Raw genomic sequence first — 56,445 nt, forward strand, 5'->3', positions numbered from 1 at the left:
GGCGCGCGTCACGCGCTCCTGGGCAAGGGCCAGCTCGCGTCCGAGCATCAGGTTCTCCAGCAGCAGCGTGCGCAGTTCCATCGCGTGCACGGGCGACGGCCGCGAGGGCGGCACGTCCAGGCGCGGCTCATGGTTCATCGTCGACTCCAGGCGAGGTTCTTCAAGCAAATGCGACCCATTCGCATTTGCCCTCAATGTACACCCTGCCGGTCCCGGCGGGAAGCCGCCCCGGCGCCAGGGCTGCTCGCCTGGTTTGACACACGGGGGGGATAGGTTTATGTTTGCTTCCCGCGAATTCGTTCGCAACTGTCAAACCAAACGCCGAACCCGGACCTCACAGCCATGGCCAAGACCTTTGCCTCCGCCGCCGACCTGGTGGAAAAGCGCGTGACCTTCGAGCAGCTCTCCGAGCATGCATGGGCCTATACCGCCGAAGGCGACCCCAACACAGGCATCATCATCGGCGACGACGCGGTGCTGGTGGCCGACACCCAGGCCACGCCGGCCATGGCGGCCGACGTGATCCGGCGCATCCGCGAGGTCACCGACAAACCCATCCGCTACGTGGTGCTGACCCACTACCACGCGGTGCGGGTGCTGGGAGCCAGCGCCTACGCGCCGCAGCAGATCCTGGCCAGCCAGGACACCTACGACCTGATCGTCGAGCGCGGCGAGGCCGACAAGGCCAGCGAGATCGGGCGCTTCCCGCGCCTGTTCCGCGACGTCGAGACCGTGCCCGCCGGGCTGACCTGGCCCACCATGACCTTCCAGGGGCGCATGACCCTGTGGCTGGGCAAGCTGGAGGTGCAGCTGCTGCAGCTCGGGCGCGGCCACACCAAGGGCGACACCGTGGTGTGGCTGCCCGGCGAGCGCACGCTGCTGTCGGGCGACCTGGTCGAATTCGACGCCACCCCCTACGCCGGCGACGCCTACTTCCAGGACTGGCCGCAGACCCTGGACAACGTGGCCGCGCTCGAGCCGATGGCCCTGGTGCCCGGGCGCGGCCCGGCGCTCAAGGGAGAGGCCCAGGTGCAAAAGGGCCTGCAGGTCACGCGGGACTTCATCCGCGACGTCTGGACCCACGTGAAGGCCGGTGCCGACGCCGGCAAGGAGCTGGGCGCCGTCTACAAGGAAACCTACGCGGCGCTCAAGCCCAAGTACGGGCAGTGGGTGATCTTCGACCACTGCATGCCCTTCGACGTCACCCGTTGCTACGACGAGGCGACCCGCTACCGCGACCCGCGGGTGTGGACCGCCGAGCGCGACCGCCAGATGTGGGAAACCCTCGAAGGCTGAACTCCTGACTCCACCACGGCCATGACCACACGCAGCTACCTCGCCGGATTCGGCAACCAGTTCAGCAGCGAGGCCGAGCCCGGCACGCTGCCGCAGGGGCGCAACAGCCCGCAGCGCGCGGCTCGGGGCCTGTACGCCGAGCTCGTCTCGGGCAGCGCCTTCACCGCGCCGCGCGCCCAGAACCAGCGCAGCTGGCTGTACCGCCGGCAGCCCGCGGTGGTCACGGGCGCCTACGCGCCCTACGAGCAGCCGCACTGGAAAAGCGGCGCCGCCCAGGGCGTGGACTTCCCGCCCGATCCGCTGCGCTGGCATCCGATCGCCATTCCCGAGCAGCCGCTGGACTTCGTCGACGGCCTGCGCACCATCGTGGTCAACGGCGACCCGGAGGCGCAGACGGGCGTGGCCGCGCACCTGGTGCTGATGAACCGCTCGATGCAGGCGCGCGCGCTGGTCAACGCCGACGCCGAGATGCTGCTGGTGCCCCAGCAGGGCGAGCTGAGCATCGTCACCGAGTTCGGCATCCTCGACCTGCGCCCCGGCGAGATCGCGCTGCTGCCGCGCGGCATCGCCTTCAGCGTGAAGGTGCAGGGCCCGTCGCGGGTCTACGTGTGCGAGAACTACGGCGCGCCGTTCCGGCTGCCCGAGCTCGGCCCCATCGGCAGCAACGGCCTGGCGGCCGCGCGCGACTTCCTGGCCCCGGTGGCGGCCTACGAGCAGCCGCAGGAGCAGCCCTACGAGATCGTGCGCAAGTTCGGCGGCCGCCTGTGGCACACGCGCCAGGCGCGCACGCCCTTCGACGTCGTCGCCTGGCACGGCAACCTGGTGCCGTTCAAGTACGACACGGCCCATTTCATGGTCATCGGAACCGTCAGCTTCGATCACCCGGACCCGAGCATCTTCACGGTGCTGACCAGCCCCAGCGACACCCCGGGCACGGCGAACTGCGACTTCGTGATCTTCCCGCCGCGCTGGATGGTGGCCGAGGACACCTTCCGCCCGCCCTGGTACCACCGCAACCTGATGAGCGAATTCATGGGCCTGGTGTACGGCCAGTACGACGCCAAGCCCGAGGGCTTCAAGCCCGGCGGCATGAGCCTGCACGACTGCATGGTGCCCCACGGGCCCGACGCCGAGGCCTTCGACAAGGCCAGCAACGCGCCGCTGGCCCCGCACAAGCTCGAGGGCACGCTGGCCTTCATGTTCGAGAGCCGCTGGCGCTTCAAGCCCACCGCCTACGCGATGCAATGCGGCGCGCTGGACACGACCTACGCCGACTGCTGGTCCACGCTGAAGGAGGGCCTGCGATGAGCGGCGGACTCGACGCCACGCACGACCCGGCGCTGCGCAGCTGGGTGGCCTCGGCCAACCGGCCGGACAGCGATTTCCCGATCCAGAACCTGCCCTTCGGGCGTTTCCGGGTGGACGGCCAGCCCTGGCGCATCGGCGTGGCCATCGGCGACCAGGTGCTGGACCTGCGCCTGGCGGCGCAGGCGCGGGCGCTGCCCGAATCGCTGTCCGAATCGCTGGTTCCGCTGGCCGCGGGGGATCTGAACGCCTTCATGGCGCTGGGTCCGGGCGCCCGCGTGGCGCTGCGCCGGGCACTGTCCGGTGCGCTGGCCGCGGGCAGCGTCGCGCAGGCGAGCCTGAGTTCCTGCCTGGTGCCGCAGGCGCGCGCGGAACTGGGCGTGGCCTGCGAGATCGGCGACTACACCGACTTCTACGTGGGCATCCACCACGCCACCGCGGTGGGCAAGCTGTTCCGCCCCGACAACCCGCTGCTGCCCAACTACAAGTGGGTGCCCATCGGCTACCACGGGCGTGCGTCGACCATCCTGCCCAGCGGGCAGGACTTCGCGCGGCCCTGGGGGCAGCTCAAGGCCGCCGATGCCGAGGCGCCGGTGCTGCGCCCCACGGCGCGCCTGGACTTCGAGCTGGAAATGGGCATCGTCATCGGCGGCGCCAACGCGCCCGGCGAGGCGGTGCCCATCGAGCGGGCCGAGGAGCAGGTGTTCGGCCTGACCCTGTTCAACGACTGGAGCGCACGCGACGTGCAGGCCTGGGAATACCAGCCGCTGGGCCCCTTCCTGTCGAAGAACTTCGCCAGCACCATCGCGCCCTGGGTGGTCACGCTCGAAGCCCTGGCGCCCTTCCGCCGCCCCTTCGCGCGCGCCGCCGGCGAGCCCCGGCCTCTGCCCTATCTGCACTGCGACTCCGACGCCGCATCCGGCGCCTTCGACGTGGGCCTGGAGGTCTGGCTGAGCACCGCGCGCATGCGCGAGCAGGGCCTGGGGGCACACTGCATCAGCCGCTCCAACTTCGCCGACGCGGCCTACTGGAGCGTCGCGCAACTGGTGGCCCATCACACGGTGGGCGGCTGCGCGCTGCGCCCCGGCGACCTCTTCGGCTCGGGCACGCTGTCGGGCCCGCGCCCCGAGCAGGCCGGCTCGATGCTCGAACTCTCGCAAGGCGGCAAGCAGCCGATCCAGCTGCCCGGAGGCGAGCAGCGAAGCTTCCTCGAGGACGGCGACGAACTCAGCCTGCGTGGAGTGTGCGAGCGCCCGGGCGCGGTGCGCATCGGCTTCGGCGCCTGCAGCGCGCGCGTGCTGCCGGCGCGGCCCAGGCCCTGACGGCTGGCGGCGCCCGGTCCGCGGCGCAGGCTCAACGCGCCGGCGGGCGCACGCCCAGGCGCTGGGAAATGCGAGCCGCGGCCTCGCGCACCGCGCGCGCCGAGGCACCGTCCCAATCGGCCGACAGGCGATCCGCGTGGTCCAGCGCGGTGACCACCAGCACCGGGGTTCCCTCGTGGTCGAAGGCGGCCGCGCTGAAGGCGTTCACCCCGGGCAGCGGGCTGCCGGCGGCGCGCGTGACGCCGTGGCGCGCCATCTCGTCGCGCACCGCCTGCAGTTCCCGCGGCGAGGGCCCGCGCCCGGCAGGGCGCCCGCGCGCGGCGAGTTCCCCGAAGGGGCCCGCCGCCTCGATCAGGCGCTCGGCCGGCAGCGTGGCCGCGAAGGCGCGGCCCGTCGCGGTCTCCAGCAGGGCCATCACGCTGCCCACGCGCAAGGCGATGTGCAAGGCCTGGCGCGCCTCGATCAGGCGCACCACGGTGGGGCCGAAGTTGCCCCACACCGCCAGCATCACCGCGTGCCCGGTCTGCGCCGCGAGTTCCTGGATCACCGGCTCGGCTTCGCGCATCGGATCGAGCTGGTGCAGGCAGGTCAGCCCGATGCGCAGCGCCGCGGGCCCCAGGCGGTAGCGCGCGCCGAGCTGCTCCTGCTCGACCAGGCCCAGGCGCGCGTAGCTCACCAGGTAGGGGTGGGCGCGCGAGGCGCTCAGCCCGGCTCGCGCGGCCAGGTCCTTCAGCGCCAGCGGCTCGGCGCTGTCGGCCAGCACCAGCAGCAGCCGGCCGCCGACTTCGATGGACTGGATGGCGCGTTGCGCCTTGTCGCCCTGCTGCATCGGCGGGCCTCCGAAAGAGAAAGGGGATCGGTGTAGGGGCAATGGTAAATCAATTTGCGATGAACAAATCGCGCGCCCTGGCCTGGCGCCCGCCCGCGCCGGCTTGACCCAGGTCGTCCCGAGGCGGCCTCGATACATCCTAAGATGCCTGCGTCCAGGCTCCGCAGGCGAACTCGCTCGCTCCGATGTCTTCCACCCTCCAGGCGCCCGGCACGGGCGCCACCGACCGTTCCCGGGGCCTGGATTCCGCCGATGCGCGGCAGCGCGCACTGCGCTTCGGACCGAATGCGGTCGAGCCGGCCCGCAACGCCTGGTGGCGCCAGCTGCTGGGCAAGTTCTGGGGCCCGGTGCCCTGGATGCTCGAGGCGGTGGTGGTGCTGCAGCTCTTGCTGCACCGTGGGCAGGAGGCGCTGGTCATCGCCTTCCTGCTCGGCTTCAACGCCCTCGTGGCCTACGCGCAGGAACGGCGCGCCAGCGATGCACTGGCCTTGTTGCGCCGCCGGCTGCAGGTGATGGCGCGCGTGCTGCGCGACGGCAGCTGGAGCCGCCTGCCGGCCGCGCAACTGGTGCCCGGCGACGTCGTGCACCTGCGCGCCGGCGACATCGTGCCCGCCGACCTGACGCTGTTCGACGGCGGCGTCGCGCTCGACCAGTCGGCGCTCACCGGGGAATCGCTGGCGGTGGACGCGGCGCCCGGCCAGCCCGCCTACACCGGATCCATCGTGCGCCAGGGCGAAGCCAGCGGCGAGGTCACCGCGACCGGCCCGCGCACCTACTTCGGGCGCACCGCGGAACTGCTGCGCGAGGCCTCGGCGCCCAGCCACATGCAAAGGACCATCCTGGCCATCGTGCAGCGCCTCGTCGCCTTCGACCTGCTGCTGGTGCTGCTGGTGATCGTCTACGCGCTGCGCCACGCGCTGCCGCTGGGCGACACCCTGGTGTTCGCGCTGATGCTGCTGGTGGCTAGCGTGCCGGTGGCACTTCCGGCCACCTACACGCTGGCCACCGCGGTGGCCGCGTCGCGCCTGGCGCGCCAGGGCGTGCTGGTGACCCGGCTGCCGGCGGTGGAGGAGGCCGCGGCGATGGATACCCTGCTGTCGGACAAGACCGGCACCCTCACGCGCAACGCCCTCAGCCTGGAGGCCTGCAAGGCCGTGGGCGGCGTGTCCGAGTCCGAGGTGCTGCGCGCGGCCGCGCTGGCCAGCGACGCCGCCACCCAGGATCCGCTGGACCTGGCCGTGCTCGAGGCCTGGAGCCGGCGCGCGCAGGATGCGCCGGCCGCGCCGCCGCCCGCGGCACAGGCGCCGCGCAGCGCCTTCCATCCCTTCGACCCGGCCACGCGCCTGAGCGAGGGCGTGTACGCGATCGACGGCGGGGACTGGCACGCGCTGAAGGGGGCCGCGGAGGCCGTGCTCGACCGCTGCGGTGCCGACGCCGCGCAGCGCGCCTCGGCCGCGCGGACCGAGCAGGAGCTCGCCGGCACTGGCGCGCGCGTGCTCGCGGTGGCCGCCGGGCCGCGCGGCGCACTGCGCTTGCTCGGCTGGGTCGCGCTGTCGGACCCGCCGCGCCCCGACGCCGCGCAACTGATCGCGCGCCTGCGCGAGCTCGGAGTGCGCGTGAGCATGGCCACCGGCGACGCGCTGCAGACCGCGCGCGCCCTCGGCGAGCGCATCGGGCTGGGCACGCGCGTGTGCACCGTCGACGCCGCGCATACCCTGCACCCCGAGGACTGCGACATCTTCGCCCGCGTGCTGCCGCAGGACAAGCATGCCATCGTGCGTGCCTTGCAGCGTGACGGCCACGTCACCGGCATGACCGGCGACGGCGTCAACGACGCCCCCGCGTTGCGCCAGGCGGAACTCGGCATTGCCGTGGCCAGCGCCACCGACGTGGCCAAGGCGGCCGCCGGCGTGGTGCTCACGGACCCGGGGCTGGGCGGGGTGCTCACCGTGGTCGCGGCCGGACGCGAAGTGCACCGGCGCATGCTGACCTACGTGCTCAACAAGGTGCTCAAGACCCTGGAGACCGTGGTGTTCCTCACCGCGGGCCTGTGGCTGACCGGCGGCTTCGTGATTTCGTCGCGCCTGATCGTGCTGCTGCTGTTCGCCAACGACTTCGTCACCATGAGCATCGCCGTCGACCGCGTGCGTGCGGCGCCGCGCCCGCAGCGCTGGCGCGTCGGGCAACTGGTGGGGGCGGCCTCGCTGCTGGCCGTGGTCTCGCTGCTGTTCTCGATGTCGGTCTACGCCTGGGCGCGCGCGCGCCTCGGGCTGGATGCCGCGCAACTGCAGACCCTGGTATTCCTGCTGCTGGTGTTCACCACCCAGGCCAATGTGTACGTGCTGCGCGACGACGCGCGCCTGGGCGCCTTCGCCCCCGGCCGCGTGCTGGCCGCGGCCAGCGCCGCCGACCTGCTGCTGGTCTGCGCGCTCGCCGGCAGCGCCACGCTGATGGCCGGGCTCCCCTGGGCCCTGATCGGCTGGCTGTTGCTGCTGACCGCCGGCTTCGCGCTGACGCTCGACCAGGCCAAGCGCCTGGTCCTGGTGCGCTTCGGCCTGCGCTGAGCCATGCGGCGCGGCCTCAGGCATCATCGGGGTTGCCGGAGCCTTCCGACGCCTCCAGGAGCCGCCCATGCGCCGACGCGAGCTATGGACCCATTCCACGGTGGTGGCGATGATCGTGGTCTGCGCCGCGCTGCTGGCCGCCTCGTGGCGCCTGGGCGCGCTCGCGCGGGCCTGGCCGCTGCTGCTGCTCCCGGTGGTGCTGGCGCCCTTCGTCGAGTTCGGCCTGCACCGCTTCGTGCTGCACGCGCCGCTGCCGGCGCGCGACGGCCTGCGCCGCAGGCTGCAGGTCGACCTGCACCATGCCCACCATGCCGAACCCCGCGACGTGGCGCGCCTGTTCTGGCCGGCCTGGGCGCTGCTGCCGCTGGCCGCGTCCACCTACGGCGCCTACGCGCTGCTGTTCGGGCCCGCCACCGCGCTGGTGCCCATGGCGGGCAGCGTGGGCTATTTCGTGTTCTACGAGTGGATGCACTTCTCGCACCACGACCCGGCGTACCAGCCTCGTACACGCTACGGCATGCGCATGCGCCGCGCGCACATGCACCACCACTACTACAACGCCTCGTACTGGTGGGGCATCACCAACGACCTGGCCGACGTGCTGCTGCGCACCGGCGGCGGCGCCGCCTACCCCAAGCCGCCGCGCGGCGACCCGCGCAGCCTGCGCTGAGCCGCGGCGCCGGGCCTCAGGCGCGCATGGTGCCGGTGTCCAGGTAGCGCTGGTGCCACGACAGGGCCTCGCCGGGCAGCGAGGGTGATTGCTGGCCGTAGGAATGCTCGCGCGCGCGCCGGTAATAGTCGTCCAGCGCCGGGCGGTAGTCGGGGTGGGCGCAGCGCTCGATGATGCAGCGCGCGCGCTGCTTGGGCGACAGCCCGCGCAGGTCGGCCAGCCCCTGCTCGGTGACGATCACCTGCACGTCCTGGGTGATGTGGTCGACGTGGCTGGCCTGGGGCACGATGCTCGAGATCGCGCCGCCCTTGGCGGTCGACGGGGTCAGGAAAATCGACACGTAGGCGTTGCGCGCGAAATCCCCCGAGCCGCCGATTCCGTTCTGGATGCGCGAGCCCATCACATGGGTGGAATTCACGTTGCCGTAGATGTCGGCCTCGATCAGCCCGTTCATCGCGATGCAGCCCAGGCGCCGCACCAGCTCGGGGTGGTTGCTGATCTCCTGCGGGCGCAGGATCAGCTTGTCGCGAAAGCGCGCCATGTCGGCGTTGAGCCGCTCGGCCGCCTGCGGACTGAGCGAGAAGGCGGTGGCCGAGGCCACGTGCAGCTTGCCCGCGGCCAGCAGTTCCAGCATGCCGTCCTGGATCACCTCGGTGTAGGCGCTCATGCCCTCGAAGGGGGCGTCGAGCAGGCCCGACATGACGGCGTTGGCGACGTTGCCCACGCCCGACTGCAAGGGCAGCAGCGACGGCGGCAGCCGCCCCACCTTGACCTCGTGGCGCAGGAATTCCAGCAGATGCCCGGCGATGGCGCGCGCGGTGTCGTCCGGCGCCGCGAAAGGCAGGTTGCGGTCCGGGGCGTGGGTCTCGACCACCGCCACCACCTTGTCGGGGTCGCAGCGGAAGTAGGGCTCGCCGATGCGGTCGTCGGCACGCAGCAGGGGAATCGGCACGCGATGCGGCGGCAGCGCCGTGCCGTAGTAGATGTCGTGCATTCCCGCCAGGGATTCGCTCTGCCAGGAGTTGACCTCGAGGATCACGCGCCGCGCGCGGTCCAGCCAGGTCTTGTTGTTGCCCACCGAGGACGAGGGCACCAGCGAGCCGTCGGGGAGCACGCCGCTGACCTCGATCACCGCCGTGTCCAGCGGGCCGAGGAAGCCCTGCCAGGCCATCGGGGCGACCTGGCTGAGGTGCATGTCGAAGTACTCCATCTCGCCGCGGTTGATGCGCTCGCGCGCGTGCGGGTCGGAGTTGTAGGGCAGGCGGAACTCGATGCCGTCGGCCCGCGCCAGCGCGCCGTCGAGCTCGGGGCCGGTGGACGCTCCGGTCCACACGCGCACGCGGAAGGGTTCGCCCGCGGCATGGCGGCGCTCGATGATGCGCGCCAGCGCCAGCGGAACCGCCTTGGGATAGCCCGAGCCGGTGAAGCCGCTCAGGCCCACCGTGCTGCCGGCCTCGATCAACGCCGCCGCGGCGTCCGCATCCATCACCTTGGCGCGAAGCCGTTCGCAGCCGATGCGCGTGGGGCCCATGTCCGTGTACTCCTCGTGGTTCGAAAAGCCACGAGCCTAGGCGCGCACGGAAGGGGAGCCTTTGAGCTAGATGAAAGCTTGCGCGATTCCTGGCGCGATTCCTTGTGCGGATCCTTGCGCGGATCCATGCCCGAATCGGCGTTCAGCTCGCCGCCAGCAGTTCGGCGAAGCGCGCCATGTCCACGTTGCCGCCGCTGAGCAGCACGCCCACGCGCTTGCCGCGCAGTTGCGCGCCCATGCGGCGGGCGGCGGCCAGGCCCAGGCAGCCGGTGGGCTCGACCACCAGTTTCATGCGCTCGGCCAGGAAACGCATGGTGTCGACCAGCTCCGCGTCGCTGGCCGTGAGAATGTCCGTGACCTCGCGGCGGATGATGGGGAAGGTCAGCGTGCCCAGGTGCTGGGTCTGCGCGCCGTCGGCAATGGTGCGCGGGGTGTCGATGTGCACGATCGAGCCGCTACGCAGCGAGCGCTGGCCGTCGTCACCGGCTTCCGGTTCCACGCCATAGAGCTGGCAGTCGGGCGCCAGCGCCGCCCTCACCAGCGCGCTGCCCGACAACAGTCCGCCGCCGCCCAGGGGCACGAACAGGGCGTCGAGCTCGCCCGCCTGCTCGAACAGTTCCCGGGCCGCCGTGCCCTGGCCGCAGATCACGTCGGGGTGGTCGTAGGGCGGGATCAGGGTCAGCCCGTCGCGCTCGGCCAGCGCCCGGCCGATCTGCTCGCGGTCTTCGCGGTAGCGGTCGTACACCACCACCTTGCCCCCGTAGCCGCGCGTGGCCGCCACCTTGGCGGCCGGCGCGTCGTGGGGCATCAGGATGGTCGCGGGCATGTCCAGCAGGCTGGCCGACAGCGCGATGGCCTGGGCATGGTTGCCCGAGGAGAAGGCCACCACGCCGGCCTTGCGCCGCGACGGGTCCAGGCTGGCCAGCGCGTTGAAGGCGCCGCGGAACTTGAAGGCCCCCATGCGCTGCAGGTTCTCGCACTTGAGATGCACGGTGGCGCCGAGTTCGGCGTCCAGGGTGCGCGAGCTCATCACCGGCGTGCGGTGGGCATGCGCCTCGATGCGGCGCGCGGCGGCCAGGACGCCTTCGAAGGTGGGTTCGGTCATGGGTAATTGCGGCGCGCGCGGCGCAAGCGTCGCGACTGTTGCATTCTGTCAAGCGAAAATGTAGCAGTCCGGCGGATACTTCGGGCATGGCGCGCGCAAGCGGCGCCCCCTCCATTGCCCGAGAGCCTTCCGATGCGCATGTTCACCATTCTTGCCCTGGCCTTCGCGGCAACGGGCGCGGCGAAAGCCGCCACGCTGCCCGGCCTTCCCGCCGGGCCGCTCGGCCCGTCGATCCAGCGCGGCCACGACATGATCATGGAAACCGGCGCCGACCCGCGGATGAAGGCCTTCGTGGGTAACGCGCTGAACTGCGCCAGCTGCCACACCGACGGCGGCGACAACACGCACCCCGGCAATTTCCTGTCCACGGCCGGCAAGTTTCCCTCGTATTCGAAGCGTGAGAACACGGTGATCACGCTCGAGGACCGGATCGCCAACTGTTTCATGCGCAGCATGAACGGCATGCGCCCGAGCACCGACAGCAGCGTGGTGGTGGACATGGCGGCCTACATCAGCTGGCTGGACCGCGGCAAGCCGATCCTGGCCGCGCCGCCGCCCGCCGCGGCCAGCCCTTATCCGGCCATGCTCAAGCGCGCCGGCCATGCCGACGTACTCGCCGGCTCGCAGCTGTACCAGGCGCAGTGCGCGTCCTGCCACGGCGCCACCGGAGGGGGCGTGGCCGGGGCCTTCCCGCCGCTGTGGGGGCCTGACAGCTACAACGCCGGCGCGGGGCTGGCCAACGTGGCCAAGCTGGCCACCTGGGTGAAGGGAAACATGCCCCTGGGCAATGCCCACCTGAGCGAGAAGCAAGCCTTCGAGGTGGCACTGTTCGTGGATACCCAGGCGCGTCCGGATTTCGTGCTGTCGCAACACTTGCCGCCCGGCACGCGCCCCGAGGATTACAACGCCCAGGTGCGCAGCGAGACCGATACGGTCGAGAGCAACCTGCGCAAGGTGGGGTTGTCCCTGAAGACCCTGCGCTGAGCAGGTGTGCATCCTGAGCCCGGCCGAAGCGGCGTGAGCTGATCGCGGCCGGCCCGAGGCGCGGGCCGGAGCCGGGGCGGTGCAATGTCCCCATTGGCATCGCCGGCGCCAGGGTCGGCAACGCGTGGCTACAGTGCCGCGGGTGTCCCGATTCCGGAGCCCGCCTTGTCCTCGGATCCCCGACAAGCCTCGAACCAGTTCGCCCTGCTCGGCCAGCGGCGCTTCGCGCCGTTTTTCGCGACCCAGTTCCTCGGTGCGGCCAACGACAACCTGCTGAAGTTCGCGTTCACGGTGCTGGTGACCTACCAGCTGCAGGTGGCCTGGCTGCCCGCGCGCGCCGCGGGGCTGTGGATCGGCGCGGTGTTCATCCTGCCCTTCGTGCTGTTCTCCGCCAGCGCCGGCCAGCTGGCCGACAAGTTCGACAAGGCCTCGCTGATCCGCGCGGTGAAGAACCTGGAGATCGCCATCATGGCGCTGGCCGCCTGGGGCTTCGCGCAGCGCCGGGCCGGCGTGCTGCTGGCTTGCGTGTTCCTCATGGGCCTGCACTCGACGCTGTTCGGGCCCGTCAAGTACGCCTACCTGCCCGCCCACCTGCGCGAGCGCGAACTCACCGGAGGCAACGGCATGGTGGAGATGGGCACCTTCGTGGCCATCCTGCTGGGCAACCTGGCCGGCGGCCTGCTGATGTCCGCTCCGGCGGCGGGGGCGCGCCAGGTGGGCTGGGCCTGCCTGGCGCTGGCGCTGCTGGGGCGCGCGGCGGCCGCGCGCATTCCCGCCACGCCGCCCACCGACCCGGCGCTGCGCCTGAACCCCGACCCCTTTTCCGAGACCTGGCGCAACCTGCGCCTGGCGCGCGGCAACCTGGTGGTGTTCCGTTCGCTGCTGGGCATCAGCTGGATGTGGTTCTTCGGCGCCGTGTTCCTGAGCCAGTTCCCCAGTTTCGCCAAGGAGGTGCTGCACGGTGACGCCCAGGTGGCCTCGCTGCTGCTGGTGGTGTTCTCCGTGGGCATCGGCGCGGGCTCGCTGCTGTGCGAGAGCCTGGGGCGGCGCCACGTGGAAATCGGCCTGGTTCCGCTGGGCGCCATGGGCATGAGCGTGTTCGCGGTCGACCTGTACTTCGCCACGCGCTCGCTGCCGCCCGGCTCCGGCACCGGCCTGCGCGACTTCCTGGCAGCCGCGCCGAACTGGCGCGTGATGGCCGACCTCGCGCTGCTGAGCCTGAGCGCCGGCCTGTACAGCGTGCCCATGTACGCGCTGGTGCAGTTGCGCGCGCAGCCCACGCACCGCGCGCGCATCATCGCCGCCAACAACATCCTGAACGCCTTGTTCATGGTGGCCAGCGCGCTGTTGGCCTCGCTGCTGCTCTGGCTGGGCTGGTCGATTCCGCAGGTCTTCCTGTTCGTGGGCCTGGCCAACGCCGCCGTCGCCGCCTACGTCTTTCTGCTGGTGCCCGAGTACCTGCTTCGCTTCGTGGCCTGGGTGCTCACCCATCTGGTCTACCGTTTCCGGGTGCGGGGCGAGGCGGCGCTTCCCGCGACGGGTCCTGCGCTGCTGGTGTGCAATCACGTGAGCTTCGTCGACGCCGTGCTGCTGATGGCCGCCAGCCCGCGCCCGATCCGTTTCCTGATGGATCACGAGATCTTCCGCATCGCGCTGCTGGGCTGGCTGTTCCGGCTCACCCGTGCCATTCCGGTGGCCCCGCGTGGCGAGCAGCCGCTGGTCTACCAGGCCGCCTTCGATCAGGCCCTGCAGACCCTGCGCGACGGCGACCTGCTGGCCATCTTCCCGGAAGGCGGCATCACCCGCGACGGCAGCCTGCAGGAGTTCAAGCCCGGCGTGCTGCGCATCGTGGAACGCGCGCGCGCCGAGGGCCTGGACGTGCCGGTGATCCCGATGGCCCTGGGCAACCTGTGGGGCTCGTTCTTCAGCCGCATCGAGGTGCGCAACGGGCGCAACGTGGCGATGGTGCGCCCCTTGCGCAGGGGCTGCTTCAACCGCGTGGACCTGCGCGTGGGCGAGCCGCTGCCAGGAGGCGGCCTCAGTTGCGAGGCGCTGCGCGATGCCGTGCGGCGTCTCGCCGAAGCCTGAACCGGCCGGCGGGCGGCGAGGGCGGGCGGCGACGGTAGTCGGCGGGGAGTATGCGGCGATGGCGGGATGCCGCAGAATGGCGTCTTCGCGCCCAGGACGACCATGCCCGCTCCACCCACCACGCCGCAAGCCGCGCTGCGCCCGCCCGAGGTCCGGCGCGAGCGGGCCTTCCGCCGCATCTATCCGATGCGCGTGCTCGGCATGGGGCTCGGCGGCCTGGCCATCGGCGCGGTGCTGTTCGAGCAGCGCGCGCCCTGGCCGCTGTGGGCCTGGATGCTGCTCAGCTGCTTCGCCTGGCCGCACCTGGCCTTCGCGCTCGCGCGCGGCGCGCGCGACCCGCACAGCGCCGAGCGGCGCAACCTCCTGGTGGATTCGGCGATCGCCGGCGTCGCGGTTCCGCTGATGCATTTCTGCCTGCTGCCCAGCGCGATCCTCGCCACCGTCACCACCTTCGACAAGCTCAGCACGGGCATGCGGCGCCTGTGGCTGCAGTCGCTGCCCTTCCTGTTCGGCGGCGCGCTGCTGGGCAGCCTGGTGCTGCGGCCGCGCCCGCTGCTGGAAAGCAGCCTGCTGGTGGTCGCCTTCAGCCTGCCGCTGCTGATCGTGCATACCCTGGGAACGGGCCTGGCCAGCTACCACCTGCTGCGCACCATCGCGCGGCAGAACCACCTGCTCGAGCAGATGCGCCGCACCGACGCGCAGACCGGGCTGATGTCGCGCGAACACCTGCTCGAGCATGCCCAGGCGGCCCTGCGGGGCTACGCGCGCGACGCCTGGCCCGCCTGCCTGCTGATGATCGACATCGATCATTTCAAGTCCATCAACGACCAGCATGGACACGGCGCCGGCGACGAGGCCATCGCGGCGGTGGCGCAGGCCATTCGCGGCTGCATCCGTGCCGCCGACGTGGCGGGGCGCTATGGCGGCGACGAGTTCCTGGCCCTGTGCCTGGGCGCGCCGCCGCAGGAGGTGCAAGGCATCGCGCAACGCATCCTCGAGGCCGTGTCGGGGCTGCGGCCGGGGCCCGCGCAGGCGCCGCTGAGCTGCAGTATCGGCATCGCCGCGCTGGGGCCGGGCATCACCGACCTGCGCGCCTGGCTGGGGGCGGTGGACCAGGCGCTGTACCGCGCCAAGGCCCAGGGGCGCAACCGCGTCGCCCGCGCCGAGCCGGCATGAGCCGGCTAGTGTTCTGTCCCGCCAATCTCCCAGGACCGGGCCGAAGCCCCCTGGTTCAGCGCAGCAGTTCGACGCTCATGTCCTGCTGGCTGGGCACGCCGGCATCGCGCATGCGCTCGGCGCTGGCCGAGAAATAGTCGATGCAGCGCGCCTCGTCCAGCGGCGCGCTGTGGTACCAGCCCTGGAACACGTCGCAACCCATCGCCTCGAGCGCGCGGCGCTGCTGCACGGTCTCGACGAATTCCGCCACCACCTGCACATCGCGCGCGCGCGCCAGCATCACGATGGTGCGGATGATGTCGGCATTCGTGGGGTTGTCCAGCAGGTCGCGGGTGAGTGAACCGTCGATCTTGATGGCATGTACTTCGAAGCGCCGCAGGTACAGCAGCGACGAGGATCCCATGCCGAAATCGTCGATGGCCAGGCGGACCCCCGTGGCCTCGAGTTCGCCCAGCACGCCATCCACCGCCTGGCCGTCGGGCAGCGCGAGAGTCTCGGTGATTTCCAGTTCGATCTCCGCGGGGTCCAGGCCGTAGCGATCCAGGCAGCGCTGCAGGTGCCGGGCCAGCAGCGGGTCGGTCAGCTGCAAGGGGGAAAGGTTGACCGCCATGGTCAGTCCGCGGTGTCCCGCCTCGTTCCAGCGCGCCTTCGCGGCACAGGCGCGCTCCAGCACCCAGCGCCCCAGGCGCAGCATGTCGCCGCTTTGCTCGGCCAGGCGCACGATCAGCGCCGGCGGCACGGAACCATGCCGGGGATGGTCCCAGCGCAGCAGCGCCTCGGCCCCGATCGCCCATCCGGCACGGTCGTGCATGGGCTGGAAGGCCAGCCAGAGCTGGTCGCCCGCCAGCGCCGCGCGCAGGTCGTCGAGCAGCCCGCGGGCGATCATGCGCGACTGGCCGTGCCAGGCCGAAGCCGGCAGCTCGCCGCCGAGGATCTCGCGCTTGGCCGACTCGAAGGCCCGTGCGCGAGCCTGGCGCAGGCGCGCGTCGGCGCGCCGCACGAAGGGCAGGTAGCAGGCGGTGCCCAGCGCGATCTCCAGCACCTGCAGCGCCACCCCGCGCCAGGAACCGGTGAGCAGCCAGCCCGAAAGCAGCGCCGGCGTGGTCCAGACGAAGCCCGGATCCTGCATGTGCACCCACCCGCCCTGCACGGCGCCGACCGCGAGCAGGCTCAGCAGCACCGGAACCCCCAGGAAGGGCAGCAGGTACACGGGGTTGAGCACCAGCGGCAGGCCGTAGAGCAGGATATCGTTGATGTTGAACAGCGAAGGCAGCAGCGCCAGCTTGGCGATGCCGCGCTGGGCGCGGTCGCGCGAGCCGATGGCGATGGCCAGCAGCAGGCCGAGCGTGGCGCCGGAGCCGCCGAGCATGACGAATCCGTTGAACATCGGGCGCCACGCCATGGCGGCCGCATACGCGGCGCCGTCCGGCGCGAACAGATCGCGCGAGGCGTAGGCATCCATCGCCATGCTGCCGTGCAGGCCGACGAACCACAGCAGTTGGTTGATCAGCGCCGCGGCCACGCTGAGCACCCAGACGCCGGCCTCGCGCGCCTGGGCCCAGGCCACCAGCGGGCCCAGCGGATGCGCGTCCAGCCCCGGCAAGTGCATCCAGGCCTGCGCGGCCGCGAACATCAGCAGCCCGATCAACACCATGGGCGGACCCAGGCGCAGCGCGTGGTACAGCGAGGCGTCGGTGTCGTAGGGCAGGCGCACCAGGTCCATCAGGCGCCAGCGCTCGGCCAGGTGCAGCAATTCCGAGGTGGCCACGCCCACGGCCAGGCCCATGAGCATGCTGCCGAAGCCGAAGTTCACGGCGCCGTCGTTCACCACGGCCGACACCACGACGAAATTCACCACCGCGCAGACGGCCACCATCAGGGGCGGCTGGCGTCCGCCCAGGCCCGCGGGCACCGGAAGGCGGTAGGCCAGCTGCACCGCGGTCACCGCGCACAGCGCGATGCCGAAAATGCCCAGGAAGGCCAGGTTGGCGTGGTCGAGGTGCTGGTGCCAGCCGGCGCCGAAGGCGCGGCTCATGGCCTGCTGGTAGGCGGCCAGCGGAAAGGAGCCCGCCAGCACCGCGAGCACGCGCAGGAAGGTCAGCGGAAGCAGCGCGACGAAGCCGTCGCGGGCCGCCATCAGCCAGGCATGCGCGCGCTGCAAGACCATGGAGTCGTCTGAAGAAATCACACGGCCGCCCCAGGATGGCCGGACCCCCACGGAGGGCGGGCGGGGCGCAGCCCGGCCCTGGGGGCGCTCTGGGCGAGATCTGCGACCCGGTACGGGTCAACCCGGTTGGCGCGGCGGCTTCGGTACATCCGTCCATTGTGAAGCAATCGGCGCGATGCCGGAAGTGGAGCGGCCTTGCCGTCCGAGCCGCGTTCCGCAAGGGGCCGGCCGAGATTTCGTGAATTCCGTGCACTCTCATGCGATGATTTCGCGCAAAATGGCACAAGCCTTGCGGATGTTTCGCGCCGCTGCCCGGCCACGCCGGCGGGTGTCGTTTTCCCATGTTGTTGCGAATCCACGCGGGAGATTTCGATGAACTCGCCGCAGCACCAGCATCGCCACCCTGCCTGGCTGGCGGCGCCGCGGCCCGAGCGCGAGGCCGAGCGCCTGCAGGCGCTCGAGCGCCTGGGCGTGCTGGACACCCCGCCCGAGCCCCTGTTCGACCAGCTCGCGGCCTGCGCCGCCCGTGTGCTGGAGGCGCCGGTGGCGGCCATCTCGCTGATCGACTCCCGGCGCCAGTGGTTCAAGGCCCTGGCGGGCTCGCAGGCCGCCGGGTGGCCGCGCGAGACCCCGCGCGAGGTCTCGCTGTGCGGGCACGCCATCACGGGCGAGGGCCTGTTCGAGGTGCCCGACGCCAGCGCCGATCCACGCTTCGCCGCCAACCCGCTGGTCACGGGCGAGCCCGGACTGCGCTTTTACGCGGGCGTACCCCTGCGCGGCAGCGAGGGCCTGGCCGTGGGCACCTTGTGCATACTGGACTTCCGGCCCCGGCGCCTGTCGGCGTCGCAGCGCGAGATGCTGCAGGCGCTGGCCGAGCAGGCCGGCCATGCGCTGGAGGCGCGGCTGGCGGCCCGCCAGCTCGAACTGGTGCGCCGCCAGCTGCAACGCGCGGCCGACTTCAACGCCATGCTCGCGCAGGCTTCCCAGGCCATCGCCGTGGCGAGCGAGCAAGGCGCGCTGCTGCAGTCCATCTGCGACATCGCGGTGCGCCGCGGCGGCCTGGCGCTGGCCTACGTGGCCCGGCCCGGCGCCGACGGATGCTTCGGATTCCCGGCGCGCGCCGGAGCCGACGCGCATCTGGCCCAGCTGCGCCTGCGCGTGGAACCACGCAACGACGAGGAGCTCAGCCCCGCCGCCTGGGTGTGGCGCAACGCCCGCGCGCACTACACCTCCTGGGAGCCCGACCAGGACGTGCTGCGCTCGTGGCAATCCCGCTCGCATCGGCACGGGCTGAAGTCGAACGCCACCGTGCCGATCCTGCGCTCGGGCCGGGTCTGGGGGGTGCTGGCGGCGCTGCACGCCGAGGCCGACGCCTTCGATGCGGAATTGCAGCAGCTGATGGTCGAGCTGGCGGCCAACATCGCGCGCGGGCTGGACCGCCTGGACACGCAGCATCGCGAGCGCGAACTCGCGGGCATCCAGCGCACCCTGCTCGACAACACGCTGGCGGGCATCGTCATGGTGCGCGACCGCATGGTGCTCAGCGCCAACCAGCGTTTCGCCCAGATGCTGGGCTACGACGGTCCCGCCAGCGTGGAGGGCCAGCCGGGACGCCGCTTCTTCGCCGACGACGCGGAATACGAGCGCGTGGGGCGCCTGTACGCGCAGGCCGGCATCCAGCGCCCCATCTCGGTCATGGACGTGCGCCTGCTGCGCAGCGACGGCCAGGAAGTGCTGTGCGACGGCTCCCTGGGCCTGCCCGCCGACGGCGACGGCACCATGTTCGTATGGACCGTGCAGGACGTCACCGAGCGCTCACGCCTGCAGCGGCGCCTGCGCTACGAGGCCCTGCACGATCCGCTGAGCGCGCTGCCCAACCGCCGCGCCCTGGAGCAGCACCTGCCGGGCGCGCTGGAGCGCGCGCGCCGGCGCCAGGCCGGACTCGCCGTGGGCATTCTGGACCTGGACGACTTCAAGCCGGTCAACGACCTCTACGGGCACGAGGCGGGCGACCTGCTGCTGCGCGAGTTCGCCGCGCGCATGCGCGGCCTGTTGCGCGAATCGGACTTCCTCGCCCGGCTGGGCGGCGACGAGTTCGTCGTGGTCATCGAGGACCTGAGCGAGGCGGCCCTTCTGCGCGAGCTCGACGCCGTGATGCGGCGCCTGCACACCGCGGTGGAACGCGGCTTCACGCTGGCCTCCGGGGCGCAGGCCGGCGTGGGCATGACCATGGGCCTGGCCGTGTATCCGGCCGACGGGGCCGACGCCGATTCGCTGCTGCGCAAGGCCGACGCCGCGCTGTACCAGGCCAAGGCGCGCAAGGCCGATCGCGTGCGCTGGTGGCAGCTGGGCGCGCGCTCCGCGGGCGACGAGACGCAGGAGCTGCGCGCCGACCCCTACGGGCCGCGCGCCTGCGCCCTGCTCGGCGAGCTGGCGGGCCCGCTGGCGCAGGCGGTGGACGGCTTTCTGCAGGACTTCTACGCACAGGTCGGGCGCGACGACGACGCCGCGCCCATGGTGGAGCTGCTGTCGGGGCAGGAGCTCGACGCCATCCGCGACGTGCACGCCCGGCACCTGCGCCAGCTGCTGGATCCGGCGCGCGCGCGCGGGGAGCTGGCGCAGCGCTCCGAGCGCGTGGGGGTCAAACAGGCGCTGATGGGCATCGAGCCGAGCCTGCTGGTGCGCCCGATGGCCGCCTTCCGCCAGCACGTGGTCGAGGGCCTGGGCGCCGGGCGCATCCCGGCGGCCACGCGGCGCGAGATCCTGCGGGTCATCGAGGACCGGCTGCAGGAGGACCTGCAGCACGAGCTGCGCGGCATGTCCGCCACCGTGCGCGCCTGGCAGAACGTGCTGATCGGCCACACCGTGCCCGCCGGCGCGCTGTGGCGCGACGCCTTGCGCGACCTCATCGGCCCCATCGGCGCGCTGCCCGGTGTCGTCGCCTGCGAGGTGCTGCGTCCGAACGCAAGCAATGAATTCGCCGTGGAGGCCGCCAGCGGGCCCTGCGCGGACGAGGTCTCGGCCATCCTGGCCGACGCGCGCTTCACGGCGCGCCTGGACCCGGGCGAGGCCACCGGCAGGGGGCCCATCGCGCTGGCCTGGCGCGGTGCCGCCGTCCAGCGCGTCGCCTCCTATGCGCGCGACGAACGTGTCGCCCAGTGGCGCACGCCGATGCTGGCGCTGGGCGTGCGCAGCGCGGCCACGCTGGCCGTGCTGGACACGCAGGGCAAGCCGAGTTTCGTGCTGGTCATCTACGGCGCCTATCCCCACCAGTTCGAGTCGGCCTGGATGCAACAGACCGTCAAGGCCCTGCAGCAGCACGCCGGACGGGTGTGGCAGGCCAGCCGCGTGCCCCTGCCCGGCGGCATCATTCCCCAGGACGCGGCCAACGCCTGCCGCGAGAGTCTGTTCAGCAACGGCCTGCGCATGTACGTGCAGCCGGTGGTCAACCTGCTCGACGGACGCTGCGACAAGGTCGAGGCGCTGGCGCGCCTGCTGATGCCCGACGGACGCGTGCTCGCGCCGGGTGCCTTCCTGCCCATCCTCGGCGACGCCGAACTCGACCACCTGTTCCGCAGCGGGCTGGAGCAGGTCTGCGCCCAGTTGCGGGCCTGGGACGGCGAGGGCATGCGCATGGGCGCGGCGCTGAACCTGGCGCCCTCCACGTTGCTCGACCCCCAATGTCCTCAATGGGTGCGCGAGGCCCTGCAGCGCCATGGCATCGAGGCCTCGCGCCTGAGCCTGGAGCTCCTCGAGTCGCAGGCGCTGGACAGCGCCGCGCAGACCCGCGCCATCGATGCGCTTCGCGCCATCGGCGTCGGCCTGTCGATGGACGACCTCGGGGCCGGCTACAGCAGCCTGCAGCGCCTGTCGGTGCTGCCCTTCGACACCATCAAGATCGACCAGGGCCTGATCTCCTCGCTGCGCAGCCTGCCGCTGCAGACCTTCGGGGTCATCCGCTCCATCGTGCAGCTCGCCAACGACCTGCGCCGCACGGTGATCGTCGAGGGCGTGGAGGACCAGGGCATCCAGGAGGTGGTGCGCATCCTCGGCGCGCGCTGGGCGCAGGGCTATGCCTTCACCCGGCCGATGCCGGCCGGGTCCTTCGCGCGCTGGCGCGCGGAGTTCGCGCTGCCCCGGCGCGGCCAGGCCGTGTCGACCTACCTCGGAGCGCTGGCGCATCACTGGCTGCTGGCGCCCGGGCGCAGGCATCCCGCGCGGCGCGGGGCGCGCGCCGCCATGCTGGAGTTCCTGCGCCAGACCGGCGAACACTCCAGCGAGATCTACCGCTACTACGAGCAGGCCGTGCCTGCGCAGGCACGCGCGCGCCACGCGCTGCACGAGCGCCACGGCGAATGGCTGCTCGAGCGCCTGGGATCCGGCACCTGAGCACCCCACGCCTCGGCCCTGCGGGTGAGGCCCCAGGCCTGCCCACTCGGCGTTGCAGGTCTTCGCCGGGTGCCCAACCCGGCTGTGCCCTGCGCCTTGATTGGGCAGGCCTGGGGCCTCACGGGGGGTGCCATTTCCCTGACGCAGTGGACTAGCATGTGCCGCATGCGGGCCCCGCGCGCATGCGCCGGCGCCCTTGCGCACCCTGGAGAATGCGATGAGCGATTCCGTTTCGCAGCCGTCGCCGCGTTTTCGCGTCGGCGGCGACCTCGAGATCCACCGGCTGGGCTTCGGTGCCATGCGCATCACCGGCAAGGGCGTCTGGGGCCCGCCGCCCGACCGCGAGGCCGCGTTGCGCCTGCTGCGCCGCGTGCCCGAACTGGGCGTGGATTTCATCGACACCGCCGATTCCTACGGCCCCGACGTGTCCGAGCAGTTGATCTGCGAGGCGCTGCACCCCTATGAGGGCCTGGTGATCGCCACCAAGGGCGGCCTGACCCGCGGCGGCCCGGATCAGTGGACCCCGGACGGGCGCCCCGACTACCTGATCGCCCAGGCCCGCAAGAGCCTGCGCAAGCTCGGGGTCGAGCGCATCGACCTGTGGCAGCTGCACCGCATCGACCCGAAGGTCCCGCGCGACGAGCAGTTCGGCGCCATCCGCCAGATGCTCGACGAGGGGCTGGTGCGCCATGCCGGGCTCAGCGAAGTGGGCGTGGAGGACATCGAGGCGGCGCGCAAGGTGTTCCCGGTGGCCACCGTGCAGAACCGCTACAACCTGGCCGACCGCGCCAGCGAACACGTGCTCGAGCATTGCGAGCGCCTGGGCATCGGTTTCATTCCCTGGTACCCGCTGGCGGCCGGCAGCCTGGCGCGTCCGGGCTCGGTGCTCGACGCCGTGGCGCGGCACCACGGCGCCAGCGGCGGGCAGATCGCGCTGGCCTGGCTGCTGCGCCGCAGCCCGGTGATGCTGCCGATTCCCGGCACGGGCAGCATCGAGCACCTGGAGCAGAACATGGGCGCGGCCACCATCCGCCTGTCCGACGAGGACTTCGCCGCCATCGAGCGCGCCGCGCGCTGAAGCGGGCGCGGCCGCGGCGCCGCGGGCGTCAGCGTGCCGGGCGCGCGCCGGCGGGCTCCGGCGCATCCGGCGCCAGGTCCATGGCGCGGCGGAACATCTCCAGGTCCACGTTGCCGCCGCTCAGCGACAGCGCCACGCGCTTGCCCGCCAGGCGCTCGCGCTGCGCCAGCGCCGCCGCCAGCGCGGCGGCCCCGGCCCCCTCGGCGATGTTGTGCGTGGCCGTGTAGTACAGGCGCATCGCGCGCAGCACCTGCTCGTCGTCCACGCGCACGATCTCGTCCACCTGCTCCCAGATGATGTCCAGCGCCTGCGCATCGGGCACGCGGCAGGCCATGCCGTCGGCCACCTCGGTCAAGGCCGGGGCATCGACCGCGCGGTGCTGCTCGAAGGACAGCGCGTAGGCCTCGGCGCAGCTGGAGACCACGCCGACGATGCGCGGCCGCGCGCCCAGCGCCGCGCGCGCGGCCGCCGCCGCGCAGATGCCCGAGCCCAGGCCGATGGGCACGTACAGCAGGTCCAGGTCCGGCACGGCTTGCAGCAACTCCGCCCAGCCCGTGGCCACGCCCAGCACCAGGTCCGCGTGGAAGGAGGCAATCGCGTGCAGGCCGCGCTCGGCTCCGAGCCGGAGTGCATGCTCCCGCGCCTCCTGGAAATCCTCGCCGTGCTCCAGCAACTCCACGCCCAGCGCGCGCATCGCGGCGTTCTTCTCGCGGCTGTTGCCGTGGGGCACGACGATGGTGGCCGCCAGACCATGGCGCCGCGCCGCGAAGCCGATGCTCTGGCCGTGGTTGCCGCGCGTGGCCGAGATCACGCCCGCGCAACCGGGCTCGCGCCGGCGCAGACCGTCCACGTACACCAGGCCCCCGCGCACCTTGAAGGCGCCCGTGGGGGTGTGGTTCTCGTGCTTGACCCAGACCTGCGTTCCCAGGGCCTCGCACAGCAGGGGCCAGGCGTACTGCGGGGTGGGCGGCATCACGCGATAGACCAGCTCGGCGGCGTCGCGGATGCGGGACAGGCGGGAAATCTCTTCGAACATCGGGGGCTCCGTTTCGCCGGGCTCGGGACGGGGCGCGGCCCCCGGCCCGCGCGCGCGAGCGCCGTGCCGCCCGCGCGCCCCGAGACCGCCGTGCCTGGACAGTAGCGCGTAGGGTACGACAGCGCCGGCGCGGCACCGCGGCTTGACCCAGCGCAGCTTCGCGGCGGCCGGCGCGGCGCCGCGGGCGGTACGCACGCGGATACTTCGCAGGCGGGTCGGCGTGTCGAGCCGGCTGCGCGGCGGCACGGCGCGCGCCGACCCGGGAGCAGGAACCATGGAACTTCTCGAGGCCATCCACCAGCGTCGCGCCGTGCGCGACTACCTTCCCGAGGCGCCCGACGACGCCACGCTCGGCGCGTTGATCCACGCGGCGGTGCAGGCGCCCAGCGCGGTCGACACCCAGCCCTGGCGCTTCGTGGTCGTGCGCCAGCGCGCCATGCTCGACCGCATCGCGCGCGAAGCCAAGGCCTGGCGCCTGCGCACGGAGTCCTCCACCGAGCTGCGCGCGCACCTGGAGAATCCGGGCTTCCACATCTTCTACAACGCCCCCGCGCTGGTGCTGATCGCCGCCGAGCATGCATCCCCGTGGGTGATCGAGGATTGCTCGCTGGCGGCACAGAACCTGATGCTGGCCGCCTGCGACAAGGGCCTGGGCACATGCTGGATCGGCTTCGCGCAGGACTACCTGCGCAGCGCCGAGGGCAAGGAGTTGCTGGGCCTCCCGGCGGCCTGGGTTCCGGTGGCGCCGATCATCGTCGGCCGGCCGCGTGCGCTGCCGCCGCCGCACCCGCGGCACGAGCCGCAGGTGCGCTGGATCGACTGAGCGGCGTCGCCCGGGCCGATCCCTTCAGGCAGCGGCGCGGCGCCTGGCCGTCGACGGCGGCGCGCCGGTGACGCGCTGGAAACTGCGGCGCATGCGCTCGGGGTTGCCGAAGCCGCATTGCGCGGCCACCCGCTGCACCGAATCCGCACCGCTTTCCAGCGCCGCCTTCGCGGCCTCCACGCGCAGCGCCTCGACGGCGCGCGCCGGCGGCAGGCCCACCTCGGCATGGAACAGGCGGGAGAACTGCCTGGGGCTGAGGTGCGCGCGCTCGGCCAGGTCTTCCACGGCCAGGCGCTCGCGCAGGTGGGCGCGCACGAAGGCCAGCAACTCGGCGAAGCGTCCGCCCGGCGTGCTCATGTCCAGCAGCGCCGAGAACTGCGACTGGCCGCCCGGGCGGCGGTAATAGAACACCAGCTGCTGCGCGGTGCGGCGCGCCACCTGCTCGCCCAGGTCCTCGGCGATCAGCGCCAGCGCCAGGTCGATGCCCGCGCTGATGCCGGCGGCGGTCCACACCCGGCCCTGCCGGATGTAGATGCGGTCCGCTTCCAGGCGCACCTGGGGAAAGCGCTGCACGAAGTCCCGGCTGCGGCTCCAGTGGGTGGTGGCCCGCAGCCCGTCCAGCAGCCCGCTGTGCGCCAGCAGGTAGGCGCCGGAGCACACGCTGGCCACGCGCTGCGCGCGCGCGGCGAGGCTGCGCACGACGCGCCGCGTGGCCTCGCAGGCCGCCGCCGCCTCCACCCCGTCGCCGCCGGCCACCAGCAGCGTGTGCACGCCGCGCAGGCCGCGCGCGCCGCGCGCCTGCAGCAGCGCGCCCGAGGAACTGCGCACCAGGCCGGGCTGCAGCGCCACCGGCTGCAGGGTATAGCTGCCGGGCACGTAGCGCTCGGCGATCTCGAAGGCGGCGATGGGGCCGGTGGCGTCGAGGATCTGGAAATCCGGGAACAGCAGCACGGCGATCTTGCGCATGGCAGAAAAGGTGGGTTCCACGTCCTTTGCGTCAGGCCATTATGCGGCGAACATGAGCCTGTCGCACGCTCGTTGCATCCCAGGAGACCCCCATGAGCCAGGACTTCCCCGTCGTGTTCGCCGTCTATCCCGGCGTGACCCAGCTCGATTTCACCGGGCCCTACGAAGTGCTGTCGCGCCTGCCGGGCGCGCGCTGCGTGGTGGCCTCCACCACGGGGCAGGCCATCGTCCTGCCCCAGGGCCTGCGCTTCGACGGGCTGCTGCGCCTGGCGGACGTGCGCGACTGCGCGCTGCTGTGCGTACCCGGCGGCCACGGCTGCGTGCAGGCCATGGGCGACGCGGAATTCCTCGGCGAGTTGCGGCGCCTGGCCGCCGGCGCGCGCTACGTCAGCTCGGTGTGCACCGGCTCGCTGTTGCTCGGCGCGGCGGGCCTGCTGCGGGGGCGGCGCGCGGCCTGCCACTGGGCCTGGCGCGACGGCCTGCGCGCCTTCGGGGCCATTCCCGACGAAGCGCGCGTGGTGCGCGATGGCAACTTGTTCAGCGGCGGCGGGGTCACCGCCGGCATCGACCTGGCCCTGAGCCTGGTGGCCGAGGTGGCCGGCGAGGACTATGCGCAGCAGGTGCAACTGGTCCTCGAATACGCCCCGCAGCCGCCTTTCGACAGCGGTCGCCCGGAGCGCGCGCCGGCGCAGGTGCTGGAGGCCGTGCGGGCGGGCATGCAAGGCCAGCGCGCCGCGCGCGAGGCGGCGATCGAGCAGGCCGCGGCGCGGTTGGGGGCGGGGCATCAGCGGCCTTGAACGGCCCTCAGGCAGGGCCTGGATGGGGGTTGCGGGGGATAAACTGATGCCTTGTTTTCCTTCCCATCCAACCAGGAGACCCATCTTGTTCAGTCATGTCATGGTCGGCACGAACGACATCGATCGATCCAGGCGCTTTTATGACGCCGTGCTCCAGGTCGTCGGAGCGGGAGCGGCGATCGAGAACACGAACAAGACCGGCCAGCGGCGCCTGTTCTACAGGCATGACGGCTCATCCTTCGGCGTGAGCGAACCCATCGACGGCCATTCCGCCACGGTGGGCAATGGAGGCACCATCGGCTTCAAGTGCGAATCGCCCGAGCAAGTGCGCGAGTTTCACGACGTTGCCGTGGCGAACGGGGGCACGTCCATCGAACAACCGCCCGGCCCGCGTTCAGGCCCCGCGGGGGTTCTCTATCTCGCCTACGTGCGCGACCCCGACGGCAACAAGCTTTGCGCCCTTCATCGCCCCAGTGCCTAGGAGCTTGGGCGTTCGCTTCGCCGCGGGCGGATCAGCGAACTTCGGATCCACTATGGGCCGGGTTGCCGCGTGCACTTCAGCAAAGATGCACTCCTGAGAGGGCCTTGCCAAACGTCTCTACAATGAAGACATGTGTCGCCATTGCGTGACGTCTACCGAGGTGCCATGATGGAACCAGCAACGCCCACCAAGGCGCGCGTACCTCGTGTCTACCGCAAGCGCGCTTCGGCCGCGGCCTCGTCCGTGGCCTCGTCCGCCCCATCGAGGCGTGGGCCCTCGCGCGAGGAGCGACTTGTGATCCTGTCCATGGATCTCCTGGGCGGTGCGAAGGCCCTCAAGATTCAGGTCCTCAAGAACCAGCCATACAGCCGCATCGAACTTCACAAGGCCATGCGCCAAGGGGCATTTTCGTACGCGGTTCTGGACACGCTATTGGCTGGGCTCGGCGCTCTGAAAAGGAAGGATGTCGCGGATGTGCTCGGGGTGAGCACCCGAACCCTCGATCGCCAACGTACTGCACCCGAGCGCTCGATGCCGGCGGACCTGGCCAGCAGAACCTGGATGCTGGCCGAGACGATGGCCAAGGCCTCGGAAGTCTTCGGCGGCGTCCAACAGGCCGAGGCCTGGATGGACAAGCCGGCGATGGGACTCGATGGATGCCGTCCGATCGAGATGCTCCAGACCCTCCAGGGCGTCGAAGTCGTCAACGATTTCCTGACCCGACTCGAATACGGCGTCTACAGCTGATGCCAACATGACACCCTTGCCTGCGTCCATGGATCCCCAGGCGCCGCTCATCGCCTGGCGGATCGACAAGCAGGTGCATGTCGACGAGTGGGACAGCGGAGTCGGCGCCAAGCTGTCCGGAGGGAGGTGGAACCCCAAGGGGATGAGCGTCGTCTATTGCAGCCTGGACCCAGCCACCTGCATTCTGGAGTCGGCCGTCCACAAAGGCTTCGACGTCCTGGACGCTCAGCCGCACATCCTGACCCGAATGCAGATCGTCGAGCCGGGTGCGGTCAAGGTCATTGGACCTTCGGATGTTGCGAATCCAGCATGGCTGCATGGGGGAATGCCGAGCGCTGGTCAACAGGAGTGGGGAGCCTCGCTGTTGGAGGCGCACCCATTCGTGATCTTTCCGAGCGTGGTCTCCAAGCGCAGCTGGAATCTCGTCTTCCAGCCTTCTCGGGCGCACGGCAAGTACCAGCTGGCCGATCAGGAAAGACTTGCGGTCGACGGGCGACTCAACCCACCGCGCCCATAAGCCCGTAGAAGACTTGCCGGCAGGACAAGTCCTCTTGACGCCGCACGGCAGGCTTGCGTAACCTTCGTGGTTAATCGTTTAACCATTCCTCCGACCAGGCTCGCATGCCCGCAACCCTCGAGGACGTCGCCAAGGCGGCCGGTGTGTCCACCGCCACGGTGTCCCATGTGATCAACGCCTCGAAGCCGGTGTCGGCGGCGACCCGCGCCAGGGTCGAGGCCGCGATCGCCGAACTGGGCTACCGGCCGAGCCCCTCGGCCCGCAGCCTGCGCACGGGGCAGCACCACATGCTGGGCCTGCTGCTGCCGGACCTGGCCAACCCCTTCTTTCCGGCACTGGCGCAGGCCGTGGCGGAAACCGCGCACGAGCTCGGCTACGGCCTCATGCTCAGCGAGTCCGGAACCGACCCCGAGACCGAGGAGCAGGCGCTGGCGGCGATGCAGCAGCGCGTGGACGGCATCGTCTGGGTCCCGGAAACGCGCCAGCCGCGCACCAGGCCCTACCGGCCCACCGTGGTCATCGACCGCGTCGGCCCCGACCTGCTGGAATTCGACAGCGTGAGTTCGGACCACCGCCTGGGCGGGCGCCTGCTGGCGCGCGCCATCCTCGAACTCGGGCACCGGCGCATCGGGCTGCTGGCCGGGCCGGCGGACTCGGTGAGCGCGCGCCAGCGCCGCGAGGCGCTGTGCGCCGAACTGGGCGACATCCAGCCCGAGTGGATCCTCGAAGTCCCGTATTCCAGCGAGCTTCCCGCCGCGGCGCTCGCGCGCCTGCTGCAGCCCGGGCCCACCCTGATCGTGGCCGCCAACGACGCCGTGGCGATCGGCGCGCTGCGCGTGCTCAAGGCGCACGGGCGGCGCGTGCCCGAGGACCTTTCCCTGGTCGGCTTCGACGACATCCCCTGGGCCACGCTGGTGGATCCGCCCTTGAGCACGGTCAGCCAGCCGGTGCGCGCCATCGGGCGCAGCGCCGTCGAGCTGCTGCACCGTCGCCTGGGCGACCAGGGCGGCGCGCCCACCCACCTGGTGCTGCCGGTGGAGTACGTGGCCCGCGGCTCGACCCGCCGCCTGCGGCCGGAGGAGCTTCGCGCATGAACGTGGTCGGCAGCATCAACATGGACGTGGTCGTCGAGGTCGAGCGCGCGCCGGCGCCCGGCGAGACGGTGCTGGGCTCCGACTACCGCCTGCACCCCGGCGGCAAGGGGGCGAACCAGGCGGTGGCCGCGGCGCGCCTGGGCGCGCCGGTCGCGATGATCGGCTGCCTGGGGCATGACGCCTACGGCGACGCGCTGTACCAGACGCTGCGCCGCGAGCAGATCGCGCTCGAGCATGTGCGCCGCGTCGACACGCCCTCGGGCGCGGCCTTCATCACCGTGGAGCGAGGCGGCCAGAACCGCATCGTGGTCGCCCCCGGCGCCAACGCGCAGCTGGGCCCCGAGCAACTGCCCGCGGATCTCGAAGCCGGCGGCTGGCTGCTGCTGCAGCTGGAGGTTCCGCGGGAGACGGTCACCGCCGCCGCGCGCCGCGTACGCGCCGCGGGCGGCCGGGTCGTGCTCAACGCCGCGCCGGCGGCGCCGCTGCCGGCCGTGCTGGCCGAGGCTGTGGACGTGCTGGTGGTCAACGAGACGGAGGCGGGCGCACTGCTCGGCCTGCCGCCGCCGGCCCATGCCGAGGAGGCCCTGCAGGTGGCCGCGCGACTGCGCACGCCGCGCTCGACGGTCATCGTGACCCTCGGCGCCGGCGGCTCGGTGTGGTCGGGGCCGACGGGGCAGGGTTCGGTGGCGGCGCTGCCGGTCGAAGTGATCGACACCACGGCCTGCGGAGACGCCTACGTCGGCGCCCTGGCCTGGGCGCTGAGCTCTGGACAGCCGCTGACGCGCGCTGTCGAACTGGCCAACGCCAACGGCGCGCTGGCCGCCACCCGCGAGGGCGCGCAGCCTTCGTTGCCCACGTTCCAGGAGCTGTGGCGTTTCGCGTCATTCTGAAACGGCACGGTCCACAAGCAGGGCCCATGGCCCATCACAGGAGGCATACCCATGAACACCTTTCAACGCAGGGTCCTTCGCGGTCTGCTGATCGCCGCGGCAGGAATGGCGGCGGCCATGCCGATGGCCGCTTCGGCGGCGCAGCAGTACACCTTCGCGCTGCTGCTGTCGACCTTGAACAATCCGTATTTCGTGGCGATGAAGAACAGCGCGCAGGCCGAGGCCGACCAGCTGGGCGTCAAGCTGCTGGTGCTGGACGCCAACAACAGCTCCACCACGCAGGCCAACCAGGTGCGCACCGCGATCGCGCGCAAGGCCGACATGCTGCTGATCAACCCGACCGACGCCACCGCGATGAGCCCGGCGGTGGAGGAGGCCAACCGCGCCGGAGTGCCGGTGATCTTCCTCGACCGGCGCACCGACAAGGGCAAGGCGCTGGACTTCTTCGCCTCGGACAACGTGGATGCCGGCAACACCGCCTGCGGCTTCATCGCCAGCAAGCTCGGCGGCAAGGGCGACATCGCGATCCTGCTCGGCGTGCCGGGAGCTTCCGCGACCAATGAACGCACGCAGGGCTGCGAGGCCGCGCTCAAGGCCTACCCCGGCATCAAGGTGGTGGCCCGGCAGACCGCGAACTTCAATCGCCAGCAGGGCCTGGACGTGATGCGCAACATCCTCATCGCCCATCCCGCCGGCCTGAAGGCGGTGTTCGCCGAGAACGACGAGATGGCGCTGGGCGCGGCGCAGGCGCTGCAGGCGGCCAAGCGTGCCCAGGGCGTCACGGTGGTCAGCATCGACGGCACCCCCGACGGCATCGCCGCGGTCAAGAAGGGCAGCATCGCGCTCGACGTGGGCCAGCAGCCGGCGCTGATGAGCAAGCTCGGCGTGATGGCCGGCTACGACTACCTGCATGGCGGCGTGCCCTTCGTGGCCGTGCCGCTGCAGCTGCACGTCGCCGGCAGTTAGGCCGTGGCGGCGCATCCAGGCGCCCGCGATCGGCAGGAGCCCTCCTCGGAGGGCTCCGTCCTGCTGAGCCTGCGGGGCATCACCAAGCGCTTCGGCGCCGTGGAGGCGCTCAAGGGCGTCGACCTCGACGTGCACGCGGGCGAGGTCGTCGCCCTGCTGGGCGACAACGGCGCGGGCAAGTCCACGCTGATCAAGGTCATCTCGGGCGCGCACGCGCCCAGCGGCGGCAGCATGTCCTTCGCCGAGCGCAGCCTGCGCAGCTTCGACCCGCGGCATGCGCGCGAGATCGGCATCGAGACCATCTACCAGGACCTCGCGCTGGCCGAGAACCTCGACGTCGGCGCCAACATCTTCCTGGGCCGGGAGATCCGCCGTCGCCGCTTCGGCCTGCCCATGCTGGACCGCGCCCGCATGCGCGAGGAAGCCGCCAGGGTGCTGGAGCAGCTCGACATCCACATTCCCGACCTGAGGCGGCCGGTCGGCGAACTCTCCGGCGGGCAGCGCCAGGCCGTCGCCGTGGCCCGCGCCGTGTACTGGAGGGCCCGGCTGGTGATCATGGACGAGCCGACCGCGGCGGTCGGCGTGGGCGAGCACGAGGCCATCCTGCGGCTGATCACGCGCCTGGCCGAGCAGGGCGTGGCGGTGATCCTGATCACCCACACCATGGCCGACGTGTGGCGCGTGGCCGACCGCATCGCGGTGCTCACCCGAGGCGCCAAGGCCCTGGAGGGCGCGCCCGACGAACTGGGCGAGGACGCGGTGGTGCGATCGATGTTGTTCGGGAGACAGAAAGCGTGACGACTCTGCAAACGACTCCGGGTGCCGCCCATCGGCACGCCTGGTTGCGGCGCCCCGGCCAGCTGGCCCTGGACAACGGCGTGCTCATCGGCTTCATCGTGCTGGTGGTCGCGCTGTCGCTGGCGACCCCGTATTTCCTGAGCACGGCGAACCTGCTGAGCATCCTGGTGCAAAGCGCGCCCTTCGTGATCATGGCGGTGGGCGAACTGGTGGTCGTGCTCGTGGCGGGCATCGACCTCGCGGTGGGCGCCATGGCGGGCCTCTCGGGGGCGGTCGCGGCCGCCCTCATGGCCGGCCTCGGCCTGCCCTGGCCGCTGGCGCTCGCCGGCGCCCTGGCCGCCACCACCGCGGTGGGCGCGATCCAGGGACTGATCATCAACTACCTGCGGGTGACGGACTTCATCGCCACGCTGGCCGGCTTGTCGGTGGTGAGCAGCCTGACCCTGATCATCACACAGGGCAACCCGATCGGCATCGCCGCCGATTCCTTCAATGCCCTGGGCCAGGCGCGCTGGCTGGACGTTCCGGCGCAGGTGTGGATCGCGCTGTGCGTGGTCGTCGGCGCCTGGTTCTGGCTCGGCAGGACGGCCTCCGGCCAGCATGTCTATGCGGTCGGCGGCAACCGCACCGCGGCCTATCGCTCGGGCATCGCGGTACGCCGCCTGCGTACCGCGGCCTACGCCTTCAGCGGCCTGTGCAGCGGCATCGCCGGCGTCGTCTTCGCCGCGCAGCTCAGCAGTGCCGACCCGAATGCCGGGCGCGGCGACGAGCTGAGCGCGATCGCCGCGGTGGTCATCGGCGGGGTCAGCCTGTTCGGCGGACGCGGCAAGGTGTCCGGCGCGGTCATCGGGGCCCTGTTGATCGCGACCATCCTGGACGCGCTGGTGCTGCTCAACGTGCCCCCGTACTACACCCAGCTGGTGCAGGGCTTCGTGATCCTGCTGGCCGTCATGCTCGACTATCTCAAGCGCCGGGACAGCTCGGCCTGAGCCGGCCCCGGCGGCCCGCGCCCGTGTCCCCACCCGCGCCCTTTGCCTCGAACCTCCCAGGAATCCCCCCGATGCTCAAGCTCCTGTCCCGCCTTCACACCCCCGAGCTGCTGCACGCGCTGGCCTCGATGGGCCACGGCGACGAAATCGCCCTGGTCGACGCGAATTTCCCCGGCGCCACCATGGCGCGGCGCCTCGTGCGCCTGGACAGCGCCGGGCTGCCCGAGGTGCTGGACGCCTGCCTGCAGCTGATGCCCCTGGATGCATTCGTGGAGCAGCCGGCCCTGCGCATGGAGGTGGTCGGCGCGCCCGCGGACATCCCCGAGGTGCAGCGCGAGTGCCAGGCGCTGATCGACCGCCACGAGGGGGCGGGCCGCTTCACGCTGGCCGGCATCGAGCGCCACGCCTTCTACGCCCGTTCGCGCGAGGCCTTCGCGGTGGTGGCGACGGGCGAGGCTCGGCCCTACGGATGCATCATCCTGAAGAAGGGCGTGGTGTTCCCGGACTGAGCCGAGGGCTCAGTTTTCCTGGCTGGTGGGCCGGAACAGGATTTCGTTGATGTCCACCTCGTCGGGCTGGGAGATGGCGAAGGCCACGGTGCGGGCGAAGGAATCGGCCGGGATGGCCGACTCGTAGACCTTTTTCATCGTGGCCTGGATGTCGGGCTCGGTGATGCTTCCGGTCAGTTCCGTGTCCACCGCCCCGGGGGAGATGATGGTCGTGCGGATGTTGAATCCCTTGACCTCCTGGCGCAGCCCCTCGCTGAGGGCGCGCACCGCGTGCTTGGTGGCGGCGTACACGGCGCCGCCCGCGCGCACCTTGTGCCCGGCCACCGACGAGACGTGGATGAAGTGCCCGGAGTTCTGGCGTTGCATGGGCGGCAGCGCGGCCGCGATGCCGTAGAGCACGCCCTTGAGGTTGACGTCGATCATGCGCTCCCAGTCCTCGACCTTCAGGCGCTCCAGACGGGAGTTGGGCATCAGGCCGGCGTTGCTCAGCATCACGTCGATGCGCCCGAACGTCCGGATCGCCGTGTCGACCAGCCTGGCCACGTCCTCGCGCCGGGTGACGTCGGTGGCGAGGAATTCGGCCTGCAGGCCCTCGCGCCGCAGTTCCTCGGCAAGCGCGCGGATGCGTTCCTCGCGCCGCGCGCCCAGCACCACGCGCGCGCCCCGCGCCGCGAGGTGGCGCGCCGCCGCCTCGCCCAGCCCGCTGCTCGCCCCGGTGATGACCACGACCTTGCCGTGGATGTTGTCGTTCATGTGGATCTCCATGCTTGCAGGGCCGCGGCCGCCGGCGTTTCCGGGACCGTTCCCCCCAGACGGAAGATCCTAGCCCCGCCGGAGCTCCGCTGCAGGTGCCGCGCCGCGCGGGCGCGGGCGCAGGCGCTGGTAGGCCAGCGCGCCGCAGCCGATGGCCAGGGGCCACAACAGGTAGCGCCCGCTGGCGGCCAGCAGCGCGGCCACCGCGGCCAGCGCGATGCAGGCGCCCACCCATGCCAGGCTGCCGCGGCGCAGCAGGCGCAGCGCGGCCGCCGTGCCCAGCAGGTATACCAGGGTGAAGCAGCCGGTGGTCAGCAGAACCAGCGCCGGGGCGCCGATGCCGCTGGCGCCCGCCAGCGCCATCATCAGCAGGGCGAGCAGCGCGAGCAGGCCCAGGCTGCGCCGGGGCACGTCGCCGGCCTGGCTGCCGCGGGCCAGCCAGGCCGGCAGCGCACCGTCGCGCCCCAGCGCCGCGCCGAGCTTGGCCGCTCCCGCGAAGTACGCGTTCATGGTGCCGAAGGTCAGCAGCAGCGCGGCCGCGGCGGCGAACCAGGAAGCGGGCCCGCCGATGCCGATGGCCAGCAGCGCGGCCAGCGGTGCCGGGTTGGTGGCCGCAGCCGCGCCGAGCACGCAGACGGTGGCCGCGGCCACGCCCAGGTACAGCACGCCGACGATCAGCACCGCCATGCCGGCGGCGCGCGGCAGATCGCTGCGCGGCCGGCGGAACTCGCCCGCCAGGTGGGTGATGGCCTCCCATCCGGCGAAGCTCCACACCAGCAGCGCGGCCGCGCGCCCCAGCGCCGACCAGCCGTGGGGCGCGAAGGGGTGCAGGTTGGCCATCCGGGCGTGCGGCGCCGAGGCCGCCACCGCCACCAGCAGCAGGCCCACCAGCAACACCGTCAGGCGCAACTGCACCCGCCCCGACACCGACACCCCGAAGGCGTTGAGCGCCGCCACCGAGGCGAGCATCGCGTAGGCGGTGATCCAGGCCGTGTGGGCGCCGCCGACGGCGGCGGCGACGTAGTCGCCCGCGAACAGCGCGGCCGCCGGCGCCCCGGCCGGAACCGCGAAAAAGAAGCACCAGCCGACCACCGCGGAGGCGCGCGGGCCGAAGGCGTGGCGCACGTAGGTGGCCACGCCGCCGGCATCCGGATAGCGCGCCGCCAGGGCGGCGAAGGTGCCGGCCAGCGGCACCGACAGCGCCACCAGCGCGAGCCAGGCGAGCAGCGATGCCGGGCCGGCCGCGGCGGCGGCCAGCGCGGGCAGCGCGATCACGCCGGTGCCCAGCACAGCGGCCACGTACAGCGCGGTGCCCTGCGCCAGCGTCAGGTGGCGGGCGTGGCCGGCCGGGGCCACGGGGCCGTCGGCGGAGGACGGGGCTGGGGACGGAGCAGGGGGCGCCGCGGAGGCGGCGGAAGGCGCACGATGGCGCGGCGGAGCGGAGGACATGGGGCGCGGCTGCGGGTTGGGAAGTCCGCACAGTCTGCGGCACAATTGCTGACATCCCATGTCAACATTTTGAGTCCATTCTTCCGACCATGCGTGCCGCCCGGTTGTTGTCCATCCAGATGCTGCTGGAAGCGCGCGGCCCGATGACCGCGCGTGCCCTGGCCGAGGAGCTGGAGGTTTCGCTGCGCACGCTGTACCGCGACGTGGACCAGCTCAGCGCCGCCGGGGTGCCGATCTACGCCGAGCGCGGGCGCAGCGGCGGCCTGCGCCTGCTGCGCGGATGGAAGCCCAGCCTGGGCGGCCTGAGCGCGCAGGAGGCCGAGGTGGTGCTGCTGGGCGGGCTGGCCGGACCGGCGGCCGAGCTCGGCCTGGGAGAGCGCTTCGCCTCGGCCCGGCTGAAGCTGCTGGCGGCGATGCCCGAGGGCATGCGCGGCCAGGCCCAGCGCCTGAGTTCACGCCTGCACGTCGATCCCCAGTCCTGGTACGAGGAGCAGGAATCCACGCCCTGGCTCACGGTGGTGGCGGCGGCGGTGTGGGAACAGCGCTTCCTGAGCATGTCCTACCGAAGCTGGACCCGCAGCTCGCGGCGCGTGGTGGCCCCGCTGGGCCTGGTGCTCAAGGCGGGCCGCTGGTATTTCGTGGCCGCGGCGCACATCAGCGGCGCGATGGACGAGCGCGGCCTGCGCAGCTATCGCGTGTCCTCGGTGGCCTCGGCCGAGCTGCAGGACCAGCGCTTCGAGCGCCCCGCGGGCTTCGAACTCGCGCGCTACTGGGGCGAGGCCCTGCGGCGCCTGGAGCAGGAACTGTTCCGCGAACGCGCTCGGGTGCGGGCGAGCGCGGCGGGCCTGCAGCGCCTGCGCGCGCTCGGGCGGCCGGTGGCGCAGGCGGTCGCGCGGGCCGCGGTGCCGGCGCCGGGCCACAGCGTGGAGCTGGAGCTTGCGCTGGAACGCGGGGACTACGCGGCCGAGCAGCTCGCCCACCTGGCGCCGGAGGTGGAGGTGCTGCAGCCGCCCGAGTTGCGCGAGGCCGTCGCGCGCCACCTGCGGGCCGCGCTTCGGCCCTATCGCCGCGCCGCGGTCCGCTGAGCGGCGCGAGCCGCGCTCAGGCCGCCGCCGGTACCGCGCCGAGGCTGCGGGCGGGCTTGCTCGCGCCGCGGTCCAGCGCCAGATCGCGGGCCTCGATGTCGGTGCGCCGGCCCAGCAACTGGTCGGCCACGATGCGCGCGCTGCCGCAGGCCATGGTCCAGCCCAGCGTGCCGTGGCCGGTGTTCAGCGAGAGGTTGGCGTAGCGCGTGGGCCCGAGCACGGGGGTGCCGTCCGGGGTCATGGGGCGCAGGCCGGTCCAGAATTCGGCGGCCGGCAGGTCTCCGCCCGGGAACAGCTGGCGCGTGACCATTTCCAGCGTGGCCCGGCGCCTGGGGTTCAGGCGCAGGTCGAAGCCGGCGATCTCGGCCATGCCGCCCACGCGGATGCGCCGATCGAAGCGGGTGATGGCGATCTTGTAGGTCTCGTCCAGCACGGTCGAGCGCGGGGCCAGCGCCTCGTCGACCAGGGGAACGGTCAGCGAGTAGCCCTTGATCGGATACACCGGCAGATCGATGCCCAGCGGCTGCAGCAGCGCGCGGGAGTAGCTGCCGAAGGCCAGCACGTAGGCGTCGGCGCGCAGCATCTCGCCGTCGACCAGCACGCCGGTGACACGGCGGGAGTCGGTCTCGAGGGCCTGCACGCTGCGCCCGTAGAGGAAGCGCGCGCCGAGTTCGCGGGCGCGGCGCTCCAGCGCGCTGGTGAACATCTGGCAGTCGCCGGTCTCGTCGTTGGGCAGGCGCAGCCCGCCCACCAGGCGCTCGCGCGCCTGCGCCAGCGCCGGCTCGACGGCCTCGAGTTCTTCGCCTTGCAGCAACTGGTGTTCCACGCCGCATTCGCGCAGCACCGCGATGTCGCGCTGCGCGGCGTCGAACTGGGCGCGGCTGCGGAACACCTGCAGGGTGCCCGCGCTGCGCTGCTCGTAGGCGATGCCGGTCTCGGCGCGCAGTTCGCGAAGGCTGTCGCGGCTGTATTCGGCCACGCGCATCATGCGTTCCTTGTTCACCGCGTAGCTGGCCGAGTTGCAGTTGCGCAGCATGGAGGCCATCCAGCGCAGCTGCCACAGCGTGCCGTCCGGGCGGATGGCCAGCGGCGCGTGGCGCTGGAACATCCATTTCAGGGCCTTGAAAGGGATTCCAGGCGCTGCCCAGGGCGTGGAATAGCCGGGGGAGACCTGCCCCGCGTTAGCGAAACTGGTCTGCAGCGCCGGTCCCGCCTCGCGGTCGAGCACCGTCACGTCCGCGCCCGCGCGCGCCAGGTAGTAGGCCGTGGTGACGCCGACCACGCCGGCCCCGAGAACGATCACTTTCATCGCTGAATCCCCGCAATCGATGGATGGGGCGAATGTAGAGCGTCCGCGGAAGTTCTTTTACCTGTTTTGTGCCAGAATCGAAGGTAAACTGCCTGGCGAATCCCGCCGAACAAGCCCATGGAACGCGAAAAACACCAGATCGACCGCATGGATCGCAAGATCCTCGACATCCTGCAGCGCGAAGGCCGCATCGCCATCACCGAACTGGCCTCCCGCGTGGGCCTGAGCACCTCGCCCTGCGCCGAGCGGGTCAAGCGCATGGAACGCGACGGGGTGATCACCGGCTACCACGCGCAGGTCTCGGCCGCCGCGGTGGACAAGCCCCTGCTGGTGTTCGTGGAGATCAAGCTGGCCGCGAAGGGGGGCGACGTGTTCGACGCCGTGCGCGAAGAGCTCCTGCACATGGTCGAGGTGCTGGAGTGCCACCTCGTGTCGGGGGATTTCGACTACCTGCTCAAGTTCCGCCTGCGCGACATGCGCGAATACCGCAGCCTGCTCGGCGGCGTGCTCAAGCGCCTGCCGGTGGCCGCGGAATCGCGCAGTTTCATCGTCATGGAGGAAATCAAGGAGTCGCTGTACCTGCCGCTGGCGCGCTGAGGCCTCGGCGGCGGCGCGCCGCCCACTGGCGCAGCTGCCCGACCATGCCGCGGGGGAAGAAGTACACGCTGAGCACGAACAGCAGGCCGAGCCAGAAGGGCCAGCGCTCGCCTCCGAGCAGCGCGCCGAGCAGGGGCAGGCGGCCCAGCCAGGTCGCGTGCGCGCTGGCCAGCAGGCCCTGCAGGTAGGAACTGGCCACGCCCAGCAGCGCCGAGCCGAGCACCGCGCCGTACAGCGTGCCCATGCCTCCGATGACGGTCATCAGCAGCACGTCGATCATCACGTCGAAGGACAGGGTCTGCCCGACGCTGACGTACTGCAGCGACAGCGCGTACAGCGCGCCGGCGATGCAGGCGATGACGGCGGCGATGCAGTTGTCGGCGGTGAGGTAGCGCAGGGTGCGGTAGCCCAGCGCCTCGGCGCGCAACGGGTTCTCGCGCATGGCCTGCAGTACCAGCCCGAAGGGCGAGTTGACCACGCGCAGCATGAACAGGAACAGCAGCAGCGCGGCCGCGAACAGCAGGTAGTACAGCAGCGTGCCGCCGTCGAAGCTGAAGCTGAACGACGCGCCGCCGGCGTGCCCGTGGGCGAGGCCGGCCAGCCAGCCCGGCAGGTCGAAGCCGCGCAGGGTGATGCCGCCCACGCCGGGGGAGATCGAGGCCGGCAGGTTCAAGTTCAGCCCGTCCTCCCCGCCGGTGATCGAGTACATCTTCGACACGGTGATCGAGAAGGCGCTGGCCACGGCCAGCGTGACCATGGCGAAGAACAGCTGCTTGACCCGCAGCGACAGCACGCTGATCAGCAGGGCCAGCACGAGGGAAAAGGCGATGGCGCCGGCCAGGCCCACGCCGATGGCCGCCCAGCCGGCGTCGAGGTGCTGCAGCGCGATGGCCACGCCGTAGGCGCCGATGCCGAAGAACATGCCGTGCGCGAAGGACACGATGGAGGCGTAGCCCAGCAGCATGTCGTAGCTGGCGGCCAGCACCAGGAACACGCAGATGTCCGAGCAGGTGCGGTAGGCCACGGTGCCGGGGAACAGGAAGGGGGCACCGGCCAGGCCCAGCACGATGAGCAGCAGCAGCGCGGCCAGCGGCCGGCTGCGCGGAGGGTCGGCGCTGAGCAGACGGTGGATCAGGGAGAAGGAAGGGGAAGGGGGCATGGGGACATCCGGCTCAACGCGCGGGCAGCAGGCCGCGGGGCCAGGCCAGCAGCACCACGACCAGCAGTCCGATGCTGGAGAACAGCGACACCGTGGGCACGATGTAGGTGGTGTAGTTCGACAACAGCCCGACCAGCACCGAGGCGTACAGGCAGCCCGAGATCGAGCCCAGCCCGCCCATGATGACCACGATGATGATCATCACCAGCATCTCGGCGCCCATGCCGGTGCCCACCTGGCCCTGGTACAGGCCCCACATGGCGCCGCCCAGGCCGGCCAGCGCGGCGCCGCCGACGAACACCGCGAGGAACAGCAGGCGCACGCGGTAGCCCAGCGCCTCGACCATTTCCACGTTCTCCACGCCGGCGCGGATCAGCAGGCCCGCGCGGGTGCGGTGCACCAGCGCCTGCAGGCCCAGGTAGACCAGCAGCCCGCAGGCCGCCGCCAGCAGGCGGTATTTCTCGATCACCACGCCGCCCAGCGACAGCCCGCCGACCAGCGTGGAGGGCATGCCCATGGACAGGCTGGCGGGCCCCCACACGGCCTTGAGCAGTTCGGCGATCAGGTAGGAGGCGCCGACCGTGACCAGGATCTGGCGCAGCGGGTCGCGGTACACCGGGCGGATGAACAGGTATTCGAAGGCCAGCCCGACCAGCGCGAGCACGACGAAGGCGCAGGCGAAGGTGGAGGCGACCACGCCCAGGTCGGCCAGCAGAGGCTGCAGGCTCAACTGCCGGGAGCCCAGCGCCAGCGCCACCGCGGCGGCGGCGAGCAGCCCGGCGCCGGCCGGCAGCGCTGCGCGCCGGCGCCGCTCGCGCGGGCGCGGCACGGCGCGCGCCGCCAGCAGTCCGGCCAGCAGCCCGGCCAGCAGGCTGCAGGCGCCCAGGCCGATGCCCGCCTGCAGCGCGGCGCCGGGATGCCAGTGCAGCCAGGGCAGCGCCGGCCACACGCCGAACTCGTAGCCGCTGATCGCGGTGGCGCCGATGAAGCCGCCGATGGCGATCAGGGCGCCGTGGCCCAGGTTGAGCACGTCCATCAGCCCGAAGCTCAGGCTCAGGCCGGTGGCCATGACGAACAGCATCATGCCCATGCCCAGGCCGGCCACGCTCAGCGTGATCCAGGTGGACCAGGGGATGCCGACGAATCCGAACAGCACGATCACCGCCAGCGGCAGCCAGGGCGAAAGCCGCGCCAGCCGGGCACCTTGCGTGAGCTTCACTGGTGTTCTCCCAGCCCCAGGCCCAGGTGGCGGCGCTGCGCCTGCTCGTCGCCGGCCAGCTCGGCCATGCTGGCGCGGTACACCACCTTGCCGTCGTCGAGGATGTGCACGGTGTCGCCCAGGGATTTCGCGAAATGGAAGTTCTGCTCCACCAGCAGCACCGTGATGGCGCTGCGCTTGAGCTCCAGGAAGGCGTCGATCATGTGCTGGATCACCGACGGCGCCAGCCCCTTGGTCGGCTCGTCGATCAGCAGCAGCCGGCGCGGCTCCACCAGGGCGCGGGCGATGGCCAGCATCTGCTTCTGCCCGCCCGACAGCGCGCCCGCCGGCGTGTCCCAGAACTTGTGCAGCGCCGGGAACAGCTGGAAGATCCACTGCAGCCGGGCCTCGTCCATGGGGCCCGAGCGCGCGGCCACGAGCATGTTCTCGCGCACCTTGAGCCCGGAGAAGATGCCCATGTCCTCGGGCACGTAGCCGATGCCGGCGCGCGCGATCTGCGGCGTGGCCAGCTGGCCGAGTTCGCGGCCGTCGAAGCGCACGCTGCCCGAGGCGGCGCGCCACAGGCCCATGATGGTGCGCAGCGTGGTGCTCTTGCCGGCGCCGTTGCGCCCGAGCAGCACGCCGATGCTCCCCGCCTCGATCTCCAGGTCCACGCCGTGCAGGATGTGGTACTTGCCGATGTGCGTGTGCACGTCGCGCAGTTGCAGCAGCGCCGTCACGAACGCGCCCCCGCCACGCCCAGGTAGGCCTCGCGCACCAGCGGCGAGTCCATCACCTCGGCGGGCTCGCCCTGCGCCAGCAGTTCGCCGTTGTGCAGCACCAGGATGCGGTCGGCCAGGCTGTGCACCACCTGGATCTTGTGTTCCACCAGCAAGACGGTATTCATCGGGTCGTCCTTGATCTCCTGGATCAGTTCCAGGATCACCGGCACCTCGTCCACGCTCATGCCCGCGGTCGGTTCGTCGAACATGAACACGCGCGGGCGCATGGCCAGCAGCATCGCCACCTCCAGCTTGCGCTGGTCGCCGTGCGAGAGCTGCGCCGCCGGTTCCTGCGCGCGCGCCAGCAGGCGCGTGCGTTCCAGCCAGTGGCGGGCCTGCTCGATGCCCGGCGCGTCGTCGGCGGCGATGCTCAGCAGGCGCCAGCTGCGCTGGCGTTGGCGCGCCAGCGCCAGGCGCACGTTGTCCAGCACGCTCAACGCCGGGAACAGGGTGGTGAGCTGGAAGGCCCGGCCGATGCCCAGCGCCGCGCGCTGGGCCGCGGACAGGGCGGTGACGTCCTGCCCGTACAGATGGATGCTCCCCGCCGTCGGCCGCACCTGGCCCGACAGCAGGTTGAAGAAGGTGGTCTTGCCGGCCCCGTTGGGGCCGACGATGGCGGTCAGCGAGCCGCGCGGCAGGGTGCACGAGACCTCGCGCACCGCCACGTGCCCGCCGAAGCGCACGGTCAGACCGCGCGCTTCGACCGCCGCTTCGACGGCGGCCACGGCGGCCACCTCGACGGCGGCCGTGGCGTGCTCCACCCGATCAATGGTTCTCGACGGGCACATGCATCTGGCTCGCGGGGATCACGTTGACCAGCTTCAGCGCCACGCCGCCGCTGAAGGTGGCCGCAGGGTCGAGCACCACCTCGAAGTGGTACATGTCCTGCAGGGCCTGGTGGTCCTGCGGCCGGATCGTGATCTCGCCCTTGGGCGACTCGAAGCTCAGCCCCGACAGCGCCTTCATCAGAGCGGGCGTGGAGGTGGAACCCGCCTTGCGCAGCGCCGCGACGATGGCCTGGGCCTCGGCGAATCCCTGGCAGGTGAAGAAGTCGGGCGGCGACTTGTAGCGCTTGAAGTGCTCGGCCACCAGCCAGTCGTTGACCGGGTTGTGGGGCAGCTTGAAGTAGTAGTACGCGGCGCCCTGCATGCCCACCACCGGCTTGTACAGCGCCAGCGCCTGCAGGATGTTGCCGCCCGAGGTGATGTGGATGCCCGCGGCCTGCGGGTTCAGCGCCTGCAACCCGCCGAAGGGGTTGGCCGCGCCCGCCCAGATCACGAAGATGTACTTGCCGCTGCAGCCGTCGGTGCCCTTGAGGGCGTTGATCAGGCGCTCGCCGCCGGCGGTGAAGTCGGTGGTGTTGCCGGGCAGGAACTCCTCCGAGATCACGCGTCCGCCCAAGCCTTGCAGCGCGGTCTTGAAGGCCGCCGCTCCGTCATGCCCGAAGGCGTAGTCGGGAGCCAGCACCGAGGCGCACACGCCCTTGCCGCCCAGCGCCAGCGCCTGCGCGATGGCGTCCTGCGAGGAGTTGCGCCCGATGCGGAACACGTAGGGGTTGAAATCCTTGCCGGTGATGGAGTCGGCCACGCCCTCGGGCATGACGATCTTGTGGTAGCGGGCCGCCAGCGGAAGCACCGCCAGCACGTTGCCCGAGTTCACGGGGCCCGTGATCAGCGCCACCTGCGGGTCGGCCAGCTCCTGCTGGAACAACGCGCGGGCGCGGGCGGCCTTGCCCTGATCGTCCAGCACGCGGATCACCACCTTGCGCCCCAGCACCTCGCCGGTGCCCTGGGTGGCGTAGTCCAGGCCGAGCTCGAGCCCGCGCTGGATCTGGTCTCCGTACACGGCCAGCGGGCCGCTCTTGCCGTAGATGTGGGCGATCTGGATCGGCGGCGCCGCCGCGGCGCGGGCCGCCGAGGGGGCCAGCAGCGGCAGCGCCGCGAGCAGCGTGCCCAGGACTTTGTGGAAGGTCTTCATGCGATGTCTCCTCTGCGGGATTCAGAAATCGTGGCGGATTCCGACGGCCATTCCGGTGGAGTCCTGGCCGGACACTCCGGTGAAGCCGTCGGTGGCGTCGCCGACCGCGCGGGTCGAGCCGGCGTCGTTGCTGACATGGGCGTACGAGGCATACAGGTTAGTGCGCTTCGACATCGAATAGGTGTAGCCGATCGCATATTGCCTGGCGCTCGGCGCGGCCGGGTCGCCCAGGCCGAACCTGCTCTCGTCCAGCGAGGCCAGGATGTCGCCGCGCCCGGCCGGGATGGTCGCGCCCAGCAGCCAGGAGCTGTCGTCGCCGCTGAAGTAGTCCATGCGGGTGTGGCCGTACAGCGCGCTGAGCTTGAGCACGCCGAAGTCGTAGCCGCCCGAGACCTGGAACATTTTCAGCGCGCCGGTCTGCATGCCGTTGCCTCCGGGCTGCGCCACGAAGTCGTCGAGCAGCTGGAAGTCCACCGCGGCGAAGGCGCCCCCGGAGCGGTAGTTCACGCCGGCCACCCAGGTCTTCACGGCGTTTTGCTGCTGGTGCGTGGCGGGCACGATGTAGTCGTTCGGCAGCACGTTGAAGGCATAGCCCAGCGTGGTGTCGAAACCGTGGAAGGCCGGCGAGACGTAGGCCACGGTCTGGTTGGTCTCCAGCGCGGCGCCCGACAGTTCGGTGTTGATGTTGTTGTAGTTGCCGGTCATGCCCATCGCGAAGGGATCGGCGGCCTTCTCGTTCAGGTAGGCTAGGTTCATCAGGCGCCCGGCCAGGAAGGTGCCGAAGCCGCCGGCCAGGCCGACGTAGTCCTGGCGCCCCATGAAGCCGGTGCCGCTGCAGTAGGCGCTGTCGCCGGCGGTGGCGCGTCCGGCGAAGCCGGCCGTGCCGGCGCCCAGCTGGCCGCCGCTGGCGCAAAAGCCCGTCTCCGCCCGGAACAGGGCCATCAGGCCGTCGCCCAGGTCCTCGCTGCCGGAGATGCCGATGCGCGAGGCCGACTGAGCGCCCGAACTCAACCCGGTGGTGCTCGCGGTCTGTCCGGGCGCGCCGCCCGCGGAGGGCGCCAGTCCGCTGAAGTGGGTCACTCCGAGGTCGATGGTGCCGTACAGCTGGACGCCGGTGTTGGCGCAGGCCAGTGGCGCGAGGCCGAAGACGCCGGCGACGGCGCAGGCGATGAATCGCATGTTCATGGGTCTTGTCTCCTGGGGGTTTGGGTGAATCCCGCGGTGGCCTGCAGTTGCAGGAACCGCTCGATTTCGTGGATCTGATCGTCCACGTTGAGTGCCGGCGCGTGGCCGCAACCGGCAAAATCCACACGCCGGGCTCGGGGGCCGCGGCGGGTCATCGCCTCGGCGATCTCCGGGGTCAGCAGATCGGAGTCGGCGCCGCGCAGCAGCAGCACCGGCTGGCTCAGCGAGTCGTAGGCCTCCCACTGCTCGTAGTCCCGCGGCCGCGTGCTGAGCTGCGAGGCGATCTCCGGGTCGTAATGCAGGGTGAGGCGCCCGTCGGGCAGGCGCCGCAGCGAGTGCTCGGCCATGCTTCGCCACTGGGCATCGCTTTGCCAGCCGAAGGGCAGGTAGGCCTGGCGCATCCAGGCCTCGAGTTCGGTGACCGTGGCGAAGCTGGGCGGGCGGCCCACGTAGTCGCGGATGCGCTCCAGCGCCACGCGAGGCAGCGTGGGGCCGATGTCATTGAGCACCAGCGTGGCGATGCGCCCGCGCAGCGGCCCCGCCGCGGCGCGCAGCCCGATGGCCCCGCCCATCGAGGTGCCGATCCAGTGCAGCCGGCGCAGTCCCAGCCCCTCGACCAGCTGGACCGCCAATTCGACGTAGGCGTCCATGCAGTAGTCCAGCGCGGGCTCGGAACTCCATTGCGACAGACCGCGCCCGAGGGTATCCGGGCAAATCACCCGAAAGATCCTGGATAACCGTCCGGCGATGACGTCGAAATCCCGTCCGGTGCGCGCGAGTCCGTGCCACATGATAATGGGATGGTTCTCTGGATATCCCCATTCAAGATAATGAATCTCGTGTTTTCCGAAGCGCAGGTAATTCGATGCGCAAGGCGGGCCGGACCCTTGTGAATGCGGGGGCTGGCCTGGGTGTCCCTGTGTTTTCATATAACGGGCTCGCGGGTTAATGCCGATGTCTCCGAGGCGACGCGAGTGTAGGCTTCGCGAAGTCCGCCGCAAGCGTTTTGCCGGTATAGTGCGGGGCAGTGCAAGAAGACGGACAGCCTGGGTCAAATCACCCGGGCTGGCGAGGAGGCCACATTCATGAGCTACACGAGCCTGGCGATCGCCGGAATCGATCGCTGCGACAGCTGGCGGGCGGCCATGGCCGACGCCTTCGGCCCCTTCGAGGTGCAGCCGAGGGACCGCCATTTCACCGGGCAGCTGCGCTACCAGCGCCGCGCCGGCCTGCAGTTCAACGACCTGCACTACGCGGGCCAGAACATCGAGCGCACGCGCGGCAACGCCTCCTGCCTGAGCGAGGAGTTCTACACCTTCGGCATGCCGGTGTCGGGGCCGCTGAGTGTCGAGCGCCGGGGCGAGAGCTTCGACGTGGCCCCCGGCTGCGTGTACCTGATGAACCAGGGCCTGCCGTACAAGGCGCTGGCCCATGGCGAGAGCGGCTTCCGCAGCCTCAGCATCTCGATTCCCAGTTCCGCCTTGCTGCTGCGCAGCAGGAATCTTCCCTCGTTCTGCAAGATGGATCTCGCGGGCTCGCTCAAGGGATCCATGCTGCGCACGTATTTCAGCCAGATTTTCGACAACCTCGATTCATGGCGCGACGACGAGTTGTCGGCCATGTGCGAGCAGTTCATCGATCTCGTGTCCATGTTCCTGCTGCGTGACGAGCAGGGCCAGGCCTCGGAGACGGACAGCAGCGTGAGCGTCGCGCATCGCACGCGCATCCTGGCCTATATCCGGCTGCATCTCTCCGACCCGGGGCTGGACGCCGAAGACATTGCACAAGGCTGCGGAATATCCACGCGATACCTTTACAAGATCCTGGGAAAGGTCGGAATTTCCGTCGAAGCCACGATCTTCGAGCAGCGTCTTCTCAAATGCCGCGACATGCTGGCCAGCCCCACCGAACGCGCGCACGGCATCGCCGAGCTGTGCTATCGCTGCGGCTTCCGCCAGGCCGCGCATTTCAGCCGCATGTTCAAGGCGCGCTACGGCGAGACCCCGCGCGAGTTCCGCGCCAGGACGCTGCAGCCCTGAGCCCCCGGCGGCTTGCCTTGCGGGTGCCGCCGCGGTGTCATCGCGCGGCCGCCAGGCCGTGTTATCGTGCGTCTTCCTGCCCCGATCCCGAGGGCCGTGCAGCGGCGCCGCCGGGATCCCGACCCTCAGGGGGATCCGACGATGAACGAACAGGCCAGGGATTGCGATCTGCTCAGCTTCGGCGTGCGCATCGACAGCGCGCGCGACGCCGAGCAGCTTCGCTGGTTGCTCGCGCATGCCAGCGCGCGGGACATCCGGCTCACCGCGGCGGGGCTTTGCGCCAGGCGGGCGCCGGATCCGCAGCGGGTCATCGCCGCGCTGGGGCTGGAGCGCCGCGGGCACCGCAGGAGCGAGCCGGTCCCGCTGGAACTCGCCCAGGCCCGCGCGCGCAAGCGCCAGCAGGGCTGGCGCGGCACCCCCTGAATCCGGCGGCGCCGCGGCCCCGCCGCGGCGCGCGGCATCAATGGCCTGGCTGCGGCATCGGCATGCCCTGCATGCCGCCGTGCTGCTGCGCATCGCCGGGCCCCTGGCCATCGCCCGAGGCGCCGGGCTTGCGCACCTCGAAGGGCACGCGCATCTGCCGGCCGTCGGCGAAGCGCAGGACCACGGGAACCTGGTCGCCCGGGTGCACCTCGTGGCGCGCCTGCATGAGCATGATGTGGTAGCCGCCCGGCTTGAACTGCAGCTCGCCGTGCGCGGGTACCTCGACCCTGGCCACCGGCAGCATGTGCATCGTGCCGTCGCGCATCTCACTGTGGTGCAGCATGGTCTGCCCGTAATCGGGGCTGGAGGCCGCCACCAGAGCAACGGGGCGGTTCGAGTCGTTGTGCAGCACCATGTAGCCGCCGGCGGGCAGGCCCGCGGGCAGCCAGCGGATCCAGGCGCCGGTCACGTGCACGGCCGAGGGTGCTTGCGCGAGGGCGCCCGCGCTGAAACCCAGCGCGGCGCCTGCGAGCAGGGCAAGGCAGGAGCGGCGGCCCAGGGCGCGCCAGGGGGTGGAGAGATGCATGATGAATTCCTAGGGTGAATCGGGTGGGGGCGAGTTCCCGCCGCGGCGGTGGCGCGCCGGCGCCGCACCGGCATGCGGTGCGCCCGGACGCGCACCGACCTCGGCGAGAGCCGGGGCTCAGCAGGCCGTTGCGAACCTGGAGGGGGCCGGGCGTGCCGGTGGGGCGCGCGGCAGTGGCCGCCGGGTCCCGCTGCTCCACGCGGGCGCGCCGGGCGCGGCGTCCGCCACGCGCAGCCTGCCCGGCGACGGCAGGGGCAGGGCGGTCTTCGACGGCGGCAGGCCCCAGCCAAGCCCGCCGGAGACCGACGGGGTCGCGCTGAAACTCAGCCGGATCCGGCGCAGCGGTCCATGGCCGTCCGGCGCGCCCGCATGCGCCGAGCAGTAAGGCACCACGACGGTGCGCGCGTCGGGCTGCAGCGCTGCCGCCCAGGGCGCGCACGCGTAGGCCGCCAGCAGCATCCACACGAGGATGCCGCCGCGGGCGGTCAGCGAGCGCAGGCATCGGGGCAGGTTCATGGCGCAGTCTCCCGGGCATGCTAGCGCGCCCGGGGTCCGCGCGTCGAAGCTCGCACGACCGCGCATCGACCGTCCGCAATTTCCGCGCGGCCCGGTGCCGCGCCCTCCCTCGCCCGGCCCACGTTGCCACATAGGTAAAAATAACTAAAGCATCATGTCGTAGATGTAAATTGTGTTTATTTCAGTCGATGGTTATGGTTACGCCAAGCCAGGAGGCCGCGACGTTCGCGCAAAGGCTTTCGGCCCCATTTCCCAAGGAGTCATCGACATGGCAGTGAAGACCTACCAGGCCGGCGTGAAGGAGTACCGGCAGACCTACTGGATGCCCGAGTACACCCCGCTCGACAGCGACATCCTGGCCTGTTTCAAGATCACCCCGCAGCCGGGCGTGGATCGCGAGGAAGCCGCTGCCGCGGTGGCCGCCGAATCCTCCACCGGGACCTGGACCACGGTGTGGACCGACCTGCTCACGGACCTGGAACACTACAAGGGCCGCGCCTACCGCATCGAGGACGTGCCGGGCGACGACACCTGTTTCTACGCCTTCGTCGCCTACCCGATCGACCTGTTCGAGGAGGGCTCGGTGGTCAACGTGTTCACCTCGCTGGTGGGCAACGTGTTCGGCTTCAAGGCCCTCCGCGCGCTGCGCCTGGAGGACGTGCGCTTCCCGCTGGCCTACGTGAAGACCTGCAACGGACCGCCCCACGGCATCCAGGTCGAGCGCGACATCATGAACAAGTACGGGCGCCCGCTGCTGGGCTGCACCATCAAGCCCAAGCTGGGCCTGTCGGCGAAGAACTACGGGCGCGCGGTGTACGAGTGCCTGCGCGGCGGCCTGGACTTCACCAAGGACGACGAGAACGTCAACTCCCAGCCCTTCATGCGCTGGAAGCAGCGCTTCGACTTCGTCATGGAGGCCATCAACAAGTCCGAGGCCGAGACCGGCGAGCGCAAGGGACACTACCTCAACGTCACCGCGCCGACGCCCGACGAGATGTTCAAGCGCGCCGAATACGCCAAGTCCATCGGCGCGCCCATCATCATGCACGACTACCTGACCGGCGGCTTCTGCGCCAACACCGGCCTGGCCCAGTGGTGCCGCGACAACGGAGTGCTGCTGCACATCCACCGCGCCATGCACGCCGTGCTGGACCGCAACCCGCACCACGGCATCCACTTCCGCGTGCTGTCCAAGGCGCTGCGCCTGTCGGGCGGCGACCACCTGCACTCCGGTACCGTGGTGGGCAAGCTCGAGGGCGACCGCGAGGCGACCCTGGGCTGGATCGACATCATGCGCGACAGCTTCATCAAGGAAGACCGCTCGCGGGGCATTTTCTTCGACCAGGACTGGGGTTCGATGCCCGGCATGCTGCCGGTGGCCTCGGGCGGCATCCACGTCTGGCACATGCCGGCGCTGGTGAGCATCTTCGGTGACGACTCGGTGCTGCAGTTCGGCGGCGGCACGCTGGGCCATCCCTGGGGCAACGCGGCCGGCGCCGCGGCCAACCGCGTGGCGCTGGAAGCCTGCGTGCAGGCGCGCAACGAGGGTCGCCAACTGGAGAAGGAAGGCAAGGAGATCCTGAGTGCGGCGGCGAAGGATTCCCCGGAGCTGAAGATCGCCATGGAAACCTGGAAGGAAATCAAGTTCGAGTTCGACACCGTCGACAAGCTCGACGTGGCCAACCGCTGATCCCTCCCCCGCCCCCACAGACCTTTCGACAAGGAATCCAACATGGCTACCGTCCAGGCGTACAAGTCCGCCAAGAAGTACGAAACCTTCTCCTACATGCCCCAGATGAGCCCCGAGCAGGTGCGGCGCCAGATCGGCTTCGCGCTGGCCAAGGGCTGGAACCCCGCGGTCGAGCACACCGAGCGCAGCACCCTGGCCAAGGTCAGCTTCTGGTACATGTGGAAGCTGCCGATGTTCGGTGAGCAGTCGGTGGACGCCGTGATCGAGGAACTCGAGGCCTGCCACCGCGAATTCCCCGACCACATGGTGCGCTTCGTCGCGTACGACAACTACGCGCAAAGCCAAGGCACCGCCTTCGTGGTGTATCGCTGAGTCGGGAGGGCCGTCATGACGAACATCGCGCGCAGCCCCGCCGCCGTCGTGGCGGCCGATCCGCTCGAAGCCTACCGCGTCGAGCGCGAGCCTTACTACCGCAGCGTGGCCGACGAGGTCGCGCTGTACGAGGTGGCGTATTCGGTCCGCATGCCGGTGATGCTCAAGGGGCCCACCGGCTGCGGCAAGACCCGCTTCGTGGAGTACATGGCCTGGAAGCTGGGGCGGCCCCTGCTGACCGTGGCCTGCAACGAGGACATGACCGCCAGCGACCTGGTCGGGCGCTACCTGCTGGACGCCGGCGGCACGCGCTGGCAGGACGGTCCGCTGGCCCTGGCCGCCCGCCTGGGCGCCATCTGCTACCTCGACGAGGTGGTCGAGGCACGCCAGGACACCACGGTGGCCATCCACCCGCTGACCGACGCGCGGCGCATGCTCCCGCTGGAGAAGAAGGGCGAGGTGATCCACGCCCACCCGGACTTCCAGCTCGTCATCTCCTACAACCCGGGCTACCAGAGCCTGATGAAGGACCTGAAGCAGTCGACCAAGCAGCGCTTCGCGGCGCTGGACTTCCAGTATCCGCGTGCCGAGGTGGAAGCCGAGATCGTCGCCCACGAGTCGGGAGTCGGCGCCGAGGTGGCCGCCAAGCTGGTGCACGTCGCCGAACGCTCGCGCAACCTGAAGGGCCACGGCCTGGACGAGGGCCTGTCCACCCGCATGCTCATCTACGCGGGCTCGCTGATAGCCCGCGGCGTGGGCGCGCAGGAGGCCTGCCGCATGGCCCTGGTGCGTCCGATCACCGACGACCCGGACATGCGCGATGCGCTCGACGCCACCGTGACCACCTACTTCTGATCCGCGGCGCGCCTGCCCGCCGGCGCGCCGCCCCCAGGCCATGGCCATTCATCTCGAGGAATTCCAGGAGTTGTACGGCGAATTGCCGGGCGCCGCGCAGGAACTGCTGCGCGCATCGTGGACCGAGGCCGCGCGCGCCTTCTCGCCGCGCGGCCTGGACAACTACCTCAAGGGCGCGCTCGCGCTCCACCAGCTCGGACGCGGCGAGCAACTCGTCGTCACCTACCTGCAGTCCATGCCGGAGCTGGCGCGCGCGGTGGGCGATGACGTGCTTCCCGAGCTGGTCAACTTCCTGCTGGCGATGGCCTCCAAGACCTCCGGCGCGGTGCTGGCGCTGATCGCGGGAACCGCGCCGCAGGCCGCGCGCCGGCTGGGTGACGACGAGTTGCTTCGCCAGTACCTCAATGTGCTGTCGCTGATGCTGGCGCAGGTGCCGCGCGCACTGCGTCCGATGCTCGAGCATCTGGACCAGCTGCTGTCCCAGCTCACCCTGGGGGGGCTGCGGCGCTGGGTGCAGTGGGGCGCGCAGGCCTACAAGACCGATTTCGAGGGCCAGCAGGCCTACTTCTCGCTGCGCAGCGCCGATGCCTTGTCGGTGCTGCAGCAGGAGCGCAAGGGCACGCTGTTCGTGCAGGTGCAGCGCCGGCTCAACATCTATCTGCGCGCGATGTGGGGGCGCGACGTGTTCCTGCGCCCCACCGCGGGCGACTACGAGAACCGCGAGGGCCTGCGCCCCTTCATCGAGGGCCATGTCGTGCACCTGGCCGACGCCTACGACGATTGGCGTCCACTCGGCGCCGACACGCCCGAGCCGCAGGTGGTGGGCGGGCTGGAGTTGTACCGCGCGGCCGCCAACCATGCCACCGCGCACCTGGTGTTCACGCGCCGCGCGCTGTCCATGCAGGAGCTCTCGCCGCTGCAGATCGCGCTGGTGGAGCTGATCGAGGACGCGCGCGTGGAGCAGCTGGCCATCGAGCGCTTCCCGAACATGCGTGCGTCGTGGCTGGCCCTGCATCCCGTGCCCGATGCGGGGGAGCCGGCGCGCGTGGGCGATCTGCTCAACCGCCTGGCCCGCGCCCTGCTGGAGCCCGGCGTGGCGGACCCGCATCCGTGGGTTCGCCGCGGCGTGGAACTGTTGCGCGCCCAGGCTGATCTCGGCGAGCGCCAGCTCAGCCGCCGCGTCGGCGTGGAGCTGGCGCACGCGCTGGCGGATCTGGATCTGCCCGAATACAACCGGCGCCTGGACGGGCTGCGCGCCCCGTACCGCGACGACAACCGCGCCGTGTGGGCGCTCGAGGGCTACGACGAGGCGCTGGCGCTGCAGGCGAGCTGGGAGGCGCGCGCCCAGGTGCGCCGCAAGGTCGGCCTGATGGAGATGGTCAACGAGGTGGATTGCGAGCTCGCCGGCGACGACGCCCAGGAAGTGTGGGTGCTGCCCACCGAGTTCTATCTCGACCAGGAGGACGTGACCATCAACGCCCTGGAGGGCCGGCCGGCGGTGTCCGAACCCTTCCACTATCCCGAGTGGGACTACCAGATCCAGCTCGAGCGTCCCAGTTGGGCGACCGTGCTGGAGCGCCAGGCGCCGCTGGGCGATCTGGCGCGCATCGACGCCATCCTGGCCGAGCACAAGCCGGTAGCCTCGCGCCTGAAATTCCTCATCGAATCCATGGTGCCGCAGGGCCTGCAGCGCATGCGCCGCCAGCGCGACGGAGACGACATCGACCTCGACGCGGCGGTGCGCGCGATGAGCGACCTGCGCATGGGCGTGTCGCCCGATCCCCGCTGCATGGTGCGGCTCAAGCGCGCGCAGCGCGACCTCGCGGTGATGGTGCTGCTCGATCTGTCCGAGTCGTCGAACGACAAGGTGCGCGGCCAGGACTACAGCGTGCTCGACCTGACGCGCTCGGCCACCGTGCTATTGGCCGACGCGCTGGAGCGCATTGGCGATCCCTTCGCCATCCACGGATTCTGTTCCGACGGCCGTCACGACGTGCAGTACTACCGCTTCAAGGATTTCGATCAGCCCTACGGCGAGCTGGCCAAGGCGCGCCTGGCCGGCATGCGGGGCAGCTATTCGACCCGCATGGGCGCGGCGCTGCGCCACGCCGGGCAGCATCTGGCGCGCCAGGCCAAGCGCCGCAAGATCTGCTTCGTGGTCACTGACGGCGAGCCGGCGGACAACGACGTGCGCGATCCGCAGTACCTGCGCCACGACACGCGCAACGCGGTGGAGGCACTGGGACGCGAGGGCGTCACCGTGTACGCGTTGTCGCTGGATCCGCACGCCGACGCCTACGTTTCGCACATCTTCGGCAGCCGCAACGTCAGCGTGATCGACAAGGTCGAGCGCCTGCCCGAGAAACTGCCCATGCTGTACATGAGCCTGACGCGCTGAGCTCCGTTTCCGGTAAAGCGGACTTAAGATTCCCGGGTGGTAATTCAGGGAATCGAATGAAAAACGTCACGCTGCGCCAGCTGCGGGTGTTCAACGCCGCGGCGCGTCACCTGCATTTCGGCAAGGCCGCGCAGGAGATGCACCTGACCCCGCCGGCGGTGTCCATCCAGATCCGCGAACTCGAGGCGCAGGTCGGGCTGCCCTTGTTCGAGCGCCAGGGCAAGTCGGTCAGCCTGAGCCCGGCCGGCGAGTATTTCCTGGTCTATGCGCGCAAGATCCTGGCCACGTTGAAGGACGCCGAGGACGCGATGGCGCGGCTGCGCGGCCTGAAGACCGGGCGCCTGACCATCGGCATGGTCAGCACCGCGCAGTACTTCGTCCCGCGCCTGCTCGCGCGCTTCCACGAAAGCCATCCTTACCTGGACGTGCGCCTGGCCGTGGGCAACCGCGCGCAGCTGATCGAGCAGTTGCAGAACAGCGAGCTGGACCTGGCCATCATGGGCCAGCCGCCGAAGGAGATGGATACCCGCGCCGAGGTGTTCGCGGCGCACCCGATGGGCGTGGTGGTGCCGCCGGGACACGAGCTGGCGCGCGGCGGACCGCACGGGCCGGAACTGCTCGCGCAATTCAACTTCATCATGCGCGAGCCGGGTTCGGGCACGCGCGCGACCCTGGAGGAATACCTGCTGCGCCACCGCGTGGAGCTGCAGATGTGGACCGAGATGCCGAGCAACGAAAGCATCAAGCAGGCGGTCATGGCCGGAATGGGTATCAGTTTCCTGTCGCTGCACACGGTCGGCCTGGAGCTGCGCGACCGGCTGCTGGTGGTGCCGCCCATGCAGGGCATGCCGGTGCTGCGTCGCTGGTACGCGGTGAACAGCCAGTCCAAGCTGCATTCGCCGGCGGCCGAGACCTTCCGGCTGTTCGTGCTCGAACACGGCGAGACCTTCCTGGCCGAGACCTTCGGCCTGCCCGAGGCGGCGCCGGAGCCCGAACGCCCGCGCGGCACGGCAGCCGGGCCGCACACGGCGCGCTGAGCGGCGCGTCCGCGCCTCAGCTGCCGACGATCGAAGCCTCCAGCCAGTCGCTGATGTGCTGGCTGGCCTGGTCCACCTCCTCGCCCCGGTGCAGTTGCTCGTGCCAGCGCGCCACCGCCTCGTCGCGCGGCGCGGCGCAGCGCAGGAAGGCGGTCAGCGGACAGGTCGCCAGGTCGGTGTGCGAGGGCGGCACGTGCAGCGCCCGCACGTAGCGCCAGTGGTAGGCCAGCGCGCCGAGGTGGCTGCTTACCGAGGCCTGCGTCGGCTGGGGGCGAAACTCCCGCAGCCAGCGCGAGGCCTGCTCCGGCGGCAAGGGCCGGCACAATCCGAAACCCTGGCCCATCGTGGCCCCCAGCAGGCTGACCGCCTCGACCGCGTCGGCGTCCTCCAGGCCCTCGACCACGGCCGCGCGCCGCAGGTCGTGGGCCACCTGGATCAGCGAGCCCACCAGGCTGATGACCCGCAGCGGATACGTGCGCAGCGTGGCCAGCAGGCCCTGGTCGATCTTGATCACGTCGAAGGGCAGGCGCGACAGGCGCTCGAGGCTGCTGTAGCCCGAGCCCAGGTCGTCCATCGACAGGCGTACGCCGAGGCCCGCGAGCTGCTCGATGCCCACGCGCTGCGAATCCGAGTGCAGTTCCTGGGTCTCCAGCAACTCGATATGCAGGCGCTCGGGCTCCACGCCCCGGCTGCGCAGGGCCTCGTCCACCCAGCGCGTGCAATCGGGGTTCAGCAGGGTCGAGGGAGGCAGGTTGATGGAGATGCCCAGGCGCGCGAAACGCGCAGCCTGCCCGCTGAGCTCGACCAGCCAGTCCAGGGCCTGCCCCAGGCCGAGCTGGAACAGGCGGTCCAGTTCGGCGTGGCCCAGCAGCGGCAGGAACTGGCCCGGCGGCACCACGCTGCCGTCGGGCATGTGCAGCCGCGCCAGCGCCTCCACCGCGTCGACCTCGCCGCTGCGCAGGTCGAACACCGGTTGCAGGTGCATGCGCAGGCCTCCCGTGAACATGCATGCACGATAGGCTTCGGCCCGTTCCTCGGGCAAGGCGAAGCCGCTCGGGCTGCGGCTGGACCGCCAGGTCTGCTCCCAGCGGCGCTGCAGGCCCTGGCCGAATTCGCGCATCCAGTCCGCCTCGAACTGATTCGGGTAGGCCCCGTACAGGTACAGGCAGGCCGCCACGTTGCCGGCTTCGTCGCATACCGGCAGCGCGAAGGTCGACTGCACCCTCAGCCGGGTCGCCTGCCCGTTCCAGAAGCCCAGGCGCGGGTCCGCGGCGTAGTTGGGCGTGCTCTGCGCCAGCCCGCTGCGCCAGGCCAGCGCCACCAGGCCCTGGCCGCGCGGTGTTTGCGAGTCGATGAGCACGCTGGTGCCGGGATCGCGCATGACCTCGGTGATCTCCCGGGCCTGCGGACCGGCGCTGCGCTCGACCGTCAGCACGCCTTGCTGATCCAGGCGCAGCAGCAGCGCGGCGCGCACCCCCGGTAGCGCGCCCAGCACTTCCAGTTCCTCGGCCGAGGCATCCGCCCACGCGGCGCCGGCGCGCACGTACGGGCGCGCCAGCAGGCGCCAGTAGGCGCCGAGCACGCGTTCGGTCGCATCGGTCTGGCCCTCGATGTCGTCGTGCAGGCGCTGCTCCACGATGCGCGACAGCGCGTGGCGATCCTCGGCGCTCAGCCCGGTGCGCGACCCGAGCCGGGCCAGCAGGCCGCCGTACTGCGCCTGCGAGCGCACCAGCATGGATCCGCCCACCCCGACCAGCGCATGCACGCGCCCCACCGCCTCGGCGCGCTGGCGCAGTTGGTCGCGCGTGGTGCCGGGGTGCACCAGGAACTGCAGGTGCGCGGCCTGGCGGGCCTTCAGGCTGCGCAACTGTTCGGCGCTGAGCGCCTCCAGGATGCGCGCGCTCTGCGGCTCGCGGGC

Annotated in this window: 49 protein-coding genes and 1 pseudogene (2 of these 50 cut by a window edge); 30 read left to right on the forward strand and 20 right to left on the reverse strand. The window is 71.2% G+C overall.

What is annotated here, in order from left to right:
* On the reverse strand, nucleotides 1–138 hold the 5' portion of the coding sequence (locus D466_RS0106120) for a hypothetical protein (protein WP_018912830.1). It extends 81 nt beyond the left edge of the window; only the first 138 of its 219 coding nucleotides appear in the window; the start codon lies at nucleotides 136–138; the stop codon falls past the left edge of the window.
* A gap of 204 nt (nucleotides 139–342) precedes the next feature.
* On the opposite strand from D466_RS0106120, the gene D466_RS0106125 reads away from it, so the two are divergent.
* Genes D466_RS0106125 through fahA form a run of 3 tightly spaced genes read left to right on the forward strand, consistent with a single transcriptional unit; the run spans nucleotide 343 to nucleotide 3,923 of the window.
* Nucleotides 343–1,296, forward strand: coding sequence for an MBL fold metallo-hydrolase (locus tag D466_RS0106125; protein WP_018912831.1), 954 nt, complete (start codon nucleotides 343–345; stop codon nucleotides 1,294–1,296).
* Between the two features lie 21 nt (nucleotides 1,297–1,317).
* Nucleotides 1,318–2,604 (forward strand): homogentisate 1,2-dioxygenase, encoded by a 1,287-nt coding sequence (gene hmgA, locus D466_RS0106130; RefSeq protein ID WP_018912832.1) that lies wholly within the window; start codon nucleotides 1,318–1,320, stop codon nucleotides 2,602–2,604.
* Complete coding sequence (gene fahA / locus D466_RS0106135; RefSeq protein ID WP_018912833.1) at nucleotides 2,601–3,923, forward strand: fumarylacetoacetase; 1,323 nt, start codon at nucleotides 2,601–2,603, stop codon at nucleotides 3,921–3,923. Before hmgA ends, fahA begins: the two co-directional genes overlap by 4 nt.
* 31 nt (nucleotides 3,924–3,954) lie before the next feature.
* Here the strand turns inward: fahA and D466_RS0106140 are convergent, their stop codons facing one another.
* Nucleotides 3,955–4,752 carry an IclR family transcriptional regulator gene (locus D466_RS0106140; RefSeq protein ID WP_018912834.1) on the reverse strand — a complete coding sequence of 266 codons (798 nt, stop codon included), beginning with the start codon at nucleotides 4,750–4,752 and terminating at the stop codon, nucleotides 3,955–3,957.
* A 185-nt stretch (nucleotides 4,753–4,937) separates the two neighbouring features.
* Here D466_RS0106140 and D466_RS0106145 point away from each other — a divergent pair, with 185 nt between their 5' ends.
* Together D466_RS0106145 and D466_RS20785 are read left to right on the forward strand one after the other, a co-directional pair.
* Nucleotides 4,938–7,316 (forward strand): HAD-IC family P-type ATPase, encoded by a 2,379-nt coding sequence (locus D466_RS0106145; protein WP_018912835.1) that lies wholly within the window; start codon nucleotides 4,938–4,940, stop codon nucleotides 7,314–7,316.
* Nucleotides 7,317–7,383: 67 nt separating this feature from the next.
* Entirely contained in the window at nucleotides 7,384–7,986 is a 603-nt protein-coding gene (locus tag D466_RS20785; protein WP_018912836.1) for a sterol desaturase family protein, read from the forward strand.
* A 16-nt stretch (nucleotides 7,987–8,002) separates the two neighbouring features.
* Here the strand turns inward: D466_RS20785 and D466_RS0106155 are convergent, their stop codons facing one another.
* On the reverse strand, nucleotides 8,003–9,517 hold the full coding sequence (locus D466_RS0106155; protein ID WP_018912837.1) for an acetyl-CoA hydrolase/transferase family protein: 1,515 nt from the start codon (nucleotides 9,515–9,517) through the stop codon (nucleotides 8,003–8,005).
* Nucleotides 9,518–9,659: 142 nt separating this feature from the next.
* The gene (locus D466_RS0106160; protein WP_018912838.1) at nucleotides 9,660–10,622 is read right to left on the reverse strand and encodes a threo-3-hydroxy-L-aspartate ammonia-lyase; all 963 of its coding nucleotides are present in this window, start codon (nucleotides 10,620–10,622) and stop codon (nucleotides 9,660–9,662) included.
* Nucleotides 10,623–10,754: 132 nt separating this feature from the next.
* Between D466_RS0106160 and D466_RS0106165 the strand changes: the two genes are divergently transcribed.
* The 3 genes from D466_RS0106165 (at nucleotide 10,755) to D466_RS0106175 (ending at nucleotide 14,870) form a co-directional block, all read left to right on the forward strand.
* Nucleotides 10,755–11,606 carry a c-type cytochrome gene (locus D466_RS0106165; protein ID WP_018912839.1) on the forward strand — a complete coding sequence of 284 codons (852 nt, stop codon included), beginning with the start codon at nucleotides 10,755–10,757 and terminating at the stop codon, nucleotides 11,604–11,606.
* Between the two features lie 165 nt (nucleotides 11,607–11,771).
* Nucleotides 11,772–13,694, forward strand: a complete 1,923-nt coding sequence (locus D466_RS0106170; RefSeq protein WP_018912840.1) for an MFS transporter — start codon at nucleotides 11,772–11,774, stop codon at nucleotides 13,692–13,694.
* Nucleotides 13,695–13,796: 102 nt separating this feature from the next.
* Entirely contained in the window at nucleotides 13,797–14,870 is a 1,074-nt protein-coding gene (locus tag D466_RS0106175) for a diguanylate cyclase (RefSeq protein WP_051083692.1), read from the forward strand.
* 55 nt (nucleotides 14,871–14,925) lie between these two features.
* Here the strand turns inward: D466_RS0106175 and D466_RS0106180 are convergent, their stop codons facing one another.
* A complete protein-coding gene (locus tag D466_RS0106180) occupies nucleotides 14,926–17,037 on the reverse strand; it encodes an EAL domain-containing protein (protein ID WP_018912842.1) in 2,112 nt (703 codons plus the stop codon).
* 372 nt (nucleotides 17,038–17,409) lie between these two features.
* On the opposite strand from D466_RS0106180, the gene D466_RS22675 reads away from it, so the two are divergent.
* Nucleotides 17,410–21,426 (forward strand): EAL domain-containing protein, encoded by a 4,017-nt coding sequence (locus D466_RS22675; protein ID WP_018912843.1) that lies wholly within the window; start codon nucleotides 17,410–17,412, stop codon nucleotides 21,424–21,426.
* Nucleotides 21,427–21,643: 217 nt separating this feature from the next.
* Nucleotides 21,644–22,504: an aldo/keto reductase gene (locus tag D466_RS0106190; RefSeq protein WP_018912844.1), complete on the forward strand. Its 861-nt coding sequence runs from the start codon at nucleotides 21,644–21,646 to the stop codon at nucleotides 22,502–22,504.
* 28 nt (nucleotides 22,505–22,532) lie between these two features.
* Here D466_RS0106190 and D466_RS0106195 read toward each other — a convergent pair whose 3' ends face one another.
* A complete protein-coding gene (locus tag D466_RS0106195) occupies nucleotides 22,533–23,540 on the reverse strand; it encodes a threonine dehydratase (RefSeq protein ID WP_018912845.1) in 1,008 nt (335 codons plus the stop codon).
* Nucleotides 23,541–23,814: 274 nt separating this feature from the next.
* On the opposite strand from D466_RS0106195, the gene D466_RS0106200 reads away from it, so the two are divergent.
* Entirely contained in the window at nucleotides 23,815–24,363 is a 549-nt protein-coding gene (locus D466_RS0106200; protein ID WP_018912846.1) for a nitroreductase, read from the forward strand.
* Nucleotides 24,364–24,387: 24 nt separating this feature from the next.
* Here D466_RS0106200 and D466_RS0106205 read toward each other — a convergent pair whose 3' ends face one another.
* Nucleotides 24,388–25,329: a GlxA family transcriptional regulator gene (locus tag D466_RS0106205; RefSeq protein WP_018912847.1), complete on the reverse strand. Its 942-nt coding sequence runs from the start codon at nucleotides 25,327–25,329 to the stop codon at nucleotides 24,388–24,390.
* Nucleotides 25,330–25,421: 92 nt separating this feature from the next.
* Between D466_RS0106205 and D466_RS0106210 the strand changes: the two genes are divergently transcribed.
* The 10 genes from D466_RS0106210 to D466_RS0106255 all read left to right on the forward strand — a co-directional run bounded on the left by D466_RS0106210 (nucleotide 25,422) and on the right by D466_RS0106255 (nucleotide 33,117).
* Entirely contained in the window at nucleotides 25,422–26,126 is a 705-nt protein-coding gene (locus D466_RS0106210; protein WP_018912848.1) for a DJ-1/PfpI family protein, read from the forward strand.
* Between the two features lie 85 nt (nucleotides 26,127–26,211).
* Nucleotides 26,212–26,607, forward strand: a complete 396-nt coding sequence (locus D466_RS0106215; protein WP_026284959.1) for a VOC family protein — start codon at nucleotides 26,212–26,214, stop codon at nucleotides 26,605–26,607.
* Nucleotides 26,608–26,901: 294 nt separating this feature from the next.
* Nucleotides 26,902–27,354: an antitoxin Xre/MbcA/ParS toxin-binding domain-containing protein gene (locus tag D466_RS20795; protein ID WP_018912850.1), complete on the forward strand. Its 453-nt coding sequence runs from the start codon at nucleotides 26,902–26,904 to the stop codon at nucleotides 27,352–27,354.
* A gap of 28 nt (nucleotides 27,355–27,382) precedes the next feature.
* Nucleotides 27,383–27,871, forward strand: a complete 489-nt coding sequence (locus D466_RS0106225; protein WP_196803432.1) for an RES family NAD+ phosphorylase — start codon at nucleotides 27,383–27,385, stop codon at nucleotides 27,869–27,871.
* A gap of 104 nt (nucleotides 27,872–27,975) precedes the next feature.
* The gene (locus tag D466_RS0106230; protein WP_018912852.1) at nucleotides 27,976–28,965 is read left to right on the forward strand and encodes a LacI family DNA-binding transcriptional regulator; all 990 of its coding nucleotides are present in this window, start codon (nucleotides 27,976–27,978) and stop codon (nucleotides 28,963–28,965) included.
* Nucleotides 28,962–29,855, forward strand: a complete 894-nt coding sequence (locus D466_RS0106235; RefSeq protein ID WP_018912853.1) for a ribokinase — start codon at nucleotides 28,962–28,964, stop codon at nucleotides 29,853–29,855. Before D466_RS0106230 ends, D466_RS0106235 begins: the two co-directional genes overlap by 4 nt.
* A gap of 51 nt (nucleotides 29,856–29,906) precedes the next feature.
* A complete protein-coding gene (locus tag D466_RS0106240) occupies nucleotides 29,907–30,821 on the forward strand; it encodes a substrate-binding domain-containing protein (RefSeq protein WP_018912854.1) in 915 nt (304 codons plus the stop codon).
* A gap of 3 nt (nucleotides 30,822–30,824) precedes the next feature.
* Complete coding sequence (locus D466_RS0106245; RefSeq protein WP_018912855.1) at nucleotides 30,825–31,619, forward strand: ATP-binding cassette domain-containing protein; 795 nt, start codon at nucleotides 30,825–30,827, stop codon at nucleotides 31,617–31,619.
* Complete coding sequence (locus D466_RS20800; RefSeq protein WP_196803433.1) at nucleotides 31,616–32,608, forward strand: ABC transporter permease; 993 nt, start codon at nucleotides 31,616–31,618, stop codon at nucleotides 32,606–32,608. The genes D466_RS0106245 and D466_RS20800 overlap by 4 nt, the downstream gene beginning before the upstream one ends.
* A gap of 71 nt (nucleotides 32,609–32,679) precedes the next feature.
* A complete protein-coding gene (locus D466_RS0106255) occupies nucleotides 32,680–33,117 on the forward strand; it encodes an RbsD/FucU family protein (RefSeq protein ID WP_018912857.1) in 438 nt (145 codons plus the stop codon).
* A 9-nt stretch (nucleotides 33,118–33,126) separates the two neighbouring features.
* On the opposite strand, the gene D466_RS0106260 is transcribed toward D466_RS0106255, so the two are convergent.
* The gene (locus D466_RS0106260; RefSeq protein WP_026284961.1) at nucleotides 33,127–33,870 is read right to left on the reverse strand and encodes an SDR family oxidoreductase; all 744 of its coding nucleotides are present in this window, start codon (nucleotides 33,868–33,870) and stop codon (nucleotides 33,127–33,129) included.
* A 69-nt stretch (nucleotides 33,871–33,939) separates the two neighbouring features.
* Nucleotides 33,940–35,319, reverse strand: coding sequence for an APC family permease (locus D466_RS0106265; protein WP_081629844.1), 1,380 nt, complete (start codon nucleotides 35,317–35,319; stop codon nucleotides 33,940–33,942).
* Between the two features lie 89 nt (nucleotides 35,320–35,408).
* On the opposite strand from D466_RS0106265, the gene D466_RS0106270 reads away from it, so the two are divergent.
* A complete protein-coding gene (locus D466_RS0106270; protein WP_026284962.1) occupies nucleotides 35,409–36,404 on the forward strand; it encodes a YafY family protein in 996 nt (331 codons plus the stop codon).
* Between the two features lie 16 nt (nucleotides 36,405–36,420).
* On the opposite strand, the pseudogene D466_RS0106275 reads toward D466_RS0106270, so the two are convergent.
* A pseudogene (locus D466_RS0106275) lies at nucleotides 36,421–37,752 on the reverse strand (D-amino acid dehydrogenase); the annotation flags it as partial.
* Between the two features lie 78 nt (nucleotides 37,753–37,830).
* On the opposite strand from D466_RS0106275, the gene D466_RS0106280 reads away from it, so the two are divergent.
* A complete protein-coding gene (locus D466_RS0106280; protein ID WP_018912862.1) occupies nucleotides 37,831–38,310 on the forward strand; it encodes a winged helix-turn-helix transcriptional regulator in 480 nt (159 codons plus the stop codon).
* On the opposite strand, the gene D466_RS0106285 is transcribed toward D466_RS0106280, so the two are convergent.
* The 7 genes from D466_RS0106285 to D466_RS20805 are packed head-to-tail and all read right to left on the reverse strand — an operon-like array spanning nucleotide 38,276 to nucleotide 45,540.
* Complete coding sequence (locus D466_RS0106285; protein WP_018912863.1) at nucleotides 38,276–39,469, reverse strand: branched-chain amino acid ABC transporter permease; 1,194 nt, start codon at nucleotides 39,467–39,469, stop codon at nucleotides 38,276–38,278. The two genes, D466_RS0106280 and D466_RS0106285, sit on opposite strands and share 35 nt — an antisense overlap.
* A gap of 13 nt (nucleotides 39,470–39,482) precedes the next feature.
* Entirely contained in the window at nucleotides 39,483–40,688 is a 1,206-nt protein-coding gene (locus tag D466_RS0106290; RefSeq protein ID WP_018912864.1) for a branched-chain amino acid ABC transporter permease, read from the reverse strand.
* Entirely contained in the window at nucleotides 40,685–41,407 is a 723-nt protein-coding gene (locus D466_RS0106295; protein WP_018912865.1) for an ABC transporter ATP-binding protein, read from the reverse strand. The genes D466_RS0106290 and D466_RS0106295 overlap by 4 nt, the downstream gene beginning before the upstream one ends.
* Complete coding sequence (locus D466_RS0106300; protein ID WP_081629845.1) at nucleotides 41,404–42,237, reverse strand: ABC transporter ATP-binding protein; 834 nt, start codon at nucleotides 42,235–42,237, stop codon at nucleotides 41,404–41,406. The genes D466_RS0106295 and D466_RS0106300 overlap by 4 nt, the downstream gene beginning before the upstream one ends.
* On the reverse strand, nucleotides 42,215–43,426 hold the full coding sequence (locus tag D466_RS0106305; RefSeq protein WP_018912867.1) for a substrate-binding domain-containing protein: 1,212 nt from the start codon (nucleotides 43,424–43,426) through the stop codon (nucleotides 42,215–42,217). The genes D466_RS0106300 and D466_RS0106305 overlap by 23 nt, the downstream gene beginning before the upstream one ends.
* 21 nt (nucleotides 43,427–43,447) lie before the next feature.
* Entirely contained in the window at nucleotides 43,448–44,611 is a 1,164-nt protein-coding gene (locus tag D466_RS0106310; RefSeq protein WP_018912868.1) for a porin, read from the reverse strand.
* Nucleotides 44,608–45,540: an alpha/beta fold hydrolase gene (locus D466_RS20805; protein ID WP_051083688.1), complete on the reverse strand. Its 933-nt coding sequence runs from the start codon at nucleotides 45,538–45,540 to the stop codon at nucleotides 44,608–44,610. Before D466_RS20805 ends, D466_RS0106310 begins: the two co-directional genes overlap by 4 nt.
* A 156-nt stretch (nucleotides 45,541–45,696) precedes the next feature.
* Here D466_RS20805 and D466_RS0106320 point away from each other — a divergent pair, with 156 nt between their 5' ends.
* A complete protein-coding gene (locus D466_RS0106320) occupies nucleotides 45,697–46,650 on the forward strand; it encodes a helix-turn-helix domain-containing protein (RefSeq protein WP_018912870.1) in 954 nt (317 codons plus the stop codon).
* A gap of 141 nt (nucleotides 46,651–46,791) precedes the next feature.
* Nucleotides 46,792–47,073 (forward strand): hypothetical protein, encoded by a 282-nt coding sequence (locus D466_RS0106325; protein WP_018912871.1) that lies wholly within the window; start codon nucleotides 46,792–46,794, stop codon nucleotides 47,071–47,073.
* Between the two features lie 37 nt (nucleotides 47,074–47,110).
* On the opposite strand, the gene D466_RS20810 is transcribed toward D466_RS0106325, so the two are convergent.
* Together D466_RS20810 and D466_RS23840 are read right to left on the reverse strand one after the other, a co-directional pair.
* Complete coding sequence (locus tag D466_RS20810; RefSeq protein ID WP_018912872.1) at nucleotides 47,111–47,659, reverse strand: copper chaperone PCu(A)C; 549 nt, start codon at nucleotides 47,657–47,659, stop codon at nucleotides 47,111–47,113.
* 117 nt (nucleotides 47,660–47,776) lie between these two features.
* Nucleotides 47,777–48,175 (reverse strand): hypothetical protein, encoded by a 399-nt coding sequence (locus tag D466_RS23840; protein WP_018912873.1) that lies wholly within the window; start codon nucleotides 48,173–48,175, stop codon nucleotides 47,777–47,779.
* 268 nt (nucleotides 48,176–48,443) lie between these two features.
* Here D466_RS23840 and D466_RS0106340 point away from each other — a divergent pair, with 268 nt between their 5' ends.
* The 5 genes from D466_RS0106340 to D466_RS0106360 are packed head-to-tail and all read left to right on the forward strand — an operon-like array spanning nucleotide 48,444 to nucleotide 54,527.
* Nucleotides 48,444–49,865: a form I ribulose bisphosphate carboxylase large subunit gene (locus D466_RS0106340; protein ID WP_018912874.1), complete on the forward strand. Its 1,422-nt coding sequence runs from the start codon at nucleotides 48,444–48,446 to the stop codon at nucleotides 49,863–49,865.
* A 42-nt stretch (nucleotides 49,866–49,907) separates the two neighbouring features.
* The gene (locus D466_RS0106345; RefSeq protein ID WP_018912875.1) at nucleotides 49,908–50,237 is read left to right on the forward strand and encodes a ribulose bisphosphate carboxylase small subunit; all 330 of its coding nucleotides are present in this window, start codon (nucleotides 49,908–49,910) and stop codon (nucleotides 50,235–50,237) included.
* A gap of 15 nt (nucleotides 50,238–50,252) precedes the next feature.
* On the forward strand, nucleotides 50,253–51,092 hold the full coding sequence (locus D466_RS0106350) for a CbbQ/NirQ/NorQ/GpvN family protein (RefSeq protein WP_018912876.1): 840 nt from the start codon (nucleotides 50,253–50,255) through the stop codon (nucleotides 51,090–51,092).
* A gap of 40 nt (nucleotides 51,093–51,132) precedes the next feature.
* On the forward strand, nucleotides 51,133–53,490 hold the full coding sequence (locus tag D466_RS0106355; protein ID WP_018912877.1) for a nitric oxide reductase activation protein NorD: 2,358 nt from the start codon (nucleotides 51,133–51,135) through the stop codon (nucleotides 53,488–53,490).
* Nucleotides 53,491–53,546: 56 nt separating this feature from the next.
* Nucleotides 53,547–54,527, forward strand: a complete 981-nt coding sequence (locus tag D466_RS0106360) for a LysR family transcriptional regulator (protein ID WP_018912878.1) — start codon at nucleotides 53,547–53,549, stop codon at nucleotides 54,525–54,527.
* Nucleotides 54,528–54,543: 16 nt separating this feature from the next.
* Here D466_RS0106360 and D466_RS20815 read toward each other — a convergent pair whose 3' ends face one another.
* On the reverse strand, nucleotides 54,544–56,445 hold the 3' portion of the coding sequence (locus D466_RS20815) for an EAL domain-containing protein (protein ID WP_018912879.1). 141 nt of this gene lie beyond the right edge of the window; 1,902 of the gene's 2,043 nt are visible here — the last part of the coding sequence; its start codon lies off the right edge, out of view; the stop codon is at nucleotides 54,544–54,546.

Origin of the sequence: Thiomonas sp. FB-6, from assembly GCF_000377645.1 — a bacterium.
Classification (GTDB): domain Bacteria; phylum Pseudomonadota; class Gammaproteobacteria; order Burkholderiales; family Burkholderiaceae_C; genus Thiomonas_A.

Coding starts and splice junctions, on each gene's coding strand:
- D466_RS0106125 (WP_018912831.1), top strand. CDS start 343: ATGGCCAAGACCTTTGCCTCCGCCGCCGACCTGGTGGAAAAGCGCGTG.
- hmgA (WP_018912832.1), top strand. CDS start 1,318: ATGACCACACGCAGCTACCTCGCCGGATTCGGCAACCAGTTCAGCAGC.
- fahA (WP_018912833.1), top strand. CDS start 2,601: ATGAGCGGCGGACTCGACGCCACGCACGACCCGGCGCTGCGCAGCTGG.
- D466_RS0106140 (WP_018912834.1), bottom strand. CDS start 4,752: ATGCAGCAGGGCGACAAGGCGCAACGCGCCATCCAGTCCATCGAAGTC.
- D466_RS0106145 (WP_018912835.1), top strand. CDS start 4,938: ATGTCTTCCACCCTCCAGGCGCCCGGCACGGGCGCCACCGACCGTTCC.
- D466_RS20785 (WP_018912836.1), top strand. CDS start 7,384: ATGCGCCGACGCGAGCTATGGACCCATTCCACGGTGGTGGCGATGATC.
- D466_RS0106155 (WP_018912837.1), bottom strand. CDS start 9,517: ATGGGCCCCACGCGCATCGGCTGCGAACGGCTTCGCGCCAAGGTGATG.
- D466_RS0106160 (WP_018912838.1), bottom strand. CDS start 10,622: ATGACCGAACCCACCTTCGAAGGCGTCCTGGCCGCCGCGCGCCGCATC.
- D466_RS0106165 (WP_018912839.1), top strand. CDS start 10,755: ATGCGCATGTTCACCATTCTTGCCCTGGCCTTCGCGGCAACGGGCGCG.
- D466_RS0106175 (WP_051083692.1), top strand. CDS start 13,797: ATGCCCGCTCCACCCACCACGCCGCAAGCCGCGCTGCGCCCGCCCGAG.
- D466_RS0106180 (WP_018912842.1), bottom strand. CDS start 17,037: ATGGTCTTGCAGCGCGCGCATGCCTGGCTGATGGCGGCCCGCGACGGC.
- D466_RS22675 (WP_018912843.1), top strand. CDS start 17,410: ATGAACTCGCCGCAGCACCAGCATCGCCACCCTGCCTGGCTGGCGGCG.
- D466_RS0106190 (WP_018912844.1), top strand. CDS start 21,644: ATGAGCGATTCCGTTTCGCAGCCGTCGCCGCGTTTTCGCGTCGGCGGC.
- D466_RS0106195 (WP_018912845.1), bottom strand. CDS start 23,540: ATGTTCGAAGAGATTTCCCGCCTGTCCCGCATCCGCGACGCCGCCGAG.
- D466_RS0106200 (WP_018912846.1), top strand. CDS start 23,815: ATGGAACTTCTCGAGGCCATCCACCAGCGTCGCGCCGTGCGCGACTAC.
- D466_RS0106205 (WP_018912847.1), bottom strand. CDS start 25,329: ATGCGCAAGATCGCCGTGCTGCTGTTCCCGGATTTCCAGATCCTCGAC.
- D466_RS0106210 (WP_018912848.1), top strand. CDS start 25,422: ATGAGCCAGGACTTCCCCGTCGTGTTCGCCGTCTATCCCGGCGTGACC.
- D466_RS0106225 (WP_196803432.1), top strand. CDS start 27,383: ATGGATCCCCAGGCGCCGCTCATCGCCTGGCGGATCGACAAGCAGGTG.
- D466_RS0106230 (WP_018912852.1), top strand. CDS start 27,976: ATGCCCGCAACCCTCGAGGACGTCGCCAAGGCGGCCGGTGTGTCCACC.
- D466_RS0106235 (WP_018912853.1), top strand. CDS start 28,962: ATGAACGTGGTCGGCAGCATCAACATGGACGTGGTCGTCGAGGTCGAG.
- D466_RS0106240 (WP_018912854.1), top strand. CDS start 29,907: ATGAACACCTTTCAACGCAGGGTCCTTCGCGGTCTGCTGATCGCCGCG.
- D466_RS0106255 (WP_018912857.1), top strand. CDS start 32,680: ATGCTCAAGCTCCTGTCCCGCCTTCACACCCCCGAGCTGCTGCACGCG.
- D466_RS0106260 (WP_026284961.1), bottom strand. CDS start 33,870: ATGAACGACAACATCCACGGCAAGGTCGTGGTCATCACCGGGGCGAGC.
- D466_RS0106265 (WP_081629844.1), bottom strand. CDS start 35,319: ATGTCCTCCGCTCCGCCGCGCCATCGTGCGCCTTCCGCCGCCTCCGCG.
- D466_RS0106270 (WP_026284962.1), top strand. CDS start 35,409: ATGCGTGCCGCCCGGTTGTTGTCCATCCAGATGCTGCTGGAAGCGCGC.
- D466_RS0106280 (WP_018912862.1), top strand. CDS start 37,831: ATGGAACGCGAAAAACACCAGATCGACCGCATGGATCGCAAGATCCTC.
- D466_RS0106285 (WP_018912863.1), bottom strand. CDS start 39,469: ATGCCCCCTTCCCCTTCCTTCTCCCTGATCCACCGTCTGCTCAGCGCC.
- D466_RS0106300 (WP_081629845.1), bottom strand. CDS start 42,237: ATGTGCCCGTCGAGAACCATTGATCGGGTGGAGCACGCCACGGCCGCC.
- D466_RS0106305 (WP_018912867.1), bottom strand. CDS start 43,426: ATGAAGACCTTCCACAAAGTCCTGGGCACGCTGCTCGCGGCGCTGCCG.
- D466_RS0106310 (WP_018912868.1), bottom strand. CDS start 44,611: ATGAACATGCGATTCATCGCCTGCGCCGTCGCCGGCGTCTTCGGCCTC.
- D466_RS20805 (WP_051083688.1), bottom strand. CDS start 45,540: ATGAAAACACAGGGACACCCAGGCCAGCCCCCGCATTCACAAGGGTCC.
- D466_RS0106320 (WP_018912870.1), top strand. CDS start 45,697: ATGAGCTACACGAGCCTGGCGATCGCCGGAATCGATCGCTGCGACAGC.
- D466_RS0106325 (WP_018912871.1), top strand. CDS start 46,792: ATGAACGAACAGGCCAGGGATTGCGATCTGCTCAGCTTCGGCGTGCGC.
- D466_RS20810 (WP_018912872.1), bottom strand. CDS start 47,659: ATGCATCTCTCCACCCCCTGGCGCGCCCTGGGCCGCCGCTCCTGCCTT.
- D466_RS23840 (WP_018912873.1), bottom strand. CDS start 48,175: ATGAACCTGCCCCGATGCCTGCGCTCGCTGACCGCCCGCGGCGGCATC.
- D466_RS0106340 (WP_018912874.1), top strand. CDS start 48,444: ATGGCAGTGAAGACCTACCAGGCCGGCGTGAAGGAGTACCGGCAGACC.
- D466_RS0106345 (WP_018912875.1), top strand. CDS start 49,908: ATGGCTACCGTCCAGGCGTACAAGTCCGCCAAGAAGTACGAAACCTTC.
- D466_RS0106350 (WP_018912876.1), top strand. CDS start 50,253: ATGACGAACATCGCGCGCAGCCCCGCCGCCGTCGTGGCGGCCGATCCG.
- D466_RS0106355 (WP_018912877.1), top strand. CDS start 51,133: ATGGCCATTCATCTCGAGGAATTCCAGGAGTTGTACGGCGAATTGCCG.
- D466_RS0106360 (WP_018912878.1), top strand. CDS start 53,547: ATGAAAAACGTCACGCTGCGCCAGCTGCGGGTGTTCAACGCCGCGGCG.